Consider the following 56,048-nt stretch of genomic DNA (forward strand, 5'->3'; position numbering starts at 1 on the left):
GCCTTGCCAGCCGGGAACGGGGCCAAGGCCACTGGCCCCATGCTTCCAGGGATCGTTCATCAATATCCACCACCACGACGCGATCGGTGCCGACGGTTTTGACGGCATCGGCGACGATGGCGTCGGTCACTTTGAACTGGAGACTTGCGATGAAATCGGGGCGAACGAGATAGGCCGCAGACCAAAGGGCTGCAAGAAGAATACCGAGGATAACGATTACCCTGACCGACGGGTCAATGCTGGGGGTGGATGTGTCCATCTCTTCTGAAACCGCAGGTGCCTTCATCGTCGTGACCGCCTCAGATACAGGGAAAATCCCTTCACAAACAATTGAACGGGAGAGAATTATCGGACCACTACTTCCACACGCCTGTTTTTGGCATTGGACACATTGTCGGCCGTTTTAACGATCGGGTTTGCTTCGCCATGGGAAGAGACATCCATGAATGCACCCTCCACACCCTTTTCGACCAGCTGTTGTTTGACTGCCAGCGCCCGGCGCATGGAGAGGTCGAGGTTATAGGCTTTGTCTCCCCGTGTGTCGGAGTGGCCAATTACAGAGATGCGTGTCGGGGAACGCTGTTGGATCGCGGCGACGATTTCCGGCATCTGTTGGATGGAAGCCGGCTGCAGTTTCACCGAATCCGACTGGAAGTACAAGATAAAGTGCAGGGGCGGCGGCGGCTCCTTGGAAAGCACTTGCCCGAACAGGGCCTGAACCTCCGCCGGCTTCAGTTCGGCCGGAGCGCCGGGCGCCTTCTTCCGGTCCCGGGCAATTGTCGACTGATTCGCACGGTCCAGGTCAACCGACCCGGCTGCGTTGGAAACCGTGACCTGCCCCACCGACCCGTCCGGATCCGGGACCAGAATAACCATGTTCTTGTGGCCACAGGCCGCGATAAAAACCATTGCCGCAAAGCAGCACGAGAAATAGTTCCATTTGCGCATGGCGGATTCCACCTTCCTGAAAAAAGGGTTGATGCCAAAGAGAATGCCGGCGTCGACATGGACGGGTCAGTCCACCTTGATCAGTACATGGGTTCCCCGGACACCGATGGTCGCTGCAGGCATGAGCAGTTGAACCGATTCAGGAGAGAGTTTGGTAATCTGGCCGGATAAAAAGGATACGGTGCCCCGGATCAGTCGTAAGACAAAAGAGAGTTTTTCCTCCAACGGTTCGAACAGGTAATCATCGACGGCGATTTCGGTGTTCGGCCCCATGGATATGCGGGTGTCGTCGGAAAAAACCATTCCGACGGATCCGTGACGGTCGGTTCTGACGACATCCGCCTGCATGATTTCCATGCCTGTGTCGACCGTGATCGTTTCCCCGCCCCGCTCGATGACGACGCCCCCTTCAACTGTTTTGACGACACCGATGAAGGCATACGCGGCAACCGGGGAGACAAGCCCGACAATTACCAGCACAAGACCAAACAGGTTGACAATCGTGGGACGCATGGCGACCTCCTTATGGAAAGCTGATAGATACGATGCGACATGGATTTTTTATCTGCAATCGCCTGAACCGCAGAATCCGCGTTGGAGACAGAGGGAGGTGGGTAAGAGGCGTAAATGAAGCAGTCTCCATTACATTCGTATTCGAATCTTTGCTTGATTGCAAGTTTTCATCCTGCAGGTCAGCTCCTTGAGCGGACCATCGCCCCGTCCATGCCTTTAAGACTTTAAATAAGCATAGACAGGGCAATTACGATCATAGGCGGCTGAATCGTCATCTGTTTTTTGGGGTTTCCCGATCCAGTTCGGATCTGACCGCAAGCCCGATTTTTTCCAGCGTATAGGGTTTTTTGATATAACTGCCGGCGCCTAAGCGCTGGGCTTCCTGCACCCTTTCCGTTTCGGCATAGCCACTGGCGATGATCGCTTTCTGGTCGGGAACGATGGTCAGGATCTGCCTGTACGTTTCCAACCCGTTCATGCCCGGCGGCATGATCATGTCGAGGATCAACAGGTCATACATCTCCTTTTTTATCAACGCGACGGCCGCTTCACCGCTGTCCGCGGTGTGGACAACATATCCGAGCCGCTGCATCATTCTCCCGGCGAGATCTCTCTGCTCCGGTGCGTCGTCAATAATCAGTATGGACTCACCCTTGCCGAGATAGTCGTCAATATAAACGGATCGGGGAGCCTCTCTTTCCGATCGGGTTGCAGGGAAATAGAGCGCAAACGTCGTTCCGGTTCCCTCCTCGGTGGTGATGTCGAAAAAGCCCCCATGGTCCTTCACCGTGCCCCAGACGACCGACATCCCCAGGCCCGTACCGCTGCGCCCCATTACTTTTTTCGTGTAGAACGGTTCGAAGATTTTTTCCAGATCGGATGGGGGCATGCCAATGCCCGTGTCCGATACTTCCAGGATTATATATTCACCTTCGGGGATAATCTCAAAGGCGGTATAGGGTTTGTCGATATAGCAGTTTCGTGTGGCGATGGTAATCCGGCCCCCCGAGGGCATTGCATCGGCGGCATTGGCTACCAGATTCATAACCGTTTTCGATATATGCATCTCCGACCCCACCATGCCCAAAAGGTCTTCGGAAATAGTTGTTCCAATCAGCAGATCGTGGCGGTTGCCGACTATTTTCCAGTATTCCGGCGAGGCGATGAAATCCTTCACGACTGCGTTGAGGCTCAGAACCCGTTTGTGGGCGACGCTGCGTCGCGCCAGGGTTAACAGGTCCTGGACGATTTCCGCCGCTCTTTCACCGGATTTTTTAATGGCCAGAATCGGTTTGCGCAGCGGACTGTCCGCTTCCAGGTCCATGAGGAGTAGATCCGGGTAACTGACGATGCCGCTCAGGATGTTGTTCAGGTCGTGGGCCACCCCACCGGCCAGGGTTCCCAATGATTCGAGCTTCATGGCATTTTGCAGTTTCTTTTCCAGGAATCTCTTTTCCTCTTCCGCTTGGCGGACTTCCGACAGATCATGGACGACCGTCATGAGTCTCTTCGGAACACCGTTTTCGAAGAAGAACTTGGAAGTCATGACCACGGGCAGTTGCCGGCCGTTTTTCCCCTGAACGACATAATCCGTGGGCGGAGGATCCTGCAGGGTCGAAAATACCTGTTCGATGCGTTTTTTCGCCTTTTCCCGGCTGGGTTCGCTGAAGAGTGCCAACGGGTCCATCTGCAATATTTCCTGCTCGGTGTAGCCGGTGTATTCGCAGATCACGTTGTTGACGCTGATGAAGGTGATCGTCTCGAGATCGACTTCGAATATACCCGACGGTGCATGCTTGACGAGCTCCTTGTATTTTTCTTCGCTCTCCCTGATCGCGCGTTCGTAGCGGACGCGCTCGGTGACATCCCTTGCGGCACACTGAACAGCCGTGGGCTGTCCATGGCCGTCACGGATCAGCCGGTTGCGATACTCCAGGACAACCGCTTCGCCGGATCGGGTGACAGCTTTCAGATAGCCTTCCTCCGCGCCACTGGTGAGGATGCGGTCGATGTATCCGTCGAATTCCGGCTTATGCCGTTCGGGGATCAGATCGCGGATATTTTTGCCTTCAAGGTCTTCCCGCCGCCAGCCGTATTCCTTTTTGAAGGGAATATTGGTTTCCAGCAGGTTCCCGTCCAGATCGTGAATGCAGAGCAGATCGGAACCGTTTTCAAACAGGTTGCGATACTTTTTTTCACTCTCGGCAATTTTCTTTTCGGCCTTTTTGCGTTCGGAAATGTCCCGGGTCACGCCCATAATGGCCGTTGGCACGCCGCTTCGATCGCGAATGAATGAGACGGTGGCTTCCGTCAAGGTATAGCCTCCGCCTTTGACCGAATGCTCAAGCTCCAGTCTTATCGAGCGCTGGGGATCCACGCCCGGTTTGTTCTCATTGGCCAGTTCCGCTTCGAGAATCTTGACGACCCGGGATAGAGAGGGTGGTGAAAGTGTCTGTTCAAGGTTCAGCGCTTTGGCTTCTTCCGGGGTAAAACCGCGGTTCTGCTCCACCGATGGGCTGATAAAATCAAACTTCAGGGTCTTGAGATCGATGACCCAAATAGTGTCGGAGACGTTTTCTGCCAGCAGGCGGTATTTGCGTTCCGATTCAATCAGTTTGGCTTGTTGGCGCTCCAATTCCCGATTGGTCCGCTCGAGATCCGCCGCCAGGTGTTTGACCTCGTCATATTTGGACTGGATCAACCAATTGGCCTGCACCAGATCCTCGATGGCTTGGCGATGGGTGTTCCATCCGGCGAAAATCCGTTTCAGGAAGGATATTTTTTGGGGAATCCAGGTCACCCGGTAGAAACAACCCGAGCAGCCCTGGGCCGGGTGGTCCGGCCATACGCGTCGGCCATAGCGTTCATGGGCCACCTGACACTTGATCTCCTCGACCGTGGCCGGAGGCAGACCGAACATCGTCGGGATTCCTTCTAAAATCCCACGGGTGTAATCACAGTCAAAGCGGGTCTTCTGGGCGCTGTCATGGTAGCGGTCTTCCAGAACCACCCATGAATCGCCGATTTCGTGGATGAACACGCTGCCGTTTAATTTAAGAAATTTGTTGTATTTGGGGGCCTGCGAATAGATCAGCTTCGGGCTGCCCAGCAGCCGGGCGATGCGATCCAGAATTCCCAGAGATTGTAAACGCCCCGATGCCAGGGTCATATGATAAACTGCATCTGGATCCCCCAGCATCTCGATCATGCGCGCATAGAGCGTCTGCAGGAATGCATGCGAAACCCAATTGTTGGTGTCGGACAGATAGCCTTCATCCACGGGCAGCCCGTCGAGAAGATTCCCCAGCGTGCCGCTGTTGTTTTCCCGCACATACAGGAGAAGTGTGCGCGTGATCCGGCAGCTGATTTCCTTTGCGGTTGCTGAACTGGCGTTTTTGTTCATGGGTTCTTTTCAGATAGGACGTTGAATAGGTTCATGGAAATGGACAGAACCACCGGTATCGCATTTTTTCAGGGCCTTCAACGTATGATCGAGATCGTTCCAGCAATCTATATCGGCACATTCACCAATAGATCAAGCACCAATTGTCCGCACGTGTGGGCACAACTCCATTGAATCGACAATTTGTTACAAACCGATACGCATTTGAAAAGCTCTTTTTCTGCAGGTGCCTCATATTCGGTTCAGACGATGACATTGCCGTCATTCACCGTAAAAAGGATGTAAACCCAAAGGAGGCAGCTATGAAGAAAAAAAGCGGTATGATCGTTATCACCCTGTGCGCACTGTTTCTGATTGGCGGAGTCGCGGCCTGTAAACACGGGCATCACCCCGGCGGCTTCGACGAGTTCGACCTGGCGGCGGCCACGGACCGGATTGCATCCCGGCTGGATCTGACGGAAACCCAGACGGCGGATCTCAAGCAGATCGCCCGGGAGATCGCCGAAAAAGCCAGGGCCATGCATGCGGATCATGAAAGCCAACACCAAGAATTAGCCGATCTGGTGCGCCGGGAAGCCATCGACCGGGAGGAGGTCGATCAGTTGATCGATGAGAAAATGGCCAAGATCAGGGAGATGGCGGATTATACTGCCGAACGCCTGATTGCCTTCCACCAGGACCTGACACCGGAGCAGCGCGAAAAGATCGCCGCGCATATCGAGAACCATGCTTCCGGCGACTGTCGGTTCGGTTGGCGCTGATCGGCGCAAGGCAGCGCAAGCCGCTGGCGCGACGGCTCCCGCGACAGCGGCTTGCGCATTGGTCGTCCATGAAGTGTTCACGAAAGGGGGAGGGAATGAGGTCAAGACGATGGAATATTAAAATGTGTATTTTTCTGGTCGCTTTGGTTTGCATCAGTGTGGCGGGATCGATTCACGCCGCGGATTTTTTCCCGCTGGATGTTTGGGAGGAGCTGCGTGACTGGCAATGTAAAAAGGATGTCGGGGATGGGTTCGGTCCCAAAGCCGATCATCGGCCGATGTCACCGGGGCCGGCCGCTTTCCCCTGGGATGTCCGGGAAGCGCTGAATGCGCTCGGCGGCGATGCTGGGTCCCATGGCACCCGCTTCTCCTTGAAAATCGTTGCTTCCCGTCGAAAGGGTGCCAATCCGTACTGGCTCCCGGAGGAACTCCAGGCGGATCCGCGGCCGAATGCAATGACAGCCGGATTTGAGGCTTATCTGACAGGTTCCCGCTGACTTTTCTCTTGCCCAGCATTGTCACCAGGGCGGTTCAGTGGATGGTTCCCAAAGTAGATCCGTCGCGCTATCGCCGGAGAGCCTCGGAGGTCATTGGAGCTGCCTGGCCGCTTGACCACGATGCCGGCCCTTTCTTTTATGCCCGGAAACTGCTAACTGACTGGCAACCCATAACTGTACCAAACGGCCTTTACAGGATGTGCCTTATGGATCAGACCGTTCTGGTCATCGACGACGACGACAAACTCAACCGGCTGCTCAAACGCTTTTTACGGGATTACGGCTTCGAAGTCTATGCGGCCATTGACGCGGATGAGGGCTTGAAAAAAGTCCGGACCGTGCAGCCGGGACTGGTGATTCTGGACGTCATGCTGCCAGGCATGACGGGCTTCGAGGTCTGCCGACGCATCCGTGAATCCAGTGCCGTACCGATCATCATGCTGACCGCCCGGGGTGATGTGACCGACAAGGTGGTGGGCCTGGAACTGGGGGCCGACGACTACCTGCCGAAACCGTTCGAGCCCCGGGAACTGGTGGCGCGCATGCAGGCCGTGCTGCGTCGGGTCCAGCATACCGGTTCCGACCGTCGGCGGTGCTTCGGGGAGTTGTCCATCGATTTTCACCGCCGCCTGGCGTTCATGGACGGCCGGGACGCGGCCCTGACCACCACCGAATTCGCCGCACTGGACTTGCTGGTCCGGCACGCCGGCCGGCCCCTGGACCGGGATGAAATCATGCAGACCCTGCGCGGCATCGACAGCGAATGTTTCAACCGGGTAGTGGACATCACCATGAGCCGACTGCGCCAGAAGCTGGGTGACGATCCCAAACATCCGCAGTATATCAAAACCGTGTGGGGTACCGGATACATGTTCGTGGCCCGGGAGTCGGATGATGAAGCCGCGTCGCCTTAAACGGATGTTCGGTTCGGTGTTCACCCGGCTGTTGATCGTCACGGTGGTCGCCGGCCTGGCGATCAACGTTACGCTGATCGTCGGGCATCTGATCATCCGGTTCCACAATGAAAATGCATTCGAGCGTGATCTGCTGAATAACCTGGTATTGTACACCGAGTACCTGGTCGACGACCTGGGCGACCCACCGGACGAAGGCCGGGCCCAAGAGATCGCCCGGCGCACCGGCCTGGTGATTCGTTTCGAGCATCCCGAGCATGGCTGGCAGACCGGACCGTTGCCGCGGTTTTTCAACCTTCACCGGGCCCACGTTCACCGTTATGCTTCCGGCATGTGGGTGGGCAGCAGCCGAGGCAACCATTTTCTGCGCATCCTCCACGGCGGCGGCGAACTGCTTTTTATCGTTCCCCGGGATGGATATCACGGGGGAGACAACCTGTGGGTGGTGGCGGTCATGGCATTGCTCATGGGCCTGATTCTGGCAGGAGCCTATCGCGTCATCCGCAAAACCCTCACCCCCCTGCACGCCTTGAAAACCGGTGTGGACCAGGTCGCGGCAGGCAAGCTCGATCACCGCATTCCCGAGGTGGGGGCCAGCGAGCTTCGCAGGCTGGCCCAGGCGTTCAACGACATGACCCGGCGTCTCGACCAGCTGCTGCACAGCAAGGAGCAGCTGCTCTTGGATGTCAGCCACGAGCTGCGCTCTCCCATCACCCGCCTGAAGGTGCAGTTGGAATTTCTCAAGGATGCCGAAACCAAAGAGTCCCTGCGGGCGGACGTGGCCGAGATGGAAGCCATGGTGACCACGCTTCTCGAGTCGGCCCGCCTGCGGCATGCCGCCGCGGCCTTGAATTGCAAGCCCGTCGATATGGGAGAACTGATCCGATCCCTGGCCGCAGACGTTTGCGACGTGAAGCCGGGTGTGGTTGTCGGCGAATTGGCAGATGTACCGGTGGTGGCGGATCCCGAGAAGATCAAGACCGTCCTGCGCAACCTGCTGGAAAACGCCCTGAAGCATACCCCCGAGGACGGATCGGAAGTGTGCATTGCGATGGCGGCCTTGCCGGACAGCATCGAAATTGTCGTGGCAGACAAGGGCGAAGGGATTCCCGCCGCAGCGCTGCCCCACCTCTTTGAACCGTTCTATCGACCGGATGTTTCCCGCTCCAGGAAGACCGGCGGCTACGGTCTGGGCCTGAGCCTGTGCAAGGCCATTGTGGATGCCCACGGCGGCAGCATCGAGATTGCCAGTACCCTCGGCGAAGGCACGCGGGTGACAGTCACGCTGCCCCGGTCAGCCGATTCCCAGAAGTTGTAAAATCATCTGGATAGGATAGTAGACGAACCGATCCAATACGTGGAAATACATCAGGGCCAGCACGATCATGAACCCGTAGGGCTCGATACGGCTATAGGCCATGGCCTGTTTAGGCGGCAGAAGCCCCACCATCACCCGGCCGCCGTCCAGCGGGGGGATGGGGATCAGGTTGAACACGGCCAGGAAGACGTTGAGCTGGATGGCGATAATGAGAAAGAGTAAAAGCCCATGGATATAGATGCCCGCAACGACCATGCCTTTGAAAACCAGTGTGAGAACGGCCGCCAGAAAGAGGTTGATCATCGGACCGCCTAACGCCGACCACATCATGCCACGCCTGGGATCCCTGAAGTTGCGGGGATCGATGGGGACCGGTTTGGCCCAGCCGAAGACCACCGGCGACTTCATCAGGATCAGCATGGCCGGCAGCAGAACGGTGCCGAAGGGGTCGATATGGTCCTTGGGGTTCAATGTCAGGCGGCCCTGGGCTTCGGCCGTATGGTCGCCCAGACGTCGGGCCACCCAGCCATGGGCGAACTCGTGAAACGTCAGAGCCATGAACAGCGCCAGCACTTTGAGCAGGATCAATCCGATATCCACAATATAGGGTTCCTTCGTTCAGCGTTACAATGCTTTAATAGTACCGTCGAAATACCCGTATACCATCCCGCACCGTTTTTATAAAACGCTTTTCGTCTATTTAAATGGGGATCCGGCATGGATGTCCGAAAGGCGCCTGTCCCATTTACAAAACGTAAAAGTCCCTGACACATTTCGACCGGCCTCCGGGATGATGCGACTACCTGATTCCATGCATAAGACGGCAAAATCCGAATCAATATGGATAACCTTGTAAAAAGTCTCCGATGTGTCATTCCCGCGCAGGCGGGAATCTATAACTATATGAAACTTATGGATCCCCGCCTACGCGGGGATGACAATAAATCTGAGATTTCGACTTTTTACGATTCCATTAATATTCATTTCATTTTCTTTCCGGCCTGATCTGGCACATCTCTCGCTTTATCGAGTTTAACGCTTTTATTCATCCGACCGGAGAGGAACGCATGGCCATCACGGCAATCCTGTTTATGGGAGGGCTCGGTTTCACCCTTGCCGCTGTGCTGGCGGCGGCGTCCCGACTATTTCATGTCGACGAAGATCCGCGCCTTGCCGCCATCAAATCCGTGTTGCCGGGACTGAACTGCGGCGCCTGCGGATACGCCGGGTGCGAAGGGGCGGCCAAGGCGCTGCTTGCCGGCAGGGCATCGGTCACCGTCTGCGCTGCCGGCGGCATGGACGTGATCGATGGGCTGATGCGCCTGACCGGAAAAGGAGGCGGAATTGTCGAACTCCCCGTGGCGACAGTCCACTGTTTCGGCCCCGCGCGCATGGCGCCCCTTTTCCTATACCAGGGGCCGGCGGACTGCCGGGCGGCGGCCATGCTTTACGGCGGGTGGAACGGCTGTGAGAGCGGTTGCCTGGGCGGCGGCACCTGTGCGTCGGTCTGCCCCTTCCATGCGATCCGTCCGGGTGCGGACCGGCTTCCCCGGATCGATCCTGATCGATGCAGGGGCTGCGGTCGTTGTGCCGATGCCTGCCCCCGGGGTGTCATTCGGATGGAAACCCTGTCCGACCGGCTGCTCCACCTGGATCGGACCTCGGATTGCCTGGCGCCCTGCCGGCAGAAATGCCCGGCGCAGATCAACGTCCCCGTTTTCGTCGGCCATCTGATTCGCGGGGAGAGAGAAAAAGCCCTCCTGACCATCAAGATGCGCAATCCCTTCCCGTTGGTCGTGGGACGCACCTGCCCCCATCCATGCGAGAATATCTGCCGACGAAACATTGCCGACGAAGGCGTGGCCATCGGCCACCTTCAACGGTATCTGGGCGAGTGGGAGCGGCAATCTGGAAGGCGGATACCGATGGCCTGCCTGCCGGACACCGGCCGGCGGGTGGCCGTGGTCGGCAGTGGACCGGCGGGACTTTCCTGTGCCTATTTTCTCCGGCGGCTGGGACACCGGCCGACCGTATTCGAAGCCCGCTGCGATCCGGGGGGCATGCTGCGTTACGGCATACCCGCCTACCGGCTGCCCAGGCATATCGTAGATTGGGAAATCCGAGGAATCCTGGAGCTGGGGGTGGAGATCAGGACCCAGGCGGCACTGGGCCGGGATTTCACGCTGACGGCGTTGCGGCATGAAGGCTATGAAGCGATTTTCCTGGGTTTGGGCGCCTGGACGATTCCCCCGCTGTGCGTGTCCGGCGAAGCTGCCGAGGGGGTCTGGCAAAGCCTGGACTTTCTGGCGGCGGTGGGGGTGGGCGACCTTCGGAATCTGAAACATAAGCAGGTAGTGGTGATCGGGGAATCGAACACCGCCATGGACTGCGCCCGCTGCAGCATTCGTTTGGGGGCGGGAGCGGTATCCGTCATTTGCCCCCGGGACCGCCAGGAGGTGTCGGCGCGCAAACGGGATGTGACCCGTGCCGAGGCGGAAGGGGTCTGTATCCGCTTTATGACGCGTCCGGTGCGGATTCTTGCAGAACCATCCGGCCGGGTCGAGGGGGTGATATGCCAGCATGTCATGCCGGATCCGGATGCATCCCCAAAACAGGATTGCTATTTTCCCATACCGGGATCCGATACCCGTATCGATGCCGACCTGGTCATCGTTGCCTGCGAACGGAAACCGGATCTGGAGTGCCTTCTGGAGGGCGAAGATGCGGCAATCGGTTTTAAAACCACCCCGGCGACCACGCTGGCGGCAGACGACATCACCTTGATGGCGGCGGCTCCGGACATTTTTGCGGCCGGTGACATGCATACGGGCCGGGCCACGGTGGTCGGTGCCGTTGCCGGCGGCCGCAGGGCGGCGCGATCCATCCACCATCTGATTACCAACGGGGAAATCCCGGTACCCGGGAACCTTCACCGCAGAGTAAATCCCCGCAGCATTCTCAAAGGCATCACAACCGCTCCAGGTCCCCCGCGGGTGGCCCTCAAGGAACTGCCCGTGGCGGTTCGCACCCGCTCGTTTACCGAAGAAGTGGTGGCGACGCTCACCGATAGACAGGCGCATCGGGAAGCGCAGCGATGCCTGCAGTGCGGCACCTGCTGTTATGCCTACCCGAACGATTTTCCTCCTGCGGGCTTCCCGTCCGGTTGATGTATCATCGGTTTACAAGGTGTAAAAGGAACGGACATACGACCCTGAATACGGATAACCGCTTGGTGCGGTTTATTTTTTCCTACCGGCTGTTTTACTTGCCAATATGAGATGTTCTCATTTCTGTGGATCATGGCATACCCGTTGCTCAAGTGAAATAAGAGGACCCAAGGGCAACACCAAGAGGCATCTTTGGTTGCCCGCAACCGATATTTCAAACTGGAGAGGAGGGTTTTATGAATGTCCTTTTGGTAATGATCGCTGCCTTTGTCGGGTATATCGTGATGTATCGGCTCTATGGCCGGTATATCGGCCGCAAGATCTTCATGCTGTCATCCGGCGCCAAACCGCCATCCGTGGAATTGGAGGACGGCGTCGATTATGTGCCGACCAAAAAGGAGGTCATCTTCGGACATCATTTTACATCGATTGCCGGAACCGGTCCGATCGTCGGTCCGGCCATCGCCATCATCTGGGGCTGGGTGCCGGCGCTGCTCTGGGTGTTTGTCGGCAGCGTGGTCATGGGCGCGGTGCATGACTTCGGTGCCCTGATTATCTCCATGCGCAACCAGGGCAAATCCATCTCCGACTACACGGCCAAGTACGTCAACAGCCGAACCCGGTTCCTCTTTTTCCTGATCGTTTTCCTGGAGCTGTGGATCGTTATCGCCGTCTTCGGCCTGGTGATTGCCATCATTTTCGCCATGTACCCTCAGTCCGTGGTCGCCGTGTGGGTCGAAGTGCCCATCGCCATGGTCCTGGGATATCTGGTCTACCGGAAGAACAAAAGCGTGATGGCGCTTTCCCTGTGGGCCGTGGCCATCATGTACGTCTTCGTTCTCCTTGGGCCGTATATGCCGATCAAGATGCCGATCGTCGCCGGCATACCGGCCACCGGCGTATGGACCATCATTCTGCTGGCCTACGGGTTTATCGCATCGGTCCTCCCGGTCACGGCGCTGCTCCAGCCGCGTGATTTCATCAATTCCCATCAGTTGGTCATTGCAATGACCCTGCTGGTCCTGGGGGTTTTTGCGGCGGCTTTCGGCGGGCACCTGGAGATGGTCGCACCGGCCGTTCAGCTCGCGCCGGAAAAGGCGCCCGCCATGTGGCCCTTTCTTTTCATCACGATTGCCTGCGGCGCCATTTCCGGTTTCCACGCCCTGGTGTCATCGGGCACATCGGCCAAACAGGTGCGCAGTGAGGACGACTCGCTATTTGTCGGCTACGGGTCCATGCTCATGGAAGGGGCACTGGCTACCCTGGTGATCGTGGCCGTGGCGGCGGGAATCGGCATGGGGTACACCACCAAGTCGGGTGAAACCCTGACCGGTGTTGCCGCCTGGACCACCCACTATTCGTCATGGGCAGCGGCGGCCGGTCTCGGCTCCAAGATTTCCGCCTTTGTGGACGGTGCGGCCAATATGATCATGGCTTTGGGCATTCCCAAGCAGTACACCCTGGCGATCATGGCGGTCTTCGTGGCCTCCTTTGCCGGCACCACGCTGGACACCGCCACCCGCATCCAGCGCTATGTGCTCAGCGAACTGTTCGTAACCCTTAAACTCGATTTCCTGACCGGCAAGTACACGGCTACCGCCATTGCCGTGGGAAGTGCCCTGATCCTGGCCTTTGCCACCGGTGCCAGCGGAAGCGGTGCCCTCAAGCTATGGCCGTTGTTCGGGGCCGTCAACCAGACCCTGGCGGCGCTGGCGCTGATCGTTATCACCCTTTATCTCAAGGCCAAAGGCGGATTCAAGTGGCTGGTCGCCGGAATTCCGGCGGTCTTCATGGCGGTCATGACCCTCTGGGCGGCTGTGTTGAACCAGTTCCAGTTCGGCAGCGCGCACAATCTGCTGCTGCAGGCCATCAATATCATCATTATCCTGATCGCCGCGTGGATTGTCATTGAAGGGGTCATCAAATTTTTCCAGACGGATGACATGTCGGATCAGGATGCAGAGGTGGTTACGGTTGCCTGACATGGCCATGCAAACCAGACTCAAGAAATACTACTTTTGTCTTTTACTGCCGCCTATTGTGATCGTCGCAGCCGTCCTCACGGCCCGGGCGTTGAATCTGATCGTGCCGCTGCACCTGGCGGACGGCCAGGTTGTCGCCCGGGCGCTTTTCATCCTTGCCATCATCCTTGCCGCCGCGGCTCCGGTCCTGTTGCGGACCCTTTTTGCCCACCGGATGCGACTGGCAACCCTTACGCCGCAAGCGGAATGGTTCCGTTTGCAGCAGCGGCTGATCGGGGTGGCGCTGTTAACCCCCTATCTGGTCCTGGTCACCTGCCTGGTGGATCTGCCTCGATTTTACCATGCCGGTGTCATTCTCTCGGCGCTCTACGCCGGCTATTATCACTATCCGTCTGCACGGCGGATTGCCTTCGATCAGAGGATTTTCAGAGTCGACCATGGATTCGATATTCGAGAAATTCAAAGACAGGGCCGTTGAGCTGTGGAAATCCGCTGATGTCGCGGCGCGGGGAAAAGCCTCCGACCTCCTCGACCATGAAGTCGGAGAACTGGAGAATATCTTCGCCTTACTGGTTCTGGGCATGTTTGTAGGGCTACCGTCACCGCCGGTGCAAATCACCCTGGAACTGATGCCGGCGATGGAGCGGGAACTGTGCCTGATGCTATCAAAAGTGGCGACTGCCCATGATCCGCTGGGTGAGCTGTTTGCCGTACTGGGGATCGATTAATGCCTGACGGTTCCGTAAAAAGACCGATATCTGCGTTACGCTTCACCCCTCGTCAATGCGGCGTACGACCAGTACGCCTCATTCCTCGGACTTTGCAGGCCTTGATCTCGGTCTTTTTACGGAGCCGTCTGAATTGGAACTTTTACGAGTGTATTCATGCATAGAGAAGGGCAAAAACCGGATATCCACTTTTTTATCGGCAAAGGCGGTGTCGGCAAATCGACTACCTCGGCCCTGACGGCGCTCTTCTTTGCCCGCTCCGGAAGGAAAACGCTGCTGGTTTCCATGGATCCGGCCCACAATCAGCGGGATCTCTTCGAGGCTGATTTCTCTGAAAAGCCAAAAAAAGTAGGGCAAAATCTGGCAGTCAAGGAGGTCGACAGCGACTACTGGATCAATCGGTACCTCTCGGAAACCCGGGAGCAGATCCGCAAAACCTATATCTACGAAAGCGCCTTCAATCTTCAAAACCATTTCAAGGTGCTCCAGTTTGCACCTGGGCTGGAAGAATACGCGCTGCTCATGGCCTTTGAAAATGTCCTGAGCCATGGGTCGAATAGGGATGTGATTATTTTCGATATGGCTCCGACGGCGCTTTCGCTGCGATTTTTTTCACTGCCCGGCATCTCCCTCGTGTGGCTCAAGGAACTGCTCACCCTGCGCGACCTGATCTGCAAGAAAAAGGAAATCATCTCGAAAATTCGTATAGGCAGCTGCGAGCTGGAGCGGGATCGCGTCAAACAGAAGATCGGCACCCTGGCCGCACGTCACACCCGCCTGCAGCAATGTTTTGCCGGTGATGCGACCCACGTTCACCTGGTCATGAATGCCGATCGCCTGTCGCTCTCCGAGGCGGTTCGCATCCACAGGCGGCTATCCGATATCCGTATCTCCATCGACCGGGTGGTGGTGAACAAGCTGAGAACCGACGATGGTATCGCGGCAATCGCGGAGCGGTTTGAACCGGAGCGGATGTCGCTGCTGCCCATGGCTGCCAACGATCTTGTAGGGCTTGAGGCAATGCAGGCCTATGTGGACATGCAACTAGCGGCGTTTCGGGATTTCATGCCGGCGGGCCGGATGGTAAATTGATCACCTGTCGGGCCCTGCCGGCGGACAGTCGGAAAAGACGGTGCGAAGCCATTGCCGCGGCTTTTTTCCAGGGGGAGTTGGGCGGAGGCGGCGCATGTGATTCACGCATTCGTTGGTCTTCCTTCCCGGGAGAACTTGAGATGGCACCTTGTCCTTCGTTTGCTGTGCTTCAGGCCAATGAAACCATCGGTGCCGATTACCGCATCCGTGTATGTCACGGGCGATCCGGAATCGCGGTTATGGCCATCCACGGGGGCGGCATAGAACCCGGAACCACCGAAATCGCCGAAGCCGTTGCGGGAGAAGTGCACACCTTTTACTCGTTCAGCGGACTGAAACCGTCCGGCAATGCATGCCTGCATATTTCCAGCCGAAAATTCGACGAACCGGTGGGGCTCGACATCGCCCGATGCGCCCGAACGGTGATCACCATCCATGGTTGCAGGGATACCAAGGTAATCACCTATCTGGGAGGGCGACATCACCGGCTAAAGCTGCAAATCAGACAGGCGCTCACCGCAGCCGGTTTTCCGGCGGTTGACGGCTTGCGGTTTCCCGGCACCAATCCCAAAAATATCTGCAATAAAAACCGGTCGGGCATGGGGGTGCAGCTGGAAATTTCCATCGGCATGCGCAAGCGTCTTTTTGAAGACATCACACGCCTTCACCGCAAACGCATCACGCCGTGTTTTATTGATTACGTCCATGCGCTGCAGTGCGGAATCGAAGCGCTGCAGAACAACAATCAATAGCTCCTTCCCTGCTCGTTCACCATGGGCACGAAACGGACATCCACGATCTTTTTCTGTTTGATTTCACCGTTCTGTTTGATCAAAAGCAGCAATTGCTGATCGCCGGCGCCTCTTACGGGGATGACCATGCGGCCCCCTTCGGCGAGTTGTGCTTTGAGCGGCTCCGGAACAATGCCCGGTGCGCAAGTGACGATGATGGCGTCAAAGGGGGCATGCTCGGTCCAGCCCTTATAACCATCGCCGATTTTTACTTGGATATCCTTATATTCCAGAGATTGTAACGTCTCAATCGCCTGACGCCCCAATTCGGGGACAATCTCGATGGTGAAGACCAAAACGCCCATTTCGGCCAGCACGGCGGCCTGATACCCGGAGCCGGTACCGATTTCAAGGACCCGACGACCGGGTTCGACCGCCACCAGCTGGGACATCAGGGCAACGATGTAGGGTTGGGAGATGGTCTGCCCGTGGCCGATGGGCAGCGGGGTGTCGTTATAGGCCAGGTTGCGAAGGTCGTCCGGAACGAACCGATGGCGGGGGACGGTGGCCATGGCCGTTAACACCCGGGCATCCACGATATCCCGTGCGCGTAATTGCCGGATTACCATTTGTTGCCGTTGCCGATCGAATTTCTCTTCCGCCTGCTCAGCGGCCGAGTCAACGGATTGAAACACCGCGACGGTCAGCAATATTGCCAGACTGCGACATATCTTTTTAGTTGACCGATTCGCTGAAGTCATTTCCCATCTTCTCCTGGCTCCTGGCTCCTGGCTCCTGGCTCCTGGTTTCAGACTCCTCAATGCTGAATTCCTGAATGCTTCACCGAGCGCTTATCCCTTTTCTACAATCCCAGGTCCTGGTTGATCAGGATGATTTTGATGCGGCCTTTGGGAAAGCATTTTTCCGTGATGCACCAGGTGTTGCAGATCCGATCCGGACTGCTGCAGTCCATGCAAACGGCCGTTTTCATGCAGGGCGTCTTCAGTCCCGGATGCCGGATCGCGTTGGCCGGGGCCGCGACTGTCTTGACACGCCGCATGGCGTCATCCAGGGTCGGGACGATTTTATTGCGACCGATGAACAGCACCACGTGCTTTGGCCCGAAGGTTAGGCCGGCCACCCGGTTGCCCACCATGTCCAGGTTGACCAGCACCCCGGTTTCCGTGACGGCGTTGGATCCGGTGAAAAACAGATCGGTAAGCAGGGCCTGCCGGCGGCGTTCCAGTCGTTCCTGCGGGGACGCCTGCGCGTCAAAGGGGTCGATCAGTTGGATGCCGGGGTCGGATTTGACGGCATCCAGCACACCGGTGGCCAGCATGGTCATCGAATCGCCCCAGGCCGCGGTTTTTACTTCGATCCCGGGGAGGATGTCATTTTGGAAGACGGCCCCGGCGGATTGGGTGTCGGCGGCCATGAAAACCTCGAAGTTGTTTTTTTTCAGGGACTGCCTGCAGCGTTCCAACCGCAGTTGCCAATAGGTGTCGATGGGATCGGGCATGATGGGTTCCTGTGGTGAAAAAGGGTTCTGGGATTCGAGGGGTCAAGGGGTCGAGTGGTCTTGCTTGATTGCTGATATATTTTTCATATGGCCAGTCGGCGGCAAATGCAATGCTTTTTGGACAAGCTTGTTGGCGTTGGTGGCTGCCATCAGATGATCCGATTCTTTGGTTGTATCAAGTGAAGCACTTCACTTCCCTCGAATCCTTGGATCCTTGAATCCTTCGGCGATAGCCTATCACGCGACCACGCAATCCGCCTCCATCTCCACCAGCCAGTCCGCATCGATGAAGCGGCTGACCTCGGCGAAGGTGCTGGCCGGGCGGATGTCGCCGAAGAATTTTCCATGGGCACTGGCCGCCTCCTGCCAGCGGCTGATGTCGACCAGCATGATGCGGGTGCGGATGACATCCTCCAGGCGGCCGCCGGCTTTTTCGATGGCGTCCTTGATGATCTCGATGCAGGCCAGGGTCTGGCGGTAAAGATCGCCGGGATAGGCCGTGCCGCCGCCGGGGGCGATGGGGGCGGTCCCCGAGACGGCGATAACGTTTCCTACCCTTACGGCGCGGGAAAAGCCGATGGGCTTTTCAAATGGCGACCCGGAACTGATCAGTTGTCTTTTCATGGCCTCCTCCTGTGGGTTCGGGGATGATCGACCACCGGCCGCTAAGACGGTCGGGTGAATTCGCGCAGAACGGTTGTGGCGTAGGCCCCGGAGGGCAGCGTGAAGGTGAGGCGCAGCCCGTCGTCCACTTCAGCGAGAGTCAGATCCGCAGGATTCAGGATGGCTTCCCGTCGCGATCCCGGTGAGCGGAACGGTCGGAAGTCTTCCGGGGTGAGGCTGAATTGCTTTAACAGCGCCGCTTCTTTTTCACCGGCCGCATCCATGGCCGGTTTCATCTTGAATCCGAAAATGGGGCCGGTGGTGACAATTTCTCCAGCGGTGAAGCGCCGGTTTTCGATCACCGGATCCTCGACGGTGAACATGCCGCCCGTGTCGGTCTTTTTTACGATGTCGCCCGCCAGCACGTTGTGGTAATCGCCGGTCTCCATGCGCTGCTTGAGCCATATGTTGAACAGCGCCGACTGGACCACCGACACCATGAACATGTCCTTGCGTGCCTTTTTCCCGGCTGAGAAAAGGGCGAATCCGCGGTGGATGTTCTGCATCCCGTGGCCGAATCGCTGGGGGCCGTAAAAGTTGGGTACGCCGGTCTGCTTCAACCGGTCGGCAATGGCCAGGGCACGGGGCAGGGCATCGGGTTCGGGATGGCTGACCACGACGGTGAAGCGGTTGGCTGCCACGTGGCCGGTTTTGATCTTGTTGCGATGACGGTCGATGGCCAGAATCTCGAAGGGCAGGTCGGCCAATGCGTTCTCGATGTCGGTCAGCGGATGATTGACACCGCAGCGGAAGGAAAGGGTCTGCACGACCACCGCCGTTTTGTCCTTGCGGCCGCCCCATCCCACGTCCGACGGGGCCAGGCCCAGGTATTTCTGCATGATTCGGGCAGCGTCGGCGGTGTTCCATCCGGCTCGCCGGAAGGTCACATAGACATGCTCGCCTTCGCCGCAGGCGGCATAGGGCAGAATCTCTTCGACCACGAAATGTTCCGGTGCGGCTTTTATGGCGCCGCCGATGCCCGGCAGCGGGTCGGCGGCATAGGGCAGGAGCGACAGCATGGCAACGGCGGCATCCGCCCGATTGGCAGGTTCGATTGGATTGTCATCCGGTTTCATGGGTTTTATCGTTTTTCCATTTGGTTTTTTCCGGCGCGGCGATGGTTCGCTTTGCGTGTCAGCCGGGTGGCTGGGTTCGCAGGATCCGATAATGGTTAAACAGCAGAAAAACGCCCCAGATTACGGCCGCCGTGATCAATAGCGCGCCCACTCCGTGGGACATCCGGGCGATGGTATGGTCGAAACGGATCAGGCCGGTTTCCTTGAGGATAAATTCCCAGTCGTGAAACCCATAGGGGGCGCGGCGGCCGACATTGCCTCCCAACAGGGGGAGGCTCAGGGAACGGGCATCGTTGATGTACGGCGCCAGGTCGATGAAGTTCTGGCCCATCCACCACAAGGAGAAGGATCCGGCGAAGGGGTCGCGGGTTTTTACCAGGAAAACCACCAGACATATGGCCGGCATGAGCACCTGCATCAGGCTGCCGCCGAGGGACGTCATCACCCGCCCGAAGGGGCGGAAAAAGATGTGGCCGGCCTCGTGAAAGGGAAGATTGACCAGGTGCCAGAAACTGCTCATCGTGGCGTCAGAGGAAAGGGGGGTGACGATGAACTTGATCCCCCACAGGGTGAGAATGGCCAGAAGCAGCACACGGGCGCCCCAGGAAATAGGATTCACCTTGGCCGGCATATGGAACAGCAGGGTGCTCAGAAGGCCGGATTCCGTCTCCTGGGTTTCTTTTTGAATAGCTGCCGGAGGGGCGGATTGTCCCGGTCGAGGCACCGCCTTTTGCTGATGCCACTTGGCAAAGACGATGCCGCAGCTCAGACACTCGGTGTTATCATCAGCCTGTTCATAGTCGCATCGGGGACACTGCATCTTGAATTCGTTGGGTTTTCGGGTTTGCTGGTTGACCATCCGCAAAATATCTTTTGTCTTAAAACCGTCGGCCTTCAGCCTTAAATCCTTATTTAAAGCAGGTTGATGGCCAGGTCCGAAAGCTCGCTGCGTTCGCCTTTTTCCAGGTTGATGTGGGTGTAGAGGTTCTGGCCTTTCATCTTTTCGATCAGATAGCTCAACCCGTTGCTCCGGCTGTCCAGGTAGGGGTGATCGATCTGGTAGATGTCTCCGGTCAATACGATTTTGGTCCCTTCGCCGGCCCGGGTGATGATGGTCTTCACCTCGTGGGGCGTGAGGTTCTGGGCCTCATCGACGATGAAAAAGACTTTTACGATGCTTCTTCCGCGGATATAGGACAGGGGCGTGATGACGATCTTTTCTTCATCCAACAGTTCCTTCACCCGTCGCCCGCTGCCGCTTTTACCGCTATGGTTGCTTTCGATGACCGACAGATTATCATACAGGGGCTGCATATATGGGTCCAGCTTGGACTGGATGTCTCCGGGTAGAAAACCGATGTCCTTGTTGCTCAACGGTACCGACGGCCGGGAGATGAAAATCTGCCGGTAGTAACGCCTCTTTTCCAGGGCGGCCGCCAGGGCGAGAAGGGTTTTGCCGGTGCCGGCCTTGCCGGTGATGGTCACCAGCGGCACCTCCGGGTTGGTCAACGCGTCCATGGCAAAGCACTGTTCAGCATTGCGGGGCCGGATGCCGTAACTGACCTGGGTGTCGATGCGACGGATGGATCGGGTGTAGGGAAGAAACACGCCCAATGCTGACTTGCTGCCGTTTTTCATTACCAGGTATTCGTTGGCGAGCAGGGGTTCCGCTGCTTCCAGAAGGGCGGCGTCCATTTCGAAGGGCTTGACGTAGAGCCGGTCGATGACGGCGGCGGGAATGTCTTCCACCACCCGGGTGCCCTTATAGATATCCGCCGGGGCCTGGACCCGGTCGGTGCTGTAGTCCTGAGCCATCAGGCCGATGGACTTGGCTTTCATGCGCAGATTGACGTCCTTGGTGACCAGGAAAACACGGTCAAAGGCGTATTCACAGGCGATGTGGTAGGCGGCGTTGAGAATATGGTGGTCCGGTTTGTCCGGGGAGAAGTTCACCTTGACCTTGTCGTGAAATTCCCGGTCCAGGCAGACGGTGATTTTCCCTTTTCCGGGACCGATAGGAATCCCGCCGTTAAAAATGCGATCCCCGGTCAATGCGTCCAGTGCCCTGGCAAACTCCCGGGCATTGCAGTTCAAAATTTCATTTCCCTTCTTGAAACGGTCCAGTTCTTCGATGACGGCGATGGGGATGACAATGTCATGCTCGTCGAACTGGTTCATGCAGGAACTGTCGTGCAGGATAATGTTGGTGTCCAGTACAAATATTTTCCGTTTGCTCGTGGAAAACGAAATCATCGCACCTCCTGGAAGTCATGGATGGTTGCCGGCGATCCAATGGACCGTTCAATCCAATGATGGGGGTCCGGGCCAGACGGGCCGCCCGGTTTCATGGCCGTTGGATATCGTTGCGGAGAAGGGGCCGCAGGTGCAGGGACAACGGTGGTGAATAAGACGGAATGGAGCATTCGACCTGGTTCGAGTTTAGGATCCAATATTATTATTGGACTCAACATATAGCATGCGGACCATCTCGAGGCAACAATATCTTCCAATTTCTGCTTTTCTGATCGGCTGGCTGGAACAGCCGCCGGACCCGCCATGAAAACCTTGAAGCAGCCTCGATATTGAGGTATATAACTAAATTCGTCGACAAGGTGACGGCGGGCGGTTGGTCGATGATCGATTCCCTCCGGCAACCTTGTCTTTTGTTCACCTGAGAAAAATCACATGCCATGCAATGGTTAGCATGGTATGAGGGAGATCCAGTAAAATGAAAATCGCTTTTCCGGTAGAAGAAAACAAAGGATTGGACAGCATCGTTCACGGCCATTTCGGGTCTGCGCCCTTTTTTGTGTTTGTGGACCTGGATGCGGATTCAGATGAGGTCTTCGAGAATCCGGATCAGGACCATCAGCACGGTGACTGCAATCCCATGAGTGCCCTGGGGGGGCGCCGGGTGGATGGTGTCGTGGTGGCGGGGATCGGCGGCGGCGCCCTGAAAAAACTGAACACCGACGGCATTACCGTTTACCGGGCCATTGAAGGAACCGTTCGGGAAAACGCCCGGATGATCAAGGCCGGCAACCTGCCGGTGTTCGATCCGGGCAAGGTCTGCGGCCACCATCACGGGGTGCAGATCGGGGGATGTGCCCACTGATGGGCTGATGGAAAGCGGTCTCGGACATTATGGGAAAAAGGAGGGATGTATGCCACTTTTTGACTTTTTGTGTGCCGACTGCGGCCATGTGGCTGAGATTCTGGTTTTTAATGAGAAAACAACGGTTTATTGCGAGCGCTGCGGCAGCGGCAACCTCAAAAAACTCATGTCCGCCCATTCATCCCTGTCCGGCACATCTTCTGCGGCCATGCCCGGTCCCGGGGATACGACCTGCTGCGGATCGTCGCCGGGCCATGCCGGCTGTGCCGGACCGGGCAGCTGCTGCGGGAAGGCCTGAGGTCGGAAGGCTGAGGATTGCTTGCCCTTCAGTGGTCTTTCTGGATCAACGCTGCTGTAGAGAATTCAGTCGGCGGGTCCAGGTTTGTTCCCCCTCCCGGTCGCCCGAAGACCGGCAACAGCGGATGAGCTGCTCGACGATCCGGGGATGCTCCGGAAAGGCTTCCAGACATTCACGTGCCTCCGGGTAACGATTCAGACGCATCAGGCTGTTGGCCAGGGCCATGTGCAGGTCCACGCTGGTTTTATGGTGGTCGATGCCCCGCTGCAGGACCGCCACCGATTCATCAAACCGCCGCAGGTGCTGGTAAACGAGACCCAGTCCCCAGAAGGCGCGGTGGTCCGGATGGTAGCCCAATGATCGTTCGAACAGCATGATGGCGGTCTCCAGGCTGTTTTCAACCAGCGGGTTCACGGCATAATCACCGTGGCTGAATGTCAGGGCCAACCGGGAGAGGAAATCGGCATGCAGCGGATACAGGTCCGGATCGTCCACCAGATCAATCTTCTCGGCAAATTCCGGCAGCAAGGCATGGTAGCCCTGCCTGAGCCGCCGTCCGAAATCGAGCACGGTTGCTTGGCTCAGCGTCTCATCCGTCTCGAAGTAAAGCATATCTTCGACCCGGTCCAGCCAGATGTCATCGGAGGCGCCGGTGCGCTGCTTATAATCTTCATAAAACGCCGTGCCGGGAAATAGATCCAGGATGTAGAAAATGGCCGACAGGGGGCGGATACGGCGAAGCAGGGCCAGGCTCTCGTCGATGGTTCGATCGGATTCCCCCGGGGCGCCGTAGATAAAGTACGCCCTGGCCATGATGCCATAGCGAACGGTCAGGTCAAAGGCGCGGCAGATGGCTGCTTCGCTGATGCGCTTGCGATACCGGTCCCTGATTTCCCGGCTGCCGCTTTCCACACCGTAGCTGATCTGGATGCATCCGGCCCGGCGCATCCAGCCCAGAATCTCTTCATCCACACAATCCACCCGGGAAATGGCCGCCCAGACGACGCTGAGGCGGCGCTCGACGATCCGGCGGCAGATGTCGATCACCAGGCTCCGCTTGAGGGTAAACGTATCGTCGGATACGAAGAAAAAGTCGACCCCTTTTCCTCGAAGCCGCACCATCTGGGACACGAAGTAATCGGCGCTGTGAAATCGCACCCGGCGTTTCCAGAGTGCCGGCGACCCGCAGAAGGTACATTCCTCCGGGCATCCCCGCGTGAGGGAAATGTGTTGGAAGGTGAAATGGTCGGCGGGCATGGGCAGACTGTCCAGGTCTGCCAACGGTTCCCGGTCTCTGGTTTTAAAGGGTTTTCCTTTTTTTCGAAAAGCCAGGCCGTCGATGTGCGTGGGGATGGCCGTTTTCCCCTTTTCAAGAAAGCGGATCAACTCCAGAAAGCTGTGCTCCCCTTCACCCCGGACCACATAGTCGATCTCCGGAAAATGGGTCAGAAAATGTTCCCAGAGAAAGGTGGCCCCCACGCCGCCGAACACCACGGTTGCGTCTGGATTGACTTTCTTGACCATGCGGGCGATGTCGATGCCGCCCCAGCGGTTGGCATGCAGGATCGAGAAACCGACCACATCCGGCTGCTTGTCGCCCAGCACCTGATAGATGCGGTGGGGTGCTTTTCCGAGGTTGTGGCCGTTAAGGATGTCCACCGCATAGCCGTTTGCCCGCAGCATGGCACCCACGGAGTAAAGGCCCATGGGGATGGCGCTGACATCCTCCTCGTTGATGCGTTTGTCGAGAAAATAAGGGTAGACGAGCAGTATTCTCATAATGCGGGTGGCAATGGCCGTCGAATGCCGAGGTTGCGATAATGGATTTCCTGCTGCCGGATGTCCGGTCAGATCATCGGTTGTGGGCAGCAGGAGAAATCAGTCCAGGTGCAGCGGATGGGTCAGGTCTTCTTGTTCCGTACGATCATCACCGAGCATGGCGCTTTGTGGGAGATGCGTTTGGCGACGCTGCCGAACAGGACCAGCCCCATACCGCTGAGGCCGAATGCTCCCACCACCGCCAGATCGGCATCGGTCTCTTCGATGAAGCGGATGATTTCCGTGGAGACGTGGCCGTCGCGGACCACCAGTTCGCAGTCGACCGCTTCGGGGATGCGGTTGCCATAGACCTCCTGCATCCGTTCGTTCAGGCTGACCACCAGATTCTCGTCGGGATGCTCGGGCAGCATCAGATCGGTGTCGGTGAGCATGGGGTTGACCACCGGTGGCAGCACATGGACCACGTAAAGCTTGGCTTTATACCGCTGCGCCAGGTCGAGGGCCGTTTGGAAAGCGGCCTCTGAATGATCGGAAAAATCGCTGCAACAGACAATCTGGTTTACGCCCATGGGGGCCTCCTTTCGTCATGAATGGTTCGCGGGCATCAGGGTCCGCAGAATATCCTCTTTGCCGACCACACCCACCAGCACCCCTTTTTCCAACACCGGAAGCGTATGGAGATTATGGTCCACCATGAGGGCTGCCACGGTTTCGATGCTCGAATCCGGTCCGACGGTGACCGGGTTGGGGGTCATGGCATCCGAGACGGCCGTGGCGGCGATTTTGCGCACCTCTTTTTCGATGTTTTTCATGGAGCTGAGGTTAATATAGCCGTCCAGAAAAGAGAACAGCGAGGGAACGGGAAACTTTTTCTGCTGGGCGATGATGTCGCTCTGGCAGAGGATTCCCACCAGCTTTCCGTTGTCGTCCACCACCGGCACACCGTTGATGCGGCGGTCCAGCAGGATTTTGGCCGCTTTGATAATTTCCGTGTCGCGGGTGACGGTGACGGGGTTTTCGGTCATGATCTCTTTTACCAGCATGGCGGCACCTCCAGTGTGGGGCATGCATAACCGCGAAATAAATTTTTTGCGGTTGAAAAATAAGCCGGCGGCGATATAAATGGGTTTGCAACCGGCCTTTTTCTCTCAGTCTCAGTGTAGGTGAATGTCGGCCGACCTGTCAAAACAAATCCGACGCGGGTCGATGGAAGCCTAAGGGAGATTGCCGTGCGTGATCCCTTTTTGCACCAACACCCTTACGCGTGCCATTTTCCGGGGGCCGATGCAGCAAACCCAGTTGGAAAGGATGATACGGATGAGAAGGGCTCGGGAGGAGACTGATGGGAGCCCCTATCAGGCCATCTGCAAGGTGATGTTGTCATGACCTTAAAAACGAAAATGGCTCTGGTGATGGTGCTTGCCCTCGCCGGCATGGTGCATGCCGCCACCGGCATGATGGACAGGGCCTTGTCGCGAATCGGTCTCGGAGAACTGGCCCGTGCCAACCATCACTATCTGGAGGAATCCTATGACGGCGCGCTGGAGGGTTTTTTGGTGCTGTCCGCCGTCAAGAGCGGTCTGGCCGTGATTGAAGGATCCGAAGTGGGCATCGGCTTCAACCTTCAGGTGGGGGACCTGGTGCAATCGGTCTACGACTATGTGGATATCGCCTGGAAGACGGTGCTGGCCGGGGGAACCATCCTGTTCATGACCCGGCTGGCCTTGGAGGGGGTGGCCATGGCAGACCACTTCGTCATGGTCCTGGCCTTTTTCTGCCTGTTCTTGCTGGCGGCGGGACGGTGTTTTTTCCCGGACCGGAAAGGACTGGCCCAATTTCTGCGGTCGGTTACCGCCACCTGCACATTTATGACGGTGCTGCTCTACCTGGTCCTTCCCCTGGCCGTATTCGGTGCCTCATGCCTGTCCGCGCGAATCACGCGACCGCTGATCAAGCAGTCCTACGACGCTTTTGACAAAGTCAGCCGCACATTCACGCGAGGAGCCGTTGAAAACGGGATAGACATCGATGGGAAAGCGACGTCAGCCGTCGAAGCGGCCATGGGTGTGGCTGACCGATATGAGCGTTTGAAAAAACAGCTTCGGGAACTGGAGGCCTATCTCAGCGAGCAGGGAAGAAATCTTGCCGGAACGACCTTCCAGCTGATTGCCGGTTATCTGTTTGACTGCGTGATCTTTCCCCTGGCCTTTGTGGCGGTGCTGATCCTTTTTCTAAGGGGTATGCCCGGTTATCTGGCACGGGCCCGGCAGGACCGCCGGGTGGCGTAAACCCTCCGGGAGACGGTCAGGCCGGTTTCCACGCCGCCGGAGTCAAATGCATAAACCAACCGACGATGCCGCGCAAACGCCAGTCTGTGCGCAAAGGAGCAACAACGGATGAAAACCATCGGCATGATCGGCGGGATGAGTTGGGAATCGACGCTGGTTTATTACCGGATTATCAACGAAGCCGTGAGAGATCGTCTGGGCGGGCTACATTCGGCAAAAAGCATTTTATATTCCGTGGATTTTGCCGAGATCGAAGCCTTGCAGCATGCGGGGCAATGGGATGCGGCGCAGTCGATCCTGGTCCGAGCGGCACAGTCGCTGGTGCGCGCAGGGGCGGACCTGCTGATCATCTGCACCAACACCATGCACAAGCTGGCCGATGGAGTGGCGGCAAGCGTGGCCATACCGCTGCTGCACATTGCCGACCCCACCGCCGAGGCGGTTCTGGCGGCCGGTATAAATACTGTCGCTCTGCTGGGAACCCGGTTTACCATGGAAGAAGACTTTTACCGCAAGCGGCTGGAAGACCGGTACGGGCTGCGGGTACTGATTCCCGACGCGGTCCGGCGCCAGATTGTCCACGATATCATCTATACGGAGCTTTGTCTGGGCCGGACCCGGGAATCTTCCCGGCAGGCCTATGCCCGGATTATCGAAGACCTGGTCGAACGGGGTGCCCACGGGGTGATTCTCGGCTGCACCGAGATCGGTCTTCTCGTTCGCGCCGATGACTGCCCGGTGCCGGTTTTCGATACGGCGCGCATTCACGCCGAAGCGGCCGTGAATGCGGCGTTAACCGAATGACTGTCGACGGTGTCGACCTTAAACGAAAACAAGGCCTGTCTCCCCGGGCCTTATGCCCGTGCATGAATGGGGACAAAATCGTATTGGGTGGCACCGGTATAAACCTGTCGAGGCCTGCAGATCTTCCAGTTGGGATCGTCCATGCTCTCCTTCCACTGGGCGATCCACCCCGGCAGGCGGCCGATGGCGAACATCACCGTGAACATGTTGGTGGGGATGCCGATGGCCCGAAGAACGATCCCGCTGTAGAAATCGACGTTGGGGTACAGGTTGTGGTCGATAAAGTAAGGATCTTTTCGGACCGCCTCCTCGAGTTCCTTGGCGATATCCAGCAGCGGGTCATTGATTTGCAGGGATTCCAGCAGCTCATCGCACATTTTTTTCATGATTTTGGCGCGGGGATCGTAGGTCTTGTAGACCCGGTGGCCGAACCCCATGAGCCTGAACATATCGTTCTTGTCCTTGGCCCGTTCGATGGCCTTCCGGTAATTCCCGCCGTCGGCCTGGATCGCGGACAGCATTTCGACGACCGCCTGGTTGGCGCCGCCGTGGAGCGGGCCCCACAGCGCGGCGATGCCCGAAGAAATGGCGGCGTAGAGGTTGACCCGGGCGCTGCCCACCACGCGCACGGCAGAGGTGGAGCAGTTCTGCTCATGGTCGGCGTGAAGGATCCAGAACACGCGCAGGGCATTGACGGCGGCCCGATTGATTTCATAGGGCTTCACGGGGGTGTCGAACATCATGTTGAGAAAGTTTTCGCAGTAGGTGAGATCCGGACGGGGGTAGATCACCTTATGGCCCCGGGAAATCTTGTATGACATGGCAGCCATGGTGCGCACCTTGGCCAGCAGCCGGGTCATGGTGATGGTGATCTGCTCCTCCAGGGTGCCCAGTTCCGGATAAAAGCTTCTCAGGGCATTGACCATGGAGGAGAGGATCCCCATGGGATGGGAGGCCCGGGGATAGTTCTGGTAAAATGCCTTGAGGTCTTCATGGACCAGGCTGTTGTCGTTCAGCATTACCGAGAAACGGGTCAGCTGTTCACGGTTGGGGAGCTTGCCGTTGATGAGCAGGTAGGCGGTCTCTTTGAATGTACCCTGTTCGGCCAACTGCTCCACGGGGATACCCCGGTAGCGCAGAATGCCTTTTTCGCCGTCCATATAGGTAATCCCGCTCAGGCAGCTGCCGGTATTGGCATAGCCAGGGTCCAGGGTGATGAAGCCGGTATTGGCGCGCAGGCTGGAAATGTCGATGGCCTTTTCCCCTTCGGTCCCGGTGACCACCGGCAGCTGTATCTGCTGACCGTTGTAGGTAAGGGTAACAAATTCTTCCATTGTGACTCCTTTCTCTCCGGAAAGACCCGGTGTTCTCCTTATGCAGTTGAACGGAAATCCAGAGGGGTATGCTTCGTTAGCGCCTCGGCGCTGGAACAAATGTCTTGATTGACGGCCTGTTTTCAACGTAATGAAATCACAAGCCGTCAATCATGCCATGAAGCGGCCTGAGAATCCGCGAATGTTACTTTACGATTATGGTAAACAAGCCCTTTTCCCCCATGCCACTACCGTGCAGGGTCGGCCTTTTTAAAGGCCGGCAGGGTGACGTTCCAGTCGGGTATTCATATCGAAAAAAGGGCAGGGCTTTTTGAGCAACAAGCAGTATCCATATGAATATCCACAGCAGATGTCAAACATCAAATCGGGCTCCGAGGAGAAATGCGATGTCATACAAGGACAACCTGTTAAAGAAGATAGAGATCGACCGCCTGGTCAGGACCATCGCCGGCGCGATCGGGTCGGTGGAAAGCGGCAAACGCATCGACAAGACGGTGTTGGAGCAGTTGATGACCTTTTTCCCCTGGTCCCGCAGGCAGGAGCGGGACCTGGCCTTGTTCCTGGAGTCCGACGGGCCCGGGAAAACGCGTATCCTGGTGCTGGACAACGACCTGCCCATTTACCACACCCGTGTGGAAGATGTGGTGCTGAGAAAAAGTCCCACCGTAAAAGAGATGGTGAATATCCGCAATGCCATTAAAATCCTCAATGACAAGGATGTGGTAATGAGCAAGAAAGAAGCATCCTTGAAGACCATTCAGGAGATCAGCATTGGGGAACTGGACCTGCGCTTCACCGCCGCCGATATCGATGGCATAGCCCGGGATGGGGCGGCAAGCCTGGAAAACGGATATTCGCAAGGCGTTCAGGAGAGCCTGATGCTGTTCGCCGAATTACTGCGGCTGGCACCGGCGCCCAAGGCCTTTTCGCTGAACCACCACGACATTTATGGTCACATGGGCGAAAAGCCCGACGGCGAAATCACATTCGGCCCGCTGGTGATGTATAGTATGGTCCACAATACCCTGACCTTCCTGGAAGCACCCTTGAGCAGCCGCGATAAAGGGCGTTTCGACACGCTCAAGGCCGTCGCCTCGGGGGATGCCGAGGCGGCAGCGTCGGGGCCGGCGGTCTTCGATCTGATGAAATCCAAAGTGCCGGCCGCCGCTCATTAAGCGATTACATGCCAAACTTGCGCAGCATGTCGATGACCTTGTCCTGACTTTGTTTTTGAACGATGACGGCTTTTTGATGGTGGGCCTTTTTTATTTTTTTGGCCAGGGCATCCAGGTCTGCGGGTTTTTCTACAAAGTCCATGGCGCCCGCCTTCATGGCCTCCACGCCTTTTTCAACCGTCGCATGGCCGGTGAGCAGGATGATCTGCATCTCCGGTCGTTTATCCTTGATGGCTTTCAAGGCCTGGATGCCGTCCATTTCCGGCATCATGAAATCCATGATCACCGCATCGTAGGATTCGGAGGCGATCAGCGAGAGCGCCTCGGTGGCCGATGTGGATGTGGTGACTTCCATATCACGGGCGCGCATGCGTTCGGCCATGATTTCCAGAAACTCCACTTCGTCATCAACCAGCAGTACTCTTTCCTTCATTGTAAACTCCTTTCAGGTTTTCCGTCGAGAATGCGACTGTCTATAAGTTCATCAACATTGATTAAGGTAAAATAAGACCGATTTCCCCCTTTTCCCTGTCAGCCTTCAATTGGATGCCGAGAAGTCCGGCAACCATCGTCTCCCGGGGTGAAGGAAGACCCGCCTCATTTGCCAGGAAATCACCGGACAACCCGCAAAAACGAATTCGGGCGGCGTTTTCGACTTTCTCTGCAACGATGCATACCGTCTGGTCCGGTGCACGGGCATCCATGGCCCGGCACAAACAGGTCCACACCAGATCTTCCAGAAAAAACCGATTGATGACGGCCGTCACCGGGGCGTCCGGTACGTCGATCTGCGGGGCTTCTCCCTTCATGGCAATCAGCCGCGCAGCCAGCATGGAAATAAAATGAATGGCCTCGCCAATGTCCACGGTCTCCGTGGGGTGGTCGGCGCTGTGGGCAAACCGGTTCATGCCCTTGACGATCCGGTCCCCCCGGTTCACCTGGCGGATAATGGATTGGGCCAGTCCCGACAGCCGTTCCGGGGAAAGGGGCATTCCCTTTTCGATCATCATCACCATGTCCTGGAGCAACCCGGCGTTTTCATTGATGATAGCCAGAACGTTCTTTATCTCGTGGGAAATGGATGCGGACATCTCGCCGAAGAAGCGGACACCTTCGATGGCCATGGCCCGGGAATCGTCGGTCATGTGGTCTTTTCCTCCCTAAATTGGCTGCCGGCGGCAGTGCTGTCTGCCGGGTCAACGGCAGATGCGGTTGCCGATGACATTCGCGGCGGGTTCAGAGGCAGGGTAACGGTAAATTGGGTTCCCCGGTTGACCTGACTGCTCACCGTGATTTCGCCGCCCATTTCTGAGACCATGCCATAGGTGACGGACAGTCCCAAGCCGGTTCCTCCCTGGCCCTGGCGGGTGGAGAAAAAGGGCTCGAAGACGCGCTTCAGGTCGGCTTCCGGGATGCCGTGCCCGGTATCGGCCACGGTTACCGCAATATGCGTCGTTCCTTGGCGTCCGATGGTGATATCCAGCCTTCCGCCGTCTGCCATGGCTGCAAAAGCATTATTGATCAGGTTCAGGAAAATCTGCTGAACATTGCCCCGGTCGCTTTCGAAGGTCGGGTTTTCCCCCTGCACCGATACCGATACGGCGATGCTCCGCCGTTCGGCTTCCTTTTCCATGAAGCCGAGCACCTGTCGGATGACGGCCTCGATATCCACCGCTTCGATGGACGACTCCATGTGCCGGGCGAAGTCCAGCAGGCGTCGAGTAATGGTGCCGCAGCGGCGAACCGATGCCAGTACGTCGTCCACGAGCTTAATGAGCTTCTCGTTGCCGTTATAGCTGCTGTTGATGGTGAACAGGTCCTTGATGAGTCCGGCCTTCTGGTTGATGATGGCCAGCGGGTTGTTGATTTCGTGGGCCACCCCCGAGGCCAGACGGCCGATGGATGTGAGCTTGTTGGCATACTCCACCTGATGCAGGGCCTGCACCCGACGCTGGTCGGCGGCATGGATCCGGTTGACCAGGTAAGTGGCCACACCCAGAATAGAGACCAGGATCATGGCGATGCTGAACAGAAGAAAGCCGATAAGGTGCATCCGGGGTTTGAGCCACAGATCCATGATTCCCGATTCCTGACGGATGATCATGAGCAGAAAGGGGCTGTCGGGAATAGGGGCAATGCCCATGAGAACGGACCGGCCGGCCTGATCCACCGTTTTCAGGGTCCGGGTGCCGTCTGCGGCTTCGGGGATGGTCAGAGGCACTTTGTCGAAGCGTTTGCCATAGCGCCGGGCAGGCGTCTGGAGAATTCCCCGGGTGTTGACGATGAAGGCGTCGTCGCCTTCACCCAGAGTCAGTTCCCGCATGGAGGCGTCCAACAGGCTGGCATCCAGCGTCGATCGCAGGACGAAGAAGCCGCCGCTGTCCAAGTCGTGCCGGATGGCAAGCACCAGTTGGTGGTTCTGCGCCGGGTTTGCGATCACATCGCTGATGAAAAATCCATTGGCGACGGCATGGTCGAAGCAGGGGGTCGGTTTCACCCGGCTTTTTTCAAGGGCAAGCGGTCCGGCATACGCTTGCACCGTGCAGTCGGCATCCACCACGCTGAGATCCACGAACCCGCCCATGCCGCCCTGCAGATTGGTTAGGATGGCGTCCAGCCGCGCCGGAGCCAGCAGTTCCGGCAGGGTGTTGTCCCGGCAGACGAATTCCAGGGCGGCCCGGCGCTGGGACAGCAGAAACGAGACGTTGCGCCAGGTGTTGGAGACCATGCGGGCGGTGCCCATCGTCGCTTCGGATTTAAAGGCCTGACGGGTGAGCCGGTAGTCCACCAGCGTCATGACCAGCAGGGGCGCCAGCGTCACCACAGTGGTGAAGACCACGATCATCAACCATTTTCGGCGGAAGCTGAAATGGTCGTTGCCCGGTCCTGAAGCAGCATCCTGGTGGTCCCAGAAACGGGGTTTGAATCTGGAAAGGTTCAGCATGGCCGGCACCATTTTTTCAGGGGGGAACGCCGATATGCCGGTTTCAGGATTTGAGTTGCTGAATTTTTTCATGGGCTCTCTTCAGGGTCTCGCTCAACTCGTCGATGTCCACGGGCTTTTGCAAATAGGCAAAAGCGCCCAGGTGCATGCATCGCTTGCGGTCGGTCTCGCTGCCGTGGCCGGTGAGCACGATCACCTCGATTTCCGGCCGGGTGGTTTTAACCTGTTTCAGGATTTCCATGCCGTCGATTCCCGGCATTTTAAGATCGATGATCATTACTTCCGGATCGTCCTCAGCCACCAGGGTCAGGGCGGATTCGCCGTCATAGGCCACTGCGGACCCCATGTCCCGCAATTCGAGGCGCTCAGACAGGGTTTGAACGAACTCCCGTTCATCGTCCACCAGCAGCACGCGGGAGGGCACCTCCAGGCTGTGCTTGCGGTAGATGTGGGCCTGCTGAAAATTCTTACCGACCTTTGTTTTTACGGACCGGACGCCGGTAACCGTGCCGGCAATGGATTTGAGTTCCTCCTCCAGGCGGGCGAGCATCAATACTTGTTTGTTGATGGTCAGCAGCACCGCCCCGTTTTCAGCCGTCACCGAGACATCGTGTCCGGCACGGCATAGGGCCATTTCCACGGTGGCTGCCAGCAAGAAATCCTTTTCGGCCTGGATGGAGGCGTTGGTGCGGCGAACGGCATCCTTGATGAGATTCTCCCCGATCAGTACGCCGGCTTCGGCCACACTTACCCGGTTCATGGGCAGCACCATGTCGTAAAGGCGCAGATCCCACGGATCCTCGGCGAAAAACAGGGTTTCGGTCCAGGCGGCATTGTCCGCATCCCGAGTGCGGATCTGTTTCAAGGCATCTTTTTCGGTCAAGTTCTGGACGACCCCGGCCTGCTCGATACGATAGGGTGTCTCAGCGATGATGCAGACCCGGAGCACATGGCTGACAGACCGGGGGATCAGCAGGCTGGAAAACCCGTGGACCACGGCAGGGCCCTTTTCCAGTTCGGTGGCCAGGGCCAGGCGCAGGCAGGCAATCGAGCACTCTTTTTCATGAGTGAACTTGTTAAAAACCGATGTTCTGGCCGAAAAGGCGCGCTGAACCTTATTTCCCGGCATACCGGACGTTTCAGCGGTTTTGGCGATTACCTGGTCGTCGGTGATCAGCCGGTACCCGGTGCGGTCCATCACGTCCCGGACCACCGCATCCGCACTGCAGAAAATGCCGCTGAAGATGGAAATGACGGACATCGTTAACCTCCGTTGGGTTCGCTGGTGGTAGATAGGGTTCGAACCCAGGTTAATGGGCAGTTTTTTTCGCCGCCCCCCTTATGGCCCTGTTCGTGGATGGCTCGAATGGCTTGTTTCATGGTCCTCTTTGCCATGGCGGTCTACCGGCCTTCCGTCAGCAGCCGGCGGCAGGCGACCATCAGACTGTCGTAAAGGGTGCCGGCGTCATACACCCGGTAGGTGTTGAGCCGGACAATGCCGTCCACCATGGCAAAGAGGACCATGGCCGTTTTCCGCGGGGAGACGACCGCTACCGACCCGTCCTGTATGCCTTTTTGGATACCCTCTTCGAAGATGTCCAGCAGACAGGTGTAGATGGATTCCAGGAGGCTGCGGCACACCGGGCTGGTTTCGGCCATTTGATAGGGATAGTGCCGGTGAAGTATCAGGAACTGGTCTTCCATGGTGCCCGCCAGGTGCAGATAAAAAGCGACCACACCCTCGACCATTTCAATTCCCTTCTGATCCCGGCAGGTCTGCCGATGCCGGTCAAACTGGTCCAGAATGCTCTCTTTCACCTCCTTCAATACGTGAAGAAAAAGGTCTTCCTTATTTTTAAAATGGTGGAAGATGGTTCCGGTTGCCGCGCCGGTGATGGCGGACAGCTCCGCCATGGCGGTTCCCTGAAACCCGTTTCGGGAAAAAAGCCGGGTAGCGGAGGCAAGGATTGCATTTCGTTTGGACATGTGTTACCTGTTCGGAAATTAGCCAACCGAATGATCGGTCGGATTTTTTTACTAAAGACTTTGGATGGAAATGTCAATAGGAGAGATATGAATACCCATTCTATTCCAGAAAAGGCGGAACTGCTGGAGAAGCTCAAACAAGGCGGTTTTGCCGTTCCCGACTTCATCTACGTTCCTCCGCAGCATTTCGAGGCCGAAGATTTCGGCGCCCTCGAGTCGTTTCTGGAAAAACACCGAGAGAGCTTCAAGGTGATTGCCCGTAGCGCCCATCCGTTAGAACGCCGGTTCAAAGGCGGGACATTCGACTCCCTGGAAACCTATGCCGACGTGGGTGGCATCCGGTATGCCCGCAACAAGATGATCAAGCTGGCCAGAAGCAGCAAACACCTGACCATTGCCCGCCAGCAGCGGTTCAACCATGCTCCGGAGATGGATCTCGAACAGATGGGGGTGATCGTTATGCCCTTTATCGACGGGTCCAGCGTGATGGCCAAGATCATCGGCGGTCATTGGGAGTTCGGGTATTGTCGGGACCGCATTCAAAAGGTGCAAAGCGAACCGTATATCACCCGGACCCCCCATGACCGGCGCCTGGTTCAACTGTCGAAGGAGATCCAGAAGCATCTGGGATTCCGGTGTGAGATTGAATACATTATTTCGGCCGATGGCGGCATTCACGTGGTTCAGGCCAAAGACATTTCCAGCATTGACATCCTGGAGGAAAAGGAGAGCCAGCGGTCCATCAGCCTGGACGGCATCCGGCGAATCCGCAAGCGCCGAAACTACCGGGAGCGGCCGGTTTATGTGATGGACAACAAAGCCTTTTATATCGATATCATCTCCCAGTGCGAGGAGATGGTCAGTGAATGTGGCACGCCCGGCAAACCGGATATCGCCCAGATCATCGATTCCATCAAGGCCTATGAAGCGGACTTTGAGGCCTTTGCCCTGCGCCACCAGCGATACGCGGTGCTTGGGCTCGCCATTCAGGATACGGTTGAGCTTTATCAGATCGCCAGCCATTATCTCGACGACACCCCCGAACTGCAGGCGGAACTGTCCAAAGCCCTGCACAATAACCTCTACCAGATCGACATATTCCTCTCCGAAGCCGACACCCTCATTGCCAAGGACAAGTTCCGGATCAACCTGTGCAGCCACGATGCATACGGTATCGACACGGTTCGAAACCCCCTGTGGACCGTATACTGGTATATGGACCGCCACGACGATGTGGTTCGAGATTTTAAGCGGGTCGGCTTTAAGACCGGAGACACGGTCGGCATCGATATCAACGTGGACGACAAACCCACCGTATACCGCCAGTAAGGCGCAATCATCCGCTGTCAGGGATCGAAAAAATCCTGAAGATTGATAATCTTGCCCTGTTCCTTTCCGTTTTGTCCCAGGTTCTGCATGGCGCCTTCGCGTTTTTTTTTGCGGATCTGGTCCATGATTCCCACCATTTTGGGATTGTCGGAAATCAGTTTTCGGATCTGGATTTCAAGGGCTTTCCAGCTGGCTTCCAGGGTTTCCGTTTTCGATGAAAAAGATGCCATATCGGAAAGCAGCCGGATCATCTGAAGCATCATGCCATGGTGGGTGATGCCCTGCAGGTAGACGGGACAGTGGCCCCAGAGGCTGGCACCGGCCACTGCCCGCTTCCGGCAGGCCTCCAGAATGATCGTATGGATGGCACTGGGGCCGTGATAGTTGATCGGAATCACCCGATGCCGTCCGACGGCTCCTTTAAATTCGCTGCCGGTGGTCACTGCCGAAATGATCCGGTCCGTGTGCAGCACATTGTCGAACATGCTGCCTAAGGTAATCACGCCGGGAGCACCGAGTTGGTGGGCCAGGTCCACGAGTTCCAGGGAAAATCGATACCAGTTCAGGCTGGGTTCGTCGGCGATTAGAATCACCAGATCGTTTTCTCCGGGATGGGTTTCGATGGCGAAAAAGCTTCCCCCCGGGGGGGTGATCGATTTCATATCACCGGCTTCGATCTTTACTACCGGTCGGTTCTCATCATAACGATAGCAGGCGTCGGGATCGATATGGCCGATGGAAACCGCCTGGAGGGTTTCCACCAGATAGGCGGCCGTGCCGGCCGACACCTCTAAAGCATTGCCCCACCCCCGGAAACCGATGATAAACACCGGTGCCACCAGGGTGGGCATGATCTCCAATCGAAAGGTTTGATATTCCATGGGGTCCTTTTCAGGTCAAGGCTAACCGGTGTGATTCTTATGAGGTCATTTTCGGAGGGAATCGGTTTACTGTCAATACCCAAAAACCGGATGCGATTTCATAACCATAATGGCAAACAAAAAAACCGGTTATTCTGTCTGTAAAAATGGGGAACGCTCAGTTTAAAAGGGTATCGGCCTGTTCGTATCAGCCTTTGTTTTGATAAAGTTCCGGGTAAAGCCGATGGGCGCATTCGGGGCAGATGCCGTGGGTGAAGTCGGCGTCGGAATGGCTGGAGATGTACTCCTCGATCTGCTGCCAGGTACTGTCGTCTTTGCGGATTTTCTTGCAGGAGGCACAGATGGGTAGGAGGCCGGTGAGGGTTTTGACCTCCCGCAGCGCTTTTTGCAGTTGGGCGATCAGTGTTTCCCGCGCTTTGGCCGCTTCGTGCTTGACCACGGCAATTTCGATGGCGGATCGCAGTTCATTGATGTCGTAAGGTTTGATGATATAACCGTACGGGTGGGTTCCGATGGCGCGCTCGAATATCTGCCGGTCGGACAGGCAGGTCATGTAGATGACGGGCACATCCGACCCTTCGGCGATTTTGGCGGCGGCTTCGATTCCGTTCATATCCCCTTTGAGCAGGATATCCATGATGACCAGGTCCGGGAGGTGTCGGTAAACCCCGCTGATGGCCTCGAGCCCCGTTTCTGCCGTGCCGCATACCTGGTAGTCCAGACTCTCCAATCGGGCGGTGAGCACGGTGGAAACATTGGAATCGTCTTCCACCACCAGGATGCTGATCGGTCGATGCATGGCGCACCTCGTATTGGCTGCGGGCAACCGATGCTGCAATTCTTGCACATGGGATACCCTTTTGTGCACAGGTCGGTCCTGTTCCGGACACGCTTGTTTCTATAAAGTTTGGCGGTTATCGACAATTGTGCGGCAAAATCCGGTCAGGGCGGATGAAACGATTACTTCGCCGGTTCCGCGCCGGTTTTCGTGAACTTTACCCAGCAATTTTCTTGCCATTGTCCCGGGTGGGAGGCGTTACGGGCCATAATGTTTCTATGTATAAGAACAAAAAATCCTTGACACCCCATTCAAAAGCCCTTAAACATGACGCAGGCAAGGTCGTGGAATCAATCACGGCCTTTTTTTAATGGAAAAGAGGAGCACTGATGAGATTGAAGGAATTTCCCAGCCGGGAACAGTTTGACGGGCTGGCCCGCACCTGTAATGTGATTCCCGTTTGCCGTGAGATTCTGGCCGACATGGAAACGCCGGTTTCCCTGCTGAAAAAATGTTACGACGACGGCGGACAGGGACCGCGCACCCCCATCTTTCTGCTGGAGAGTGTCGAGGGGGGCGAAAAATGGGGTCGGTACAGCTTCCTGGGCAATTCGGCACGGACCCACGTCAAGGTTTTTGCCGATCAGGTGATCATCGCCGAGAACGGCCGGGAAGAGAAAATTCACCACGGCGGCGACCCCCTGAGCACCCTGAAAACCTTCATGAGCCGTTTCCAGCCGGCGGAAATGACAGCGCTTCCCCGGTTCTGGGGCGGCCTTGTCGGTTACCTCAACTATGAAATGGTTTCCTTTTTCGAGCGCATTCCCAACCGGTTATCGGCGGATACCCCCATGGCGCATTTCATCATCTGTGACGAACTGCTGATTTTCGACAACATTCGCAATACGATGATCTGTGTGGCCATCGCCTTTACCGACGGCAACCCGGATGCCTCAGCGGCCTACGACGAGGCCATGACGCGGCTGGACGCCATGGAACAACGCATGGCCGCGAGCGTCCGCGAGACTGCCGCAGAGGGCATCGGCGGCAACCCGACCATGTCCCCGCTGCTGCCGGCGGAAATCTTCAGAGAGCGGGTGGCCCGCGTAAAAAACTACATCCAGCAAGGCGACGTGATCCAGGCCGTCATCTCGCAGCCCTTTCAATGCAGCGCGCCCGGGGACATTATCGCGGTTTATCGTGCCCAGCGCTATGTGAACCCGTCTCCGTACCTCTACTTTTTCCATTTCGATGAGATGGCCCTGGTGGGATCCTCTCCGGAAACCATGGTGCGCCTGGAAAACGGCGTGGCCACGCTGCGGCCCATTGCCGGTACCCGTCCCCGGGGATCCAGCGAGCAGGCGGACCGGGCGCTGGCCTCGGAACTGCTGGCCGACGAGAAAGAGCGGGCCGAGCACCTGATGCTGGTGGACCTGGGGCGAAACGACCTGGGCCGGATCGCCCGGACCGGCACCGTGCAGGTGACGGATCTGATGGTGGTGGAGCGGTACTCTCACGTCATGCACCTGGTTTCAAACATCAACTGTGATATTGAAGATCAATACGATGCATGGGACCTGCTGCGGGCGTCATTTCCTGCCGGCACCCTTTCCGGTGCACCCAAGGTACGGGCCATGGAGATCATCGGCGAACTGGAACAAAGTCCCCGGGGGCCTTACGGCGGCGCTGTCGGGTACGTCTCTTTCAACGGCAACATGGATCTGGCCATAACCATCCGAACCGCTTGTATTGAAAACGGGATGCTTACCGTACGAGCCGGTGCCGGAATCGTGGCTGACTCGGACCCCGAAACCGAGCGGCTGGAAACCGTTAACAAAGCGATGGCCATCCAGCGGGCACTCGAACTGACCCGCCAGAGGGTGGAGGCAACATCATGATACTGATGATCGACAATTACGACTCCTTTACTTATAATCTGGTCCAGTATCTCAGGCAGATCGGCGAAACTGTTCAGGTGGAAAGGAACGACGCCGTCAGCGGGGATGAAATCGCGGCGATGGCTCCCCAGGCCATCGTGATTTCTCCGGGGCCCGGCCGTCCGGAGTCCGCCGGTGTTTCTGCGGAGACGATCAGGCGTTTTTCCGGAAAGATACCCATCCTGGGCGTCTGCCTGGGCCACCAGTCCATCGCCCATGTCTTCGGCGGCCGGGTGATTGGCGCCAAGCGGTTGATGCACGGCAAAACGTCGGTCGTTACCGGCGATGGACAGGGCATCTTTGCCGGTATCAAGCAGCAGTTTCAGGCCATGCGTTACCACAGCCTGGCGGTGGAGAAGGAAAGTCTTCCCGACTGTCTGGCGGTAACCGCCACGGCGGAGGATGGAGAGATCATGGGGATTCGGCATCGGTCGCATATTACCGAAGGAATCCAGTTTCATCCCGAATCCATCATGACACCACTGGGAAAGCGGCTGCTGCGCAACTTTTTAAAAATGATTCCCGACGGCGCGTCGGCGTCCGACTAACCGACGGCAACTTCAGGACAGATGAGAAGGAGAACCCCAACCATGTTCAAGGATCACCTGGCCACCATTATCAGCCGAACCGATTTGAACGAATCCCAGATGGCGGAGATGATGTCTGAAATTTTTGAGGGCAGGACCACCGATGCCCAGGTGGGCGCCATGATGGCGGCCCTGGCCACCAAGGGGGAAACCTTCGAGGAACTGGCCGGCGCGGCCCGGGCCATGCGTAAAAAGGCCCACCGCATCCAGGCGGCCGCCATGCCGGTGGTGGACACCTGCGGCACCGGCGGCGACGGGCTCAAGACCTTCAACATTTCGACCACGACCGCCTTTGTCGTCGCCGGCTGCGGGGTGACCGTGGCCAAGCACGGCAATCGCAGCGTGTCGTCCAAGTGCGGCAGCGCCGATGTGCTGGAAGCCCTGGGTATCAAGCTGGATACCGATCCGGAAGTGGTGGAAGAGGCGGTCGGGGAGATCGGCATCGGTTTTCTTTTTGCCCCGCTCTATCACAACGCCATGCGCCATGCCGGCAAGGCGCGCATGGAGGTTGGCCTGCGCAGCATCTTCAACATGTTGGGGCCGCTGACCAACCCGGCCGGCGCCAACTGCCAGCTGCTGGGCGTGTTTGCACCCCAACTCACCGAAATGTTTGCCGAGGCCCTGCGCCTGCTGGGTGCAAGGAGTGCCTTCGTGGTTCACGGGCACGACGGGCTGGACGAAATTTCCGTGTGCGCCCCCACCCGCATTTCCCAGCTGGAAAACGACATGATTCGCACCTATGACATCTACCCGGAGCAGTATTTCGGTCGGGTGGCCGAGCCGGACCAGATGACCGGCGGAGACCCAGAGGAAAATGCGGCCATTACTCGCAGGATCCTCACGGGAGAAAAAGGCCCCAAGCGTGACGTGGTGCTGCTCAATACGGCCGCTGCACTGGTGGCCTGCCAGAAGGCCGCGGACCTGAAGACGGGCATCGCCCAGGCTGAACAGGCCATCGACAGCGGCGCTGCCATAGGCAAGCTGGAGGCATTGGTCGGCTACACCCGTGATAACGGATAACCTCCCTCAATTCAGGGGCAGTTGTTTATGGCGACCGATTTTCTGACACAAATCGTTAAACAGAAGGGGCGTGAGATTTCACAGGCCAGGAAAGTCATCGCCGAAGGCCGGCTGGCGGAGCTGGCCCGGCAGCGATCGGATTTCCGGCCCTTTTTCGAATCGCTCTCCCGGCCGGGTGCCGCCGGGGTTAACATTATCGCCGAAATTAAGCGCGCGTCGCCGTCAAAAGGTGACATCCGTCCTGACCTGGATGCCTCCCGGACCGCCGCCCAATATGAAAAAGGGGGGGCAGCCGCCGTCTCCGTGCTCACCGATTCCACCTACTTCAAGGGCAGTCTCGAGGACCTTAAGGCGGCGCGGTCTGCCTGTATGCTGCCGGTGCTGAGAAAAGAGTTCATCATCAGCCGCTACCAGGTCTTTGAATCGGCGGCGGCCGGCGCGGATGCCATTCTGCTCATTGCCAGAATTCTTGTCCCTGAGAAACTGGACCAGCTCTACGGGCTGTGCCGCGGACTGGGCATGGATGCCCTGGTGGAAATCCACACGCCGGACGATGCCCGCACCGTTGCGGCCTGCGGTGCCCGCCTGGTGGGCATCAACAATCGCAACCTGAGCACCTTTGAAACGGACGTCGCCCTTGCCATGGATCTGGTTTCGCGCCTGGCGCCCGGCCAGGTGCCCGTGGCCGCTTCGGGAATTTCGGGGCCGGTGGACATCCAACAGAATCTGAAGGCCGGGATCTTCAATTTTCTGGTGGGGGAAAGCATTGTCCGGTCCGATGACCCGGCCCGGTTCATCCGCGACCTGATGGGGGAGGGCTCCGGGGGTGCGGCCTCCGGGCAGCGGTGATGCATGACCGATGCGCGTACCATGAATCGGTCTTATCCCCAGGTGAAAATTTGCGGGTTGACCGATCCCCGCGAGGCCGCCCAATGCGTCAACCTGGGTGCCGACGCCGTCGGCGTGGTCTTTTTTCCCAAAAGCCCCCGCAACGTCACCCCGGACCAGGCCAGGGCCGTGGTGGATGCACTCCCGCCAACGGTGCCCGCCGTGGGCGTGTTCGTCAACGCCGTGTTTTCAACCATCATGGCGCGGGTTGAACAGTGCGGGCTTTCCATGGCGCAGCTCCACGGCCGGGAATCGGCACGTCTGGCGGCACGGCTGAAGGCCGAAGGGGTGGGGGTGATTAAAGCGCTGTTCGTCGACGGCCGGCCGGGTTTGGACGATGCGCCGGGGTTTGACGTCGACGGCTATCTGGTCGAGTGCGCCAAGGGCCCGCTTCCCGGCGGCAATGCCATGGCCTGGGACTGGGGGGCGGCCAGAACGTTCGGGGTCCATCAACCGCTAGTGCTTGCCGGCGGCCTCTCGCCGGACAATGTCGCCGATGCCATCTGTGCCGGTCTGCCGGCGGCTATCGACGTCAGTTCAGGCGTGGAGGCGTCGCCGGGGCGCAAGGATCCGGACAAGGTGGCCCGGCTGATCGCGGCGGTTCACGGCACCGCAAAACGGTATGCCGGAAGGATGATAAAACCGGTGTTTCGTGCCATAGGAGATCGATCCCATGTCTGACCGTGAAGAGATGCTCGTCATTCCGCACAGGCAATTGAGCCCGGAGGCGCTTTCGGGACTCATCGAGGAGTTCGTGACCCGGGACGGCACCGATTCGGGCTACACCAAGGGTTCTATATCGGAAAATGTGGCCATGGTGGTCCGTCAGCTGGACGCCGGGCAGGCCCTGATCGTTTACGACAATCGCACCCAGACCTGCAATATCAAACCGTCGGATACGGTACCGGGGCATGACCGGCGACAGGTTCGGCCGGGGCCATCCGGGAAAGAGGAATCATGAAATATATCGGCGCCCACGTCAGTGCGGCCGGCGGAGTGGAAAACGCGCCGCTGAACGCCAGGAAAATCGGTGTGACCGCTTTCGCTCTGTTCACCAAAAACCAGCGCCAGTGGTCGGCCAAGCCGTTGACGGAGGAATCCATCCGCCGGTTCAAGGAGAACTGCGAGGCTGCCGGATACACCCCGGATCAGATCCTGCCCCATGACAGCTATCTCATTAACCTTGGCCATCCGGAATCGACAGGGCTTGAAAAATCGCGGACGGCCTTCATCGATGAGTTCAGCCGCTGCGAGCAGCTGGGGTTGAAATATCTCAACTTCCATCCGGGTAGCCACCTGAACAAGCTTTCCGAAGAAAATTGCCTGGCCCGGATTGCCGAATCCGTCAACCTGGCCCTGGAACGCACAACCGGAGTGACCGCCGTCATCGAGAACACCGCCGGCCAGGGGACCAACCTGGGCTACCGCTTCGAACACCTCGCTGCCATCATTGCCGGCGTAGAAGACAAAACCCGGATGGGTGTCTGCCTGGATACCTGTCATACTTTTTCAGCGGGATATGATCTGGTCACGCCGGCCGGTTATGAAAAGACCCTGGCGAACTTTGACGCCGTGGTAGGTTTCTCCTTTTTGAAAGGGCTTCACCTCAACGACGGGAAGAAGATGATGGGCAGCCGCGTGGACCGCCATGCAAGCCTGGGCGAGGGCACGCTGGGGCTTAAGGCTTTCCGGATGATCATGAACGATCCGCGTTTCGAGGATATTCCCATGATCCTGGAAACGCCGGACGAGAACCGGTGGGCCGAAGAGATACGGATGCTGATGGCCATGGTTGAATGATCTGGGGCGTGAGGACCGAATGTTGAAGGAGGAATTGAAAACCTTCATGCGTCTGACGGAACGCCGGGCTCATGGTCCGCAAAAGCATACGACTTTCGCCGATCTGAAGTCCGGTTGACCTCTTCAGTTCTGCATCTATCCCCTCCGCTTCATTCGAATTGTAAAAAACCAAATGACTGAGGATGGTGAAAATCTGGATCCGGAAGATCCACCGGCGACCATGTCAACCAGTGGGGGTGCGAGGTGTCGTCGGCACATTTGTAGAAATTTACCCGCCAGACAACCTGCGGCGCGGGCGGTATCACCTGGCAGTATCTTCCCAACAAGGAAATGGGGATACTGTACGCAACGGTCCACGTGACCGGTTCCTCGATTTCCGGATCAACGATGCGCGGCAACGAATGCGCACGGGTTATCCTGCTGCACTCACTATCCGGGATAACAATCCTGTCTTTCCGTGGTTGCCTCTGAAAATGAAAAAGCATGGTGCCGCCGCAATTCATTTCAAGGTTAAAGTATCCTTTGGACACATCAGGGCCCGGGGTAAAAAAGAATTCGACACAACTGTCTTTGAAAACATTATCCTGATGTCCTACGGCTGTTGCACGAACGTATCTGTCCTCGACTTGAAACATTACCCCTATGGCCTTGTTGTCGCAGGCGATCTTCACCTCTGCCTTGGGGAAATGGTCGGGTTTCTTCCCCATATGGTTCCGGATCCGTTCGGATGGAATGCCGTTCCACGGAAATTCATTCCAGACTGAATTTTCAATCGGAAAGCTCACTTGCCTGGTTGCCTTGCAGAACATACACGGGTCCCTTTGTTTTTGGGTGGCTTGGGGTTGGACCATGGAAACAAAATATAATAACGGCGAAAGAATTCGAAAACAGGCCCTGAACCCATCCGATCCGATGTTCCTTTCCTGTTCAGTTGCCGCGGCGAGCCAGCGCCAGACCTGCCCCGGCGATGATCATTAATCCTCCCGCTGTCCGTAAGACCGATCGAAAGGCCCGCTGATTCTGCAGAACCCCGCTTATTTTTCCTGCGGCCAATGCCCAAACCGATGTTACGGTAAACGTGATCACCAAAAATGTCGGAACAATATAAGAAAATTGCAACCCGAGAGGTCGCGTTGAATCGATGAATTGGGGCAGAAAGGCCGCAATAAATATCAGACTCTTGGGGTTGGGGATGGTGATAACGAGCCCTTGAACAAACAGATTCGTTTTGGAGACCGCCGACGTTTCAAAAACCGGAGGTTCACTTGCGCTTCGCCACTGTTTGATCCCGAGATAAACAAGGTATGCGGCCCCGGCCCAGCGGAGCCATTCAAAGGCGTCTGCAACCAGATTCAACAATGAGGTCAGGCCGATTGCGGCGACTATAAGTTGAACGGCGATACCCGTTGTCGCTCCGGCAACAGTGGATAGCGCATGTTTCCATCCGAATGAAATGCTGTGGGCAACTGTCAAAAGTACGCTCGGTCCGGGTAATGCGATCATGATTGCAGTGGCCACAAAAAATGCAAGATAGTCGTGCAGTTCCATATTGGATACCTCCTGCTGATTGGTCATGTTAAAATTTCGGCAATGAGGAATTTACGTTCCTCTTGCAGGAGGCGTATGGAATCAGGACCGGGTCCAAAAGAGTTAAAAAATGTGCCGATGCGCTTCCCAAAAATTCCATACTTCTCCTTTCCGGGTAAAAAATGGAATTTTTGGCAATTTAATTATTGTATAAAATTGACTTGATATTCTTTGGGGGTCACTGTCGTTATCGCTTTGAAATGGCGGTGAAAGTGGCTCTGGTCAAAAAAACCGCATTCAAGGGCAACTTGTGACAAATCAAACCCTTTTTGTAAAAGTTTTTTGGATCGTTCTATCCTGCAATTCAGTCGATACGCATGCGGTGTTATGCCAGTGGCTGCCTTAAACTGCCTGAGAAGGGTGTATGGGTTGGTCTGCAGTGTTCCGGCTATCTGGCTCATGGATGTATCTGTGTCTAAATTGGTACTTAATTGCAGTTTCATCTGTTCTATATGCAAAGCAGGCTCATTTCTTAACGTCGCCGGTTCACACGCATGTGTAAATATTTTTTCTACAAATTCAACCAGTATTTGTTCTCTTTCCAATAGATCCCCATGGCCCATTAACGATTTCATCGTGTTGATGTATTGTTGATAGATCGAATGGTTTTCCAACAAAATGGTGTTCACTGGGTTGAATGTTTCAAGTTGCCATAAGGACTGCTGCAATTTCAAACACCACTCGACATCGAGGAAGAGCATGTAATAGCTTCGTGTACCATGTTCGGTAGGATTGCAGGAATGAAGTGTTTCCGGATTGACCAAGGCAAGGCTTCCCGGATGTAATTTCGCAGAATTTTCTTCAACCTGATAGATCACTTCTCCTTGATCGATTGCACCGACACAGAAGGTTTTATGCATGTGGGGTTTGTAGTTTCGTCCGCTTTTTGTTGAATAGCGGCATTCCACAAAAGGGAGCTTTGGATGTTTAAAAAAATAGTCGCCACTCATTTGCGTCCCATAAACGAAAAGATGAAACCAACTATATTCTGGTTAAATTTTGACACAACGCCCAAATAACCGATGGAAAAAGCAAAGCGACAACAGGAGCGAAGCTTTTTGCATCCGGTTGATTTGATTGTTCGGCATTTTTTGCTGTTTTTGGGTTGAATGGAGGTGTATAATCATCAAATTATCATCAAAAAGTTGTCAATTATGCCTTTCCAATAATTTTTTTATTTTGGAGAAATGCAATTACCTCATTCGCAAGAGTATCCGGGTTCTTTTCGGCATTGAATAGAATCAATTCAGGAGACATTGGAGGCTCATAGGGATCATCGATACCGGTAAACCCTTTGAGTTCACCAGCTCTTGCTTTCTTGTAAAGACCCTTTTGGTCCCTGTCTTCGCATACTTCTATTGGGGTGTCGACGAACACCTCTATGAAGTCTCCAGGCAGAAGAGTGTTTCGAACACGATCCCGGTCGATTCGATAAGGGCTAATAAATGCCGTAAGGGCGATAACTCCAGCCTCTGAAAATAGCTTTGCTACCGCACCTATACGCCGAATATTTTCTTCCCGGTCAATGGCAGAAAATCCTAGCCCAAAACGCTGAGCAAAAGCATCGCCGTGACTCTTACGGACCATTTGCGCGCCGGCGTTAAGTCCATGACGGACATTGTCCCCATCTAGAACCACACAGTGAATACCATATTGATGGAGTTTGTGGTCAAGTGTGTTAGCGATAGTGCTTTTTCCGGATGCGCTCAGACCTGTGAACCAAATCACACAGCCTTTGTGTCCATTCAACGACTCTCGCTGCGACCGTGACACCATATGTTCATGCCAGTATATATTAACGTCATTGTCCATTCACTTTTCCTTTATAAAAAGCAATAAGGATGGCTTGTTTATGTGATTTTATCTATTTTAAAACCAACTTAGATGATAAATCGTTAAAAATAAATTCAATTACATTTTTATGTTTTGACTGCCGAACAGTAGCAAGAAGTGGAAAATAAGCCATAAAATTTTCGTAAGCATTCACGGGGTACTTTGAGGATCCAACTGGTCTCGCAACCCCCCGAAATCAAAGCACAAAAAATAGATCATAACTAACCGAAATAATACAAAATAAATCTAGATTTTTCTTTTTGACTATGGTAGAGTGCTTTTCATGGCACTCAAAAGACCCTTTTCGGAACTCGATTGGCAACTGACACCAGAGCCGGTGCGACAGTATATCATGGCTCTGGAACGGATGCTTTTCGATATGGAACAGCGGATTGTAGCCCACGAAAAGCGGCTGGAGAAGCTTGAGGTTCGGTCCAGCAAAAATTCTCATAACTCCAGTAAGCCGCCGTCATCCGATCCGCCCTTTAGCAGGCAAAAGAGAAAACAGAAAAAGAGTACACGTGCAAAAGGCGGTCAGAAAGGCCACAAGCCGCATCAGCGGCAGATGCTGGATCCGACCGAGAGCCATTGGTTGATGCCGACGCGCTGCGCATGCGGGCATGCGCAGTTCGATCCGCAAAAGATGCAGCCGTTTTATGCGCATCAGCATATCGAGCTACCCGAAATCGAAATGCAAATCAGCCACTATATTCTCCAGCAATGTGACTGTCCCAACTGCGGCAGGACGGTCAAGGCCGCGCTACCTTCTGACGTATCCACCGGTTATGGGCCGCGCTTTACCGCGCTTATCGGAGAATTGAGTGGGATCAAGGCCATGAGCCGCAACGACGTCAAGCAGTTGTGTGAGTCGGTTCTGGGCATCGGGATTGCCACCGGAACCATCCAGAAGCTTGTCGACCGCACGTCAAATGCGCTATTGCCGGCCTACGAACGCATCGGCCGGGTCGCCCGACGCTTTTGGTGCAACTACATCGACGAAACTTCCTGGTTTAAGGAAAACGACCTGCACTGGTTGTGGGCCATGGCCAACGAACGGGTGGCGTTTTATCGCATCGACCCGCATCGCTCCAAGGAAGCTTTCGAAAAACTGGTCCGGGATTGGGACGGGATTCTGGTCAGCGATGGTTACGGCCTATATCGAAAATGGGTTAACCGCCAAACCTGCCTGGCCCATCTGATCCGCAAAGCCGATGCCCTGGCGGAACGAAAGAAAACCGATCTTTGCCGCTTCGGAGAAATCGTCGCCGCCTGGCTGAGGCAACTGGTATCGTTTGCCAAAGAACCTCCCGACCCGGAAATGTGGTCGGATTTTTATACGTTCTTTTTGTTTACCGTCTCCGTTTGGGAGAAGGACAAGACCGACGCCGGAAAACTCGCCCGGCAGATTGTTCGCGAAATGGACAGTCTGTGGACCTTTCTCGATCACCATGGCATTGAACCGACCAACAACCGTGCCGAACGGGCACTGCGCTTTGGGGTGCTATGGCGAAAGCGCAGCCTGGGCACCCAAAGCGAAAAGGGAAACCGGTGGGTCGAAAGGATATTATCCCTGAAAGAAACCTGCCGTCTAAATGCAAAACCGACGTTCCCGTTCCTCGTGGAATGTATTACTTCCTATTTTCGAAGGTCGACGCCCAATCTCTCCTGGATTTAATTCAAACTGGAATATCCCGTGAACGCGTACAAATTTTCCGCTTTTTGTTTTAAGGATATACCAATAATATAAGGCAAACACAACTTCACCCTGGATACCGCTCTGGAATTGACGGACCCGGTCCGCCAAGCCCCTCGCCATCATCCTCGTCACTTACCACAGAAAGAACGTATTGCATATGGATTCTAATGGTTAACCATCACTTCGGAGGAGCAGCCGGGGGCAACCAGTGGCCTGTCGACCCCAGACACCAAAAGAAAATACTTTTTACAAATGCGGTTGAAATTTTCGATTGGTGATACGGACAGATAACGCGCGCTTCAGGACTGGTCGAAAGGGCCGATAAAAGGGTTGGAAATTAAGGCCGAGGCGTTTATCTTCAAATTAACATTCGAAATGCAGCGATCGGGGTCCATGATCCCGCATAACCTATTTTGAAACAGTCGACAGGTGAAATGAGAATGGGATTACAACCGCAGTTTGAAACCATCGTTGGCCAGGTCGGCCGGGTGGTGCTGGGTAAGGAAGAACAGATCCGAATGGCCCTGACCTGCCTGTTTGCCGGTGGTCATCTGCTTATCGAGGACATCCCCGGCATCGGAAAAACCACGCTGGCCAAAGTGCTTTCCCGGTGCATGGGCCTGAAGTTCAGGCGCGTCCAGTTCACCAGCGACATGCTGCCCGGCGATATCTTAGGCAGTTCGATCTTCGATCAGAATACCGGTGCCTTTGTCTTCCACCCGGGGCCGGTTTTCACCCAGGTGCTGCTGGCCGACGAGATCAACCGGGCCACGCCCAAAACCCAGAGCGCCCTGTTAGAGGCCATGGAGGAGGGGCAGGTCACCAGCGACGGCAAGACCCGGGCGCTGTCCGCCCCTTTTTTCGTTATCGCCACGCAGAATCCCATGGAACTGTCCGGCACCTTTCCGCTGCCCGAGTCCCAGTTGGACCGGTTTCTCATGCGTATCGAACTGGGTTACCCGGATCGTGAGGCCGAGCGGCTGCTGTTGGGCGGGGACCGGGCGCAGCGCCTGGCGCTGAATGACATGCAACGGTGTTTGTCCCCTGAAGATGTGCTGTCGCTCCAGAAACAGGTGGACCGGGTGCACGTGGCCGACGCTTTCTTGAACTACCTTCAGGATCTGCTGGAATTTACCCGCACCGGCAAACACTTCCACATGGGGCTCTCGCCGCGGGCGGGCCTGGCACTGGTGCATGCCGCCCGGTCCTGGGCCTTTATCAGCGGCCGGGACTATGCCCTGCCCGAAGACATCCAGGCCGTATTGATCAGCGTGGTGGGGCACCGCCTCAGATCCCGCGACGACCTGGCAGAGATCCCCGCACGGCGGCTGAAACTCCTGTTCCAAGAGGTGCCGGTATCGTGATGTCCGCCATTGCCCGCACCTTTTACCGCTTTGTCGGCGGCAACACCACCGTCCCCTTAACCCTGGGCCTGCGCAACATCTATATTCTTCCCACGGGATACGGCATGCTCTACCTGACGGTGGTCGGGGCCATGCTGGCCGGGTCCATCAACTACAACAACAACCTGGGTTTTCTGCTCACGTTCCTTCTGGGCAGCCTGGGGATGACGGCCATGATGCATACCTACAGCATGCTTTACGGCCTGCGTCTGGAATCGGCGACGGCCGAGCCGGTATTTGCCGGAGAAGCCGTGGACGTGGAAATTAAAGTTGACGGTATTGACCGGCCGCGAACCGGCATCCGCTGGTATTTCAATCCGGCGGATCCTTCCAGAGAGGATTTCAGATCCGGTGAACCGGCGCGTGTCCGGGTTCAGGCACGGACCGTCCATCGGGGGCTTTTTGACCCGGGATGGCTGCGCATCGTTTCCGACTATCCCCTGGGATTGTTCCAGGCCTGGGCGCGGATCAACATCGACCTGCAGTGTCTGGTCTATCCCCGCCCGGTTTCTGCGCCGGAACCCGGTACCCGAACCTTGTCGGCTCACAGAGAAGGCTATATCGCCCAGACTCCGGGCGTCGAGGATTTTCTGGGGCTCGCGGCTTACCAGCCCGGCGATTCACCCGGCCGCATTCACTGGCAGGCCTATTCGCGGGGCCGGGGGCTTCACACCAAGACTTTTGCCGGCCAGGCCGGCAAAAGTCTGATGCTGGATATTGAGGACGTCCAGGGCGACGATATAGAAAGAAAGCTCTCCATCCTCTGTTTTCACATCCTCAAGGCCCATCACCAACGACGCAGCTTCGGCTTGCGGCTGGCCGGACAACTTTTTCCCGCCGCCAACGGCAGGGTTCATCGGGACCGGTGCCTCCGGGCGCTGGCCCTTTACGGGAACGGCTGAGCCATGCAACGGCAGCCTGTTCGCCCGTTGATCCTTGCCCTCGTGGTGGCCATGGCCCCCCTGGTCTTCCACCTGCCATGGTGGGCCGTGGGATGGTGCACGGTCTCGTGGGGCTATCTGCTGCTCCGGGAGCGCCGCGGATGGCCCGCAGCCTCACGAGGTTTCCGATTGGCGGTTTTCTTCGTCGGCATGGCGGCGGTTCTGATGTCTGCCGGCCTGCGCTTCGACGGCGGGGATTTTATTGCTCTCCTGGCCGTGATGGCCGGTATCAAACCGCTGGAGATTCGGAGCCGGAGGGACAGTATGGTGACCGTCTTTCTGGCCTATTTTCTGACCATCACCAGCCTGTTCGTTTTTGAAAACCTGTCTATGACCCTTTACCTGTTCGTGTCGGTCTGGGTGACTACCGGCGTGCTGATCCATGTGAACGACCCCAGGGGTGCCGTTTCCCGACAGCTGCGGCTGTCGGCCAGGCTGATTCTACTGGCGGTTCCGCTGATGCTGCTGCTTTTTTTATTGTTTCCGAGACTTTCCGGCAGCTTCTGGGGGTCCCCGTGGTCCAGGCAAAGCCGCTCCGGATTTTCGAGCAGCATGCGCATCGGCGATGTTTCCCGGCTGGTGCTGGTTGACGAACCGGCCTTATCGGTGACTTTTGACTCCCCGGTGCCGGATGCGGACCAGCTCTACTGGCGGGGTATCGTTTTCCAGCGCTTTGACGGCGCCGGCTGGTATCCCGCCAGTCGTCAGGCAAACCGCCGGGGCAGTGTGGGCGGTACAAATCTGTCCCGCTACACGGTGATGCTCGAACCCCACGGCCAGCGGCACCTGTTTGCCCTGGACCTGCCGGTGACGGCCGATCCCGCGGCCACCATCATGGACGACCACACCCTGCTGGCCCGTCGACCCGTCTGGCAGCGGTTTCAATACCATTCCGCTTCATTCCTGGATTATCTGCAGGATGACGCCGAAGTGCCCTCCAACGCCTATCTTCAGCTGCCGTCGAACCGGAATCCTGAGGCTGTTGCCCTGGGAAACCGGTGGGCGGGGAGCCATGCGGATCCTGAAGCCGTGGTATCGGCGGCCCTGGCCTTTTTCAGGGATAATGGCTTCCGGTACACCCTGCGGCCCGACCGGTTGGGGCTTAACGCGGTGGACGATTTTCTTTTTACCAGCCGGAAGGGATTCTGCGAGCATTTTGCAACCGCCTTTACCGTGCTCATGCGGGCCGCCGGCGTGCCGGCGAGGATTGTCGGCGGTTACCAGGGGGGGAAGTGGAATGCCCTTGGGGAATTTCTCACCGTTCGCCAATCCGATGCCCACGTCTGGTGCGAGGTGTGGATGGCGGGGCGGGGCTGGGTGCGTGTGGATCCGACCTTCACCGTGGCTCCCGATCGCATCGATGCCGGCATCGAGTCCGCCCTTGCCGGAGATGGGCTGCCCGGGTTTCTCGGACGCGACCGGGGGGAAATGCTGGCCCGGTGGACCGAAACCCTTCGCCAGACCTGGGAAGCCGTCAATATCCGGTGGAATTTATGGTTCATGGGGTTTTCCGCCGAGGACCAGATCGCTCTGCTGAAACGGCTGGGCGTCTCCGTAGGCCGGCAGGGTGGATGGCTGCTGTTCATGATCCTGCCGCCGCTGTTTATCGCCGGGGTGATCCTGGTGGGTCGCATGCGCAGAGAAGCATCCGGCAAACTGCCCGAAGATAAAGCGCTGAAAGTGTATGGCCGGTTTCTGGACAAGATGACACGGATCGGCATACCCAAAGCGCCGCATCAGGGTCCGCTGGACTATGCCCGACGGGTGGTGGAACAACATCCCATGCTCGAGCGGGATGTGGATGACATCACCCGCCGGTACATTGGTCTGAGATACGGGCATGAGGCTGGTATGGACGCACTGAAGGTTTTTCGTCTGCGGGTCCAGCGGTTCAACCCGCGGCGGGCGATGGCTGCCGGAAGTCGGAAATCTGAGGGCTGAGGACTGAGGTCGGAGGACTTCAGTCCATGGAGAGATCATCCGGAGGCGTCAGCGACCCCCGGTGAACGGCCGAACGGCCGAACCGTTCGGCGATCCGATCCACGGCGTGGTCGACTTTTTCCCATCCGTTCTCCTTTTTCCCAAGGCTCGGAAACAGGCATGCCTGCTGGGGGGTGGTGTCGGCAATCAATGCCGATGCCCCCACGCCAATAAGCCGGACCGCCTTGTCCAGGGCCTGACGCGCCAGTAACGCCTCGGCCGTGCGGTAGAGCGTTTCCGAGGACTGGCTGGGGCGATCCAGCGTGGCGCTCCGGGTCATCTGCTTGAAATCCGTGTCTTTCAATTTCAACGTGATCGTCCGGGCCAGAAATCCCTGGCGGCGAAGTTGGCGGCCCACCTCCTGGCTCTGGGCCAGCAGATGCTGCTTCAATTGTTCCCGGTCCCGTGTGTCGGCCGACAAGGTCCGTTCCGTCGATATGGATTTGGTGGGAGAATGGGGGGTGACGATGGATTCGTCCCGCCCGTGGGCCAGTTCTGACAGCCGATGGCCGAATTTGCCCAGTCGTTCCACCAGAACGGACGACCTTATTTTTCTGGCTTCTCCGAGGGTGGCGATGCCCATCTGCCGGAGTTGTTCATGGGCATGCTTGCCCACACCCGGCACCTTTTCCACGGGTAGGGAGGCGATGACCTCGGAAAGGGTTTCCCGGGTAATCACGGTCAGGCCGTCGGGTTTTTGCATGTCCGATGCAATTTTGGCCAGAAACTTCAAGGGGGCGATGCCGATGGAACAGGTCAGAGCCACCTCGTTCAGGATGTCTGTTTTAATGGCGCTCGCCATCGCCTGGGGATGGCCGTACAAACGGCCGCATCCGGCCGCATCCAGGTAGGCTTCATCGATGGAAACCTGCTCCACGATCGGCGAATAACGGTGAAGAATGGTCATGACCGACCGAGACACCTCGCTGTAGCGGTCCTTGCGGGGAGGGACGATAACCAGCCGGGGGCAGCGCTGCCTGGCCATGAACATGGGCATGGCGCTGTGGATGCCGTATCGACGGGCCTCGTAGCTGGCGGCTGCCACGACTCCCCGGCCCGAGTCGCCGCCCACGACCAGGGCCTTTCCTTTCAACTCCGGGTGGTCCAATTGTTCCACCGAGGCAAAAAAGGCATCCATATCGATGTGCAGAATCATGCGCCTACTTTACCGGTTACCTTATCTCCTTTCAAGATGTGTTCCCCGTCTCATCGCTTTTGGATACGTAATTTCAGCTGAAAAGAAAGAAAAATGGGAATCCGTGGTTTCCGGGGGTTGTCAGTGATTACAAAAATGTTGTAAACAGAAATTTGTATGCCATTTTTGAGTTCCCTTGTGCCGCCCTATAAAGGAAATGTGATGAAAGCCATTGAACAGGTCACCCTTTTTTACGAAATATCCAATGCCCTCAACGAGCATCTGGACCTGAAAAAATCCATGTACAAGGTGCTGGATATCCTCTCCACCTCCATGCAGATGGAGCGCGGAACCATTTCTATTCTCAACCCCTTGAGAAACGAAATCAACATCGAAGTCGCCCACAGCCTTTCCAAAAGTGCCATGGAGCGGGTGAAATACAAACTGGGTGAGGGGATCATCGGTCGGGTGATTCAAACCGGTGAGGCCGTGGCCATTCCCAAAATCAGCGAGGAACCCCTGTTTCTCAACCGCACCGCCTCGCGCAAGATCAAGGGCATGGGGGAGGTTTCTTTTATCTGCGTCCCCGTGCAGAAAGGCAAACGGGTGGTGGGTGCCCTGAGCGTGGACCGGGCCTACGATCCCGAATATCCGCTTGAGGAAGGCACCAAGCTGCTTTCCGTGGTGGCCACCATGCTGGCCCGCCACGCCATCAACCTGGAGACTATCCATCTGGAAAAAGAGGCTCTGCGGGAAGAAAACAAGCGTCTGCGGGACGAACTGGAAAACAAGTACCGCATCAACAACATCATCGGCAACAGCAACAAGATGCGCGAAGTGTACCAGATGATCAGCCAGGTGTCGCGGAGCAACGCCACCGTGCTGATTCGCGGGGAGAGCGGCACCGGCAAGGAACTGGTGGCCAACTCCATTCACTACAACTCCACCCGGTCAAAAGGGCCCTTCGTCAAAGTCAATTGTGCGGCCATCCCTAACAACCTGATCGAGAGCGAACTGTTCGGTCATGAAAAAGGGGCTTTCACCGGGGCGGTCAAACAGAAGCCCGGTCGGTTCGAACTGGCCCACAAGGGCACCATCTTCCTGGATGAAATCGGCAGCATCGAACCGGATGTGCAGGTTCGGTTGCTGCGCGTTCTGCAGGAGCGGGAGTTCGAGCGCGTGGGCGGTCACCGGACCCTCAAGGTGGATGTGCGTATT

General features: G+C 56.9%; 55 protein-coding genes (2 of these 55 cut by a window edge). 28 read left to right on the forward strand and 27 right to left on the reverse strand.

The window, feature by feature from the left end; all coding sequences use genetic code 11:
- The 4 genes from ACHZBS_RS18870 to ACHZBS_RS18885 all read right to left on the reverse strand — a co-directional run.
- A protein-coding gene (locus ACHZBS_RS18870) for a CHASE2 domain-containing protein (protein WP_319408077.1) crosses the window boundary here: on the reverse strand, positions 1-286 show its 5' portion. 2,660 nt of this gene lie to the left of the window's left edge; only the first 286 of its 2,946 coding nucleotides appear in the window; the start codon lies at positions 284-286; its stop codon lies off the left edge, out of view.
- Between the two features lie 59 nt (positions 287-345).
- The gene (locus ACHZBS_RS18875; RefSeq protein ID WP_319408078.1) at positions 346-948 is read right to left on the reverse strand and encodes an OmpA family protein; all 603 of its coding nucleotides are present in this window, start codon (positions 946-948) and stop codon (positions 346-348) included.
- Between the two features lie 66 nt (positions 949-1,014).
- Positions 1,015-1,461, reverse strand: a complete 447-nt coding sequence (locus tag ACHZBS_RS18880) for a FecR domain-containing protein (RefSeq protein WP_319408079.1) — start codon at positions 1,459-1,461, stop codon at positions 1,015-1,017.
- Positions 1,462-1,732: 271 nt separating this feature from the next.
- Entirely contained in the window at positions 1,733-4,864 is a 3,132-nt protein-coding gene (locus ACHZBS_RS18885; RefSeq protein WP_319408080.1) for a PAS domain S-box protein, read from the reverse strand.
- Between the two features lie 302 nt (positions 4,865-5,166).
- On the opposite strand from ACHZBS_RS18885, the gene ACHZBS_RS18890 reads away from it, so the two are divergent.
- The 4 genes from ACHZBS_RS18890 to ACHZBS_RS18905 all read left to right on the forward strand — a co-directional run bounded on the left by ACHZBS_RS18890 (position 5,167) and on the right by ACHZBS_RS18905 (position 8,354).
- The gene (locus ACHZBS_RS18890) at positions 5,167-5,625 is read left to right on the forward strand and encodes a Spy/CpxP family protein refolding chaperone (RefSeq protein ID WP_319408081.1); all 459 of its coding nucleotides are present in this window, start codon (positions 5,167-5,169) and stop codon (positions 5,623-5,625) included.
- 95 nt (positions 5,626-5,720) lie between these two features.
- Positions 5,721-6,122: a hypothetical protein gene (locus ACHZBS_RS18895; RefSeq protein ID WP_319408082.1), complete on the forward strand. Its 402-nt coding sequence runs from the start codon at positions 5,721-5,723 to the stop codon at positions 6,120-6,122.
- Between the two features lie 206 nt (positions 6,123-6,328).
- Entirely contained in the window at positions 6,329-7,036 is a 708-nt protein-coding gene (locus ACHZBS_RS18900) for a response regulator transcription factor (protein ID WP_319408083.1), read from the forward strand.
- Complete coding sequence (locus ACHZBS_RS18905) at positions 7,014-8,354, forward strand: HAMP domain-containing sensor histidine kinase (RefSeq protein WP_319408084.1); 1,341 nt, start codon at positions 7,014-7,016, stop codon at positions 8,352-8,354. Before ACHZBS_RS18900 ends, ACHZBS_RS18905 begins: the two co-directional genes overlap by 23 nt.
- Here the strand turns inward: ACHZBS_RS18905 and ACHZBS_RS18910 are convergent.
- Complete coding sequence (locus ACHZBS_RS18910) at positions 8,331-8,954, reverse strand: site-2 protease family protein (RefSeq protein WP_319408085.1); 624 nt, start codon at positions 8,952-8,954, stop codon at positions 8,331-8,333. The genes ACHZBS_RS18905 and ACHZBS_RS18910 overlap by 24 nt on opposite strands.
- Before the next feature lie 467 nt (positions 8,955-9,421).
- On the opposite strand from ACHZBS_RS18910, the gene ACHZBS_RS18915 reads away from it, so the two are divergent.
- The 6 genes from ACHZBS_RS18915 (at position 9,422) to ACHZBS_RS18940 (ending at position 16,075) form a co-directional block, all read left to right on the forward strand.
- A complete protein-coding gene (locus ACHZBS_RS18915; RefSeq protein WP_319408086.1) occupies positions 9,422-11,521 on the forward strand; it encodes an FAD-dependent oxidoreductase in 2,100 nt (699 codons plus the stop codon).
- Between the two features lie 236 nt (positions 11,522-11,757).
- Complete coding sequence (locus ACHZBS_RS18920; protein ID WP_319408087.1) at positions 11,758-13,503, forward strand: carbon starvation protein A; 1,746 nt, start codon at positions 11,758-11,760, stop codon at positions 13,501-13,503.
- 1 nt (position 13,504) lies between these two features.
- The gene (locus tag ACHZBS_RS18925; protein ID WP_319408088.1) at positions 13,505-13,981 is read left to right on the forward strand and encodes a hypothetical protein; all 477 of its coding nucleotides are present in this window, start codon (positions 13,505-13,507) and stop codon (positions 13,979-13,981) included.
- Positions 13,941-14,231: a hypothetical protein gene (locus tag ACHZBS_RS18930; RefSeq protein WP_319408089.1), complete on the forward strand. Its 291-nt coding sequence runs from the start codon at positions 13,941-13,943 to the stop codon at positions 14,229-14,231. Before ACHZBS_RS18925 ends, ACHZBS_RS18930 begins: the two co-directional genes overlap by 41 nt.
- Positions 14,232-14,387: 156 nt before the next feature.
- Positions 14,388-15,323 carry an ArsA family ATPase gene (locus ACHZBS_RS18935; RefSeq protein WP_319408090.1) on the forward strand — a complete coding sequence of 312 codons (936 nt, stop codon included), beginning with the start codon at positions 14,388-14,390 and terminating at the stop codon, positions 15,321-15,323.
- A complete protein-coding gene (locus ACHZBS_RS18940; protein WP_319408091.1) occupies positions 15,320-16,075 on the forward strand; it encodes a poly-gamma-glutamate hydrolase family protein in 756 nt (251 codons plus the stop codon). Before ACHZBS_RS18935 ends, ACHZBS_RS18940 begins: the two co-directional genes overlap by 4 nt.
- Here the strand turns inward: ACHZBS_RS18940 and ACHZBS_RS18945 are convergent.
- The 6 genes from ACHZBS_RS18945 to ACHZBS_RS18970 all read right to left on the reverse strand — a co-directional run bounded on the left by ACHZBS_RS18945 (position 16,069) and on the right by ACHZBS_RS18970 (position 21,565).
- Positions 16,069-16,815 (reverse strand): protein-L-isoaspartate(D-aspartate) O-methyltransferase, encoded by a 747-nt coding sequence (locus tag ACHZBS_RS18945; RefSeq protein ID WP_319408092.1) that lies wholly within the window; start codon positions 16,813-16,815, stop codon positions 16,069-16,071. The two genes, ACHZBS_RS18940 and ACHZBS_RS18945, sit on opposite strands and share 7 nt — an antisense overlap.
- 101 nt (positions 16,816-16,916) lie before the next feature.
- On the reverse strand, positions 16,917-17,573 hold the full coding sequence (locus ACHZBS_RS18950) for a lactate utilization protein (RefSeq protein ID WP_319408093.1): 657 nt from the start codon (positions 17,571-17,573) through the stop codon (positions 16,917-16,919).
- Between the two features lie 237 nt (positions 17,574-17,810).
- On the reverse strand, positions 17,811-18,197 hold the full coding sequence (locus tag ACHZBS_RS18955) for a RidA family protein (protein WP_319408094.1): 387 nt from the start codon (positions 18,195-18,197) through the stop codon (positions 17,811-17,813).
- 41 nt (positions 18,198-18,238) lie between these two features.
- Positions 18,239-19,312: a tRNA pseudouridine(13) synthase TruD gene (truD, locus tag ACHZBS_RS18960; protein WP_319408095.1), complete on the reverse strand. Its 1,074-nt coding sequence runs from the start codon at positions 19,310-19,312 to the stop codon at positions 18,239-18,241.
- A gap of 58 nt (positions 19,313-19,370) precedes the next feature.
- Positions 19,371-20,171 (reverse strand): zinc ribbon domain-containing protein, encoded by an 801-nt coding sequence (locus ACHZBS_RS18965; protein ID WP_319408096.1) that lies wholly within the window; start codon positions 20,169-20,171, stop codon positions 19,371-19,373.
- Positions 20,172-20,224: 53 nt separating this feature from the next.
- Positions 20,225-21,565 (reverse strand): PhoH family protein, encoded by a 1,341-nt coding sequence (locus tag ACHZBS_RS18970; protein ID WP_319408097.1) that lies wholly within the window; start codon positions 21,563-21,565, stop codon positions 20,225-20,227.
- 475 nt (positions 21,566-22,040) lie between these two features.
- Here ACHZBS_RS18970 and ACHZBS_RS18975 point away from each other — a divergent pair, with 475 nt between their 5' ends.
- A complete protein-coding gene (locus ACHZBS_RS18975) occupies positions 22,041-22,427 on the forward strand; it encodes a NifB/NifX family molybdenum-iron cluster-binding protein (RefSeq protein ID WP_319408098.1) in 387 nt (128 codons plus the stop codon).
- Between the two features lie 49 nt (positions 22,428-22,476).
- Positions 22,477-22,725 carry an FmdB family zinc ribbon protein gene (locus ACHZBS_RS18980; RefSeq protein WP_319408099.1) on the forward strand — a complete coding sequence of 83 codons (249 nt, stop codon included), beginning with the start codon at positions 22,477-22,479 and terminating at the stop codon, positions 22,723-22,725.
- 45 nt (positions 22,726-22,770) lie between these two features.
- Here ACHZBS_RS18980 and ACHZBS_RS18985 read toward each other — a convergent pair whose 3' ends face one another.
- The 3 genes from ACHZBS_RS18985 to ACHZBS_RS18995 all read right to left on the reverse strand — a co-directional run bounded on the left by ACHZBS_RS18985 (position 22,771) and on the right by ACHZBS_RS18995 (position 25,547).
- Positions 22,771-24,504 (reverse strand): B12-binding domain-containing radical SAM protein, encoded by a 1,734-nt coding sequence (locus ACHZBS_RS18985; protein ID WP_319408100.1) that lies wholly within the window; start codon positions 24,502-24,504, stop codon positions 22,771-22,773.
- Between the two features lie 122 nt (positions 24,505-24,626).
- Positions 24,627-25,073: a universal stress protein gene (locus ACHZBS_RS18990; RefSeq protein ID WP_319408101.1), complete on the reverse strand. Its 447-nt coding sequence runs from the start codon at positions 25,071-25,073 to the stop codon at positions 24,627-24,629.
- 15 nt (positions 25,074-25,088) lie between these two features.
- Positions 25,089-25,547 carry a CBS domain-containing protein gene (locus ACHZBS_RS18995; protein ID WP_319408102.1) on the reverse strand — a complete coding sequence of 153 codons (459 nt, stop codon included), beginning with the start codon at positions 25,545-25,547 and terminating at the stop codon, positions 25,089-25,091.
- Between the two features lie 339 nt (positions 25,548-25,886).
- On the opposite strand from ACHZBS_RS18995, the gene ACHZBS_RS19000 reads away from it, so the two are divergent.
- Positions 25,887-26,792, forward strand: a complete 906-nt coding sequence (locus ACHZBS_RS19000; protein ID WP_319408103.1) for a hypothetical protein — start codon at positions 25,887-25,889, stop codon at positions 26,790-26,792.
- A 108-nt stretch (positions 26,793-26,900) separates the two neighbouring features.
- Positions 26,901-27,596 carry an aspartate/glutamate racemase family protein gene (locus ACHZBS_RS19005; RefSeq protein ID WP_319408104.1) on the forward strand — a complete coding sequence of 232 codons (696 nt, stop codon included), beginning with the start codon at positions 26,901-26,903 and terminating at the stop codon, positions 27,594-27,596.
- 50 nt (positions 27,597-27,646) lie between these two features.
- Here ACHZBS_RS19005 and ACHZBS_RS19010 read toward each other — a convergent pair whose 3' ends face one another.
- Entirely contained in the window at positions 27,647-28,930 is a 1,284-nt protein-coding gene (locus ACHZBS_RS19010) for a citrate synthase (RefSeq protein ID WP_319408105.1), read from the reverse strand.
- Between the two features lie 386 nt (positions 28,931-29,316).
- On the opposite strand from ACHZBS_RS19010, the gene ACHZBS_RS19015 reads away from it, so the two are divergent.
- Positions 29,317-30,105: a hypothetical protein gene (locus tag ACHZBS_RS19015; protein WP_319408106.1), complete on the forward strand. Its 789-nt coding sequence runs from the start codon at positions 29,317-29,319 to the stop codon at positions 30,103-30,105.
- A gap of 4 nt (positions 30,106-30,109) precedes the next feature.
- Here ACHZBS_RS19015 and ACHZBS_RS19020 read toward each other — a convergent pair whose 3' ends face one another.
- The 5 genes from ACHZBS_RS19020 to ACHZBS_RS19040 all read right to left on the reverse strand — a co-directional run bounded on the left by ACHZBS_RS19020 (position 30,110) and on the right by ACHZBS_RS19040 (position 35,035).
- On the reverse strand, positions 30,110-30,538 hold the full coding sequence (locus ACHZBS_RS19020; RefSeq protein ID WP_319408107.1) for a response regulator: 429 nt from the start codon (positions 30,536-30,538) through the stop codon (positions 30,110-30,112).
- Between the two features lie 61 nt (positions 30,539-30,599).
- Positions 30,600-31,250, reverse strand: coding sequence for a histidine kinase dimerization/phospho-acceptor domain-containing protein (locus ACHZBS_RS19025; RefSeq protein ID WP_319408108.1), 651 nt, complete (start codon positions 31,248-31,250; stop codon positions 30,600-30,602).
- Positions 31,247-33,121 carry an ATP-binding protein gene (locus ACHZBS_RS19030; RefSeq protein ID WP_319408109.1) on the reverse strand — a complete coding sequence of 625 codons (1,875 nt, stop codon included), beginning with the start codon at positions 33,119-33,121 and terminating at the stop codon, positions 31,247-31,249. The genes ACHZBS_RS19025 and ACHZBS_RS19030 overlap by 4 nt, the downstream gene beginning before the upstream one ends.
- A complete protein-coding gene (locus tag ACHZBS_RS19035) occupies positions 33,093-34,310 on the reverse strand; it encodes a response regulator (protein WP_319408110.1) in 1,218 nt (405 codons plus the stop codon). The genes ACHZBS_RS19030 and ACHZBS_RS19035 overlap by 29 nt, the downstream gene beginning before the upstream one ends.
- Positions 34,311-34,450: 140 nt before the next feature.
- Entirely contained in the window at positions 34,451-35,035 is a 585-nt protein-coding gene (locus ACHZBS_RS19040) for a TetR/AcrR family transcriptional regulator (RefSeq protein ID WP_319408111.1), read from the reverse strand.
- Positions 35,036-35,122: 87 nt separating this feature from the next.
- Between ACHZBS_RS19040 and ACHZBS_RS19045 the strand changes: the two genes are divergently transcribed.
- The gene (locus tag ACHZBS_RS19045; protein WP_319408112.1) at positions 35,123-36,364 is read left to right on the forward strand and encodes a hypothetical protein; all 1,242 of its coding nucleotides are present in this window, start codon (positions 35,123-35,125) and stop codon (positions 36,362-36,364) included.
- A 17-nt stretch (positions 36,365-36,381) separates the two neighbouring features.
- Here the strand turns inward: ACHZBS_RS19045 and ACHZBS_RS19050 are convergent, their stop codons facing one another.
- Positions 36,382-37,245: a PAC2 family protein gene (locus tag ACHZBS_RS19050; RefSeq protein WP_319408113.1), complete on the reverse strand. Its 864-nt coding sequence runs from the start codon at positions 37,243-37,245 to the stop codon at positions 36,382-36,384.
- Between the two features lie 187 nt (positions 37,246-37,432).
- Entirely contained in the window at positions 37,433-38,044 is a 612-nt protein-coding gene (locus ACHZBS_RS19055; RefSeq protein ID WP_319408114.1) for a response regulator, read from the reverse strand.
- 368 nt (positions 38,045-38,412) lie between these two features.
- On the opposite strand from ACHZBS_RS19055, the gene ACHZBS_RS19060 reads away from it, so the two are divergent.
- Genes ACHZBS_RS19060 through nfo form a run of 7 tightly spaced genes read left to right on the forward strand, consistent with a single transcriptional unit; the run spans position 38,413 to position 44,255 of the window.
- Positions 38,413-39,921, forward strand: coding sequence for an anthranilate synthase component I family protein (locus tag ACHZBS_RS19060; protein WP_319408115.1), 1,509 nt, complete (start codon positions 38,413-38,415; stop codon positions 39,919-39,921).
- The gene (locus tag ACHZBS_RS19065; protein WP_319408116.1) at positions 39,918-40,508 is read left to right on the forward strand and encodes an aminodeoxychorismate/anthranilate synthase component II; all 591 of its coding nucleotides are present in this window, start codon (positions 39,918-39,920) and stop codon (positions 40,506-40,508) included. Before ACHZBS_RS19060 ends, ACHZBS_RS19065 begins: the two co-directional genes overlap by 4 nt.
- A gap of 42 nt (positions 40,509-40,550) precedes the next feature.
- Positions 40,551-41,567, forward strand: a complete 1,017-nt coding sequence (gene trpD / locus ACHZBS_RS19070) for an anthranilate phosphoribosyltransferase (protein ID WP_319408117.1) — start codon at positions 40,551-40,553, stop codon at positions 41,565-41,567.
- A gap of 27 nt (positions 41,568-41,594) precedes the next feature.
- A complete protein-coding gene (gene trpC, locus ACHZBS_RS19075) occupies positions 41,595-42,416 on the forward strand; it encodes an indole-3-glycerol phosphate synthase TrpC (protein ID WP_319408118.1) in 822 nt (273 codons plus the stop codon).
- A 3-nt stretch (positions 42,417-42,419) separates the two neighbouring features.
- On the forward strand, positions 42,420-43,136 hold the full coding sequence (locus tag ACHZBS_RS19080; RefSeq protein WP_319408119.1) for a phosphoribosylanthranilate isomerase: 717 nt from the start codon (positions 42,420-42,422) through the stop codon (positions 43,134-43,136).
- Complete coding sequence (locus ACHZBS_RS19085; protein WP_319408120.1) at positions 43,129-43,416, forward strand: YheU family protein; 288 nt, start codon at positions 43,129-43,131, stop codon at positions 43,414-43,416. Before ACHZBS_RS19080 ends, ACHZBS_RS19085 begins: the two co-directional genes overlap by 8 nt.
- The gene (gene nfo, locus ACHZBS_RS19090; protein WP_319408121.1) at positions 43,413-44,255 is read left to right on the forward strand and encodes a deoxyribonuclease IV; all 843 of its coding nucleotides are present in this window, start codon (positions 43,413-43,415) and stop codon (positions 44,253-44,255) included. The genes ACHZBS_RS19085 and nfo overlap by 4 nt, the downstream gene beginning before the upstream one ends.
- Before the next feature lie 149 nt (positions 44,256-44,404).
- Here the strand turns inward: nfo and ACHZBS_RS19095 are convergent, their stop codons facing one another.
- The 4 genes from ACHZBS_RS19095 to cysC form a co-directional block, all read right to left on the reverse strand.
- On the reverse strand, positions 44,405-44,962 hold the full coding sequence (locus ACHZBS_RS19095) for a carbohydrate-binding family 9-like protein (protein WP_319408122.1): 558 nt from the start codon (positions 44,960-44,962) through the stop codon (positions 44,405-44,407).
- Positions 44,963-45,182: 220 nt separating this feature from the next.
- On the reverse strand, positions 45,183-45,803 hold the full coding sequence (locus ACHZBS_RS19100) for a LysE family translocator (RefSeq protein WP_319408123.1): 621 nt from the start codon (positions 45,801-45,803) through the stop codon (positions 45,183-45,185).
- 182 nt (positions 45,804-45,985) lie between these two features.
- A complete protein-coding gene (locus ACHZBS_RS19105) occupies positions 45,986-46,792 on the reverse strand; it encodes an AraC family transcriptional regulator (protein WP_319408124.1) in 807 nt (268 codons plus the stop codon).
- Between the two features lie 202 nt (positions 46,793-46,994).
- Positions 46,995-47,654, reverse strand: coding sequence for an adenylyl-sulfate kinase (gene cysC, locus ACHZBS_RS19110; protein WP_319408125.1), 660 nt, complete (start codon positions 47,652-47,654; stop codon positions 46,995-46,997).
- Positions 47,655-47,958: 304 nt separating this feature from the next.
- On the opposite strand from cysC, the gene tnpC reads away from it, so the two are divergent.
- From tnpC to ACHZBS_RS19130, 4 genes are all read left to right on the forward strand, one after another.
- The gene (tnpC, locus tag ACHZBS_RS19115; RefSeq protein WP_319404498.1) at positions 47,959-49,350 is read left to right on the forward strand and encodes an IS66 family transposase; all 1,392 of its coding nucleotides are present in this window, start codon (positions 47,959-47,961) and stop codon (positions 49,348-49,350) included.
- Positions 49,351-49,811: 461 nt separating this feature from the next.
- Complete coding sequence (locus ACHZBS_RS19120; RefSeq protein ID WP_319408126.1) at positions 49,812-50,735, forward strand: MoxR family ATPase; 924 nt, start codon at positions 49,812-49,814, stop codon at positions 50,733-50,735.
- Positions 50,735-51,676 carry a DUF58 domain-containing protein gene (locus tag ACHZBS_RS19125; protein ID WP_319409097.1) on the forward strand — a complete coding sequence of 314 codons (942 nt, stop codon included), beginning with the start codon at positions 50,735-50,737 and terminating at the stop codon, positions 51,674-51,676. The genes ACHZBS_RS19120 and ACHZBS_RS19125 overlap by 1 nt, the downstream gene beginning before the upstream one ends.
- 3 nt (positions 51,677-51,679) lie before the next feature.
- Positions 51,680-53,656, forward strand: coding sequence for a DUF3488 and transglutaminase-like domain-containing protein (locus ACHZBS_RS19130; protein ID WP_319408127.1), 1,977 nt, complete (start codon positions 51,680-51,682; stop codon positions 53,654-53,656).
- Positions 53,657-53,675: 19 nt separating this feature from the next.
- Here the strand turns inward: ACHZBS_RS19130 and ACHZBS_RS19135 are convergent, their stop codons facing one another.
- Positions 53,676-54,851 carry a DNA polymerase IV gene (locus ACHZBS_RS19135; RefSeq protein WP_319408128.1) on the reverse strand — a complete coding sequence of 392 codons (1,176 nt, stop codon included), beginning with the start codon at positions 54,849-54,851 and terminating at the stop codon, positions 53,676-53,678.
- 201 nt (positions 54,852-55,052) lie between these two features.
- Here ACHZBS_RS19135 and nifA point away from each other — a divergent pair, with 201 nt between their 5' ends.
- Positions 55,053-56,048, forward strand: partial view of a nif-specific transcriptional activator NifA gene (gene nifA / locus ACHZBS_RS19140; RefSeq protein ID WP_319408129.1) — the 5' portion only. It continues 528 nt past the right edge of the window; 996 of the gene's 1,524 nt are visible here — the first part of the coding sequence; its start codon is at positions 55,053-55,055; its stop codon lies beyond the right edge, outside the window.

Origin of the sequence: uncultured Desulfosarcina sp. (assembly GCF_963664155.2) — a bacterium.
Taxonomy (GTDB): Bacteria; Desulfobacterota; Desulfobacteria; order Desulfobacterales; family Desulfosarcinaceae; genus Desulfosarcina.

What these genes read in the sequence shown, in the direction of transcription:
- ACHZBS_RS18875 (WP_319408078.1), bottom strand. Translation starts at nt 948, where the DNA reads ATGCGCAAATGGAACTATTTCTCGTGCTGCTTTGCGGCAATGGTTTTT.
- ACHZBS_RS18880 (WP_319408079.1), bottom strand. Translation starts at nt 1,461, where the DNA reads ATGCGTCCCACGATTGTCAACCTGTTTGGTCTTGTGCTGGTAATTGTC.
- ACHZBS_RS18885 (WP_319408080.1), bottom strand. Translation starts at nt 4,864, where the DNA reads ATGAACAAAAACGCCAGTTCAGCAACCGCAAAGGAAATCAGCTGCCGG.
- ACHZBS_RS18890 (WP_319408081.1), top strand. Translation starts at nt 5,167, where the DNA reads ATGAAGAAAAAAAGCGGTATGATCGTTATCACCCTGTGCGCACTGTTT.
- ACHZBS_RS18895 (WP_319408082.1), top strand. Translation starts at nt 5,721, where the DNA reads ATGAGGTCAAGACGATGGAATATTAAAATGTGTATTTTTCTGGTCGCT.
- ACHZBS_RS18900 (WP_319408083.1), top strand. Translation starts at nt 6,329, where the DNA reads ATGGATCAGACCGTTCTGGTCATCGACGACGACGACAAACTCAACCGG.
- ACHZBS_RS18905 (WP_319408084.1), top strand. Translation starts at nt 7,014, where the DNA reads ATGATGAAGCCGCGTCGCCTTAAACGGATGTTCGGTTCGGTGTTCACC.
- ACHZBS_RS18915 (WP_319408086.1), top strand. Translation starts at nt 9,422, where the DNA reads ATGGCCATCACGGCAATCCTGTTTATGGGAGGGCTCGGTTTCACCCTT.
- ACHZBS_RS18920 (WP_319408087.1), top strand. Translation starts at nt 11,758, where the DNA reads ATGAATGTCCTTTTGGTAATGATCGCTGCCTTTGTCGGGTATATCGTG.
- ACHZBS_RS18925 (WP_319408088.1), top strand. Translation starts at nt 13,505, where the DNA reads ATGGCCATGCAAACCAGACTCAAGAAATACTACTTTTGTCTTTTACTG.
- ACHZBS_RS18930 (WP_319408089.1), top strand. Translation starts at nt 13,941, where the DNA reads ATGGATTCGATATTCGAGAAATTCAAAGACAGGGCCGTTGAGCTGTGG.
- ACHZBS_RS18935 (WP_319408090.1), top strand. Translation starts at nt 14,388, where the DNA reads ATGCATAGAGAAGGGCAAAAACCGGATATCCACTTTTTTATCGGCAAA.
- ACHZBS_RS18945 (WP_319408092.1), bottom strand. Translation starts at nt 16,815, where the DNA reads ATGACTTCAGCGAATCGGTCAACTAAAAAGATATGTCGCAGTCTGGCA.
- ACHZBS_RS18950 (WP_319408093.1), bottom strand. Translation starts at nt 17,573, where the DNA reads ATGCCCGATCCCATCGACACCTATTGGCAACTGCGGTTGGAACGCTGC.
- ACHZBS_RS18955 (WP_319408094.1), bottom strand. Translation starts at nt 18,197, where the DNA reads ATGAAAAGACAACTGATCAGTTCCGGGTCGCCATTTGAAAAGCCCATC.
- truD (WP_319408095.1), bottom strand. Translation starts at nt 19,312, where the DNA reads ATGAAACCGGATGACAATCCAATCGAACCTGCCAATCGGGCGGATGCC.
- ACHZBS_RS18965 (WP_319408096.1), bottom strand. Translation starts at nt 20,171, where the DNA reads ATGGTCAACCAGCAAACCCGAAAACCCAACGAATTCAAGATGCAGTGT.
- ACHZBS_RS18970 (WP_319408097.1), bottom strand. Translation starts at nt 21,565, where the DNA reads ATGATTTCGTTTTCCACGAGCAAACGGAAAATATTTGTACTGGACACC.
- ACHZBS_RS18975 (WP_319408098.1), top strand. Translation starts at nt 22,041, where the DNA reads ATGAAAATCGCTTTTCCGGTAGAAGAAAACAAAGGATTGGACAGCATC.
- ACHZBS_RS18980 (WP_319408099.1), top strand. Translation starts at nt 22,477, where the DNA reads ATGCCACTTTTTGACTTTTTGTGTGCCGACTGCGGCCATGTGGCTGAG.
- ACHZBS_RS18985 (WP_319408100.1), bottom strand. Translation starts at nt 24,504, where the DNA reads ATGAGAATACTGCTCGTCTACCCTTATTTTCTCGACAAACGCATCAAC.
- ACHZBS_RS18990 (WP_319408101.1), bottom strand. Translation starts at nt 25,073, where the DNA reads ATGGGCGTAAACCAGATTGTCTGTTGCAGCGATTTTTCCGATCATTCA.
- ACHZBS_RS18995 (WP_319408102.1), bottom strand. Translation starts at nt 25,547, where the DNA reads ATGCTGGTAAAAGAGATCATGACCGAAAACCCCGTCACCGTCACCCGC.
- ACHZBS_RS19000 (WP_319408103.1), top strand. Translation starts at nt 25,887, where the DNA reads ATGACCTTAAAAACGAAAATGGCTCTGGTGATGGTGCTTGCCCTCGCC.
- ACHZBS_RS19005 (WP_319408104.1), top strand. Translation starts at nt 26,901, where the DNA reads ATGAAAACCATCGGCATGATCGGCGGGATGAGTTGGGAATCGACGCTG.
- ACHZBS_RS19010 (WP_319408105.1), bottom strand. Translation starts at nt 28,930, where the DNA reads ATGGAAGAATTTGTTACCCTTACCTACAACGGTCAGCAGATACAGCTG.
- ACHZBS_RS19015 (WP_319408106.1), top strand. Translation starts at nt 29,317, where the DNA reads ATGTCATACAAGGACAACCTGTTAAAGAAGATAGAGATCGACCGCCTG.
- ACHZBS_RS19020 (WP_319408107.1), bottom strand. Translation starts at nt 30,538, where the DNA reads ATGAAGGAAAGAGTACTGCTGGTTGATGACGAAGTGGAGTTTCTGGAA.
- ACHZBS_RS19025 (WP_319408108.1), bottom strand. Translation starts at nt 31,250, where the DNA reads ATGACCGACGATTCCCGGGCCATGGCCATCGAAGGTGTCCGCTTCTTC.
- ACHZBS_RS19030 (WP_319408109.1), bottom strand. Translation starts at nt 33,121, where the DNA reads ATGAAAAAATTCAGCAACTCAAATCCTGAAACCGGCATATCGGCGTTC.
- ACHZBS_RS19035 (WP_319408110.1), bottom strand. Translation starts at nt 34,310, where the DNA reads ATGTCCGTCATTTCCATCTTCAGCGGCATTTTCTGCAGTGCGGATGCG.
- ACHZBS_RS19040 (WP_319408111.1), bottom strand. Translation starts at nt 35,035, where the DNA reads ATGTCCAAACGAAATGCAATCCTTGCCTCCGCTACCCGGCTTTTTTCC.
- ACHZBS_RS19045 (WP_319408112.1), top strand. Translation starts at nt 35,123, where the DNA reads ATGAATACCCATTCTATTCCAGAAAAGGCGGAACTGCTGGAGAAGCTC.
- ACHZBS_RS19050 (WP_319408113.1), bottom strand. Translation starts at nt 37,245, where the DNA reads ATGGAATATCAAACCTTTCGATTGGAGATCATGCCCACCCTGGTGGCA.
- ACHZBS_RS19055 (WP_319408114.1), bottom strand. Translation starts at nt 38,044, where the DNA reads ATGCATCGACCGATCAGCATCCTGGTGGTGGAAGACGATTCCAATGTT.
- ACHZBS_RS19060 (WP_319408115.1), top strand. Translation starts at nt 38,413, where the DNA reads ATGAGATTGAAGGAATTTCCCAGCCGGGAACAGTTTGACGGGCTGGCC.
- ACHZBS_RS19065 (WP_319408116.1), top strand. Translation starts at nt 39,918, where the DNA reads ATGATACTGATGATCGACAATTACGACTCCTTTACTTATAATCTGGTC.
- trpD (WP_319408117.1), top strand. Translation starts at nt 40,551, where the DNA reads ATGTTCAAGGATCACCTGGCCACCATTATCAGCCGAACCGATTTGAAC.
- trpC (WP_319408118.1), top strand. Translation starts at nt 41,595, where the DNA reads ATGGCGACCGATTTTCTGACACAAATCGTTAAACAGAAGGGGCGTGAG.
- ACHZBS_RS19080 (WP_319408119.1), top strand. Translation starts at nt 42,420, where the DNA reads ATGACCGATGCGCGTACCATGAATCGGTCTTATCCCCAGGTGAAAATT.
- ACHZBS_RS19085 (WP_319408120.1), top strand. Translation starts at nt 43,129, where the DNA reads ATGTCTGACCGTGAAGAGATGCTCGTCATTCCGCACAGGCAATTGAGC.
- nfo (WP_319408121.1), top strand. Translation starts at nt 43,413, where the DNA reads ATGAAATATATCGGCGCCCACGTCAGTGCGGCCGGCGGAGTGGAAAAC.
- ACHZBS_RS19095 (WP_319408122.1), bottom strand. Translation starts at nt 44,962, where the DNA reads ATGGGGAAGAAACCCGACCATTTCCCCAAGGCAGAGGTGAAGATCGCC.
- ACHZBS_RS19100 (WP_319408123.1), bottom strand. Translation starts at nt 45,803, where the DNA reads ATGGAACTGCACGACTATCTTGCATTTTTTGTGGCCACTGCAATCATG.
- ACHZBS_RS19105 (WP_319408124.1), bottom strand. Translation starts at nt 46,792, where the DNA reads ATGAGTGGCGACTATTTTTTTAAACATCCAAAGCTCCCTTTTGTGGAA.
- cysC (WP_319408125.1), bottom strand. Translation starts at nt 47,654, where the DNA reads ATGGACAATGACGTTAATATATACTGGCATGAACATATGGTGTCACGG.
- tnpC (WP_319404498.1), top strand. Translation starts at nt 47,959, where the DNA reads ATGGCACTCAAAAGACCCTTTTCGGAACTCGATTGGCAACTGACACCA.
- ACHZBS_RS19120 (WP_319408126.1), top strand. Translation starts at nt 49,812, where the DNA reads ATGGGATTACAACCGCAGTTTGAAACCATCGTTGGCCAGGTCGGCCGG.
- ACHZBS_RS19125 (WP_319409097.1), top strand. Translation starts at nt 50,735, where the DNA reads ATGTCCGCCATTGCCCGCACCTTTTACCGCTTTGTCGGCGGCAACACC.
- ACHZBS_RS19130 (WP_319408127.1), top strand. Translation starts at nt 51,680, where the DNA reads ATGCAACGGCAGCCTGTTCGCCCGTTGATCCTTGCCCTCGTGGTGGCC.
- ACHZBS_RS19135 (WP_319408128.1), bottom strand. Translation starts at nt 54,851, where the DNA reads ATGATTCTGCACATCGATATGGATGCCTTTTTTGCCTCGGTGGAACAA.